Origin of the sequence: Pseudomonas sp. JV449 (assembly GCF_032424295.1) — a bacterium.
GTDB classification, from domain to species: Bacteria; Pseudomonadota; Gammaproteobacteria; order Pseudomonadales; family Pseudomonadaceae; genus Aquipseudomonas; species Aquipseudomonas marginalis.
This window is the reverse complement of the sequence record NZ_VYKD01000033.1, coordinates 111,651-165,764: the sequence shown is the minus strand read 5'-3', so window position 1 is coordinate 165,764 and position 54,114 is coordinate 111,651. Positions and strand designations below refer to the sequence as shown.

67 protein-coding genes (2 of these 67 running past the window's edge) are annotated in these 54,114 nt (G+C 60.0%); 51 read left to right on the top strand and 16 right to left on the bottom strand.

Features of this window, described 5'->3' with window-relative positions:
- From tuf to bfr, 31 genes are all read left to right on the top strand, one after another.
- A protein-coding gene (gene tuf, locus F6S08_RS29000; RefSeq protein WP_027605166.1) for an elongation factor Tu crosses the window boundary here: on the top strand, window positions 1–820 show its 3' portion. The gene continues 374 nt to the left of window position 1, outside the view; the window shows 820 of its 1,194 coding nt (coding positions 375–1,194); its start codon lies beyond the left edge, outside the window; its stop codon occupies window positions 818–820.
- Window positions 821–977: 157 nt separating this feature from the next.
- Window positions 978–1,289 carry a 30S ribosomal protein S10 gene (gene rpsJ, locus F6S08_RS28995; RefSeq protein ID WP_003186070.1) on the top strand — a complete coding sequence of 104 codons (312 nt, stop codon included), beginning with the start codon at window positions 978–980 and terminating at the stop codon, window positions 1,287–1,289.
- A gap of 81 nt (window positions 1,290–1,370) precedes the next feature.
- Window positions 1,371–2,006, top strand: a complete 636-nt coding sequence (gene rplC, locus F6S08_RS28990) for a 50S ribosomal protein L3 (protein ID WP_007253310.1) — start codon at window positions 1,371–1,373, stop codon at window positions 2,004–2,006.
- Between the two features lie 12 nt (window positions 2,007–2,018).
- Window positions 2,019–2,621, top strand: a complete 603-nt coding sequence (gene rplD / locus F6S08_RS28985) for a 50S ribosomal protein L4 (protein ID WP_003176424.1) — start codon at window positions 2,019–2,021, stop codon at window positions 2,619–2,621.
- The gene (rplW, locus tag F6S08_RS28980; protein ID WP_002555488.1) at window positions 2,618–2,917 is read left to right on the top strand and encodes a 50S ribosomal protein L23; all 300 of its coding nucleotides are present in this window, start codon (window positions 2,618–2,620) and stop codon (window positions 2,915–2,917) included. Before rplD ends, rplW begins: the two co-directional genes overlap by 4 nt.
- Before the next feature lie 14 nt (window positions 2,918–2,931).
- Window positions 2,932–3,756, top strand: a complete 825-nt coding sequence (gene rplB, locus F6S08_RS28975) for a 50S ribosomal protein L2 (protein WP_003210080.1) — start codon at window positions 2,932–2,934, stop codon at window positions 3,754–3,756.
- 16 nt (window positions 3,757–3,772) lie between these two features.
- Window positions 3,773–4,048, top strand: coding sequence for a 30S ribosomal protein S19 (rpsS, locus tag F6S08_RS28970; RefSeq protein ID WP_003232420.1), 276 nt, complete (start codon window positions 3,773–3,775; stop codon window positions 4,046–4,048).
- A gap of 11 nt (window positions 4,049–4,059) precedes the next feature.
- Window positions 4,060–4,392, top strand: coding sequence for a 50S ribosomal protein L22 (gene rplV, locus F6S08_RS28965; protein WP_003103908.1), 333 nt, complete (start codon window positions 4,060–4,062; stop codon window positions 4,390–4,392).
- A 13-nt stretch (window positions 4,393–4,405) separates the two neighbouring features.
- A complete protein-coding gene (gene rpsC / locus F6S08_RS28960; protein ID WP_003176422.1) occupies window positions 4,406–5,092 on the top strand; it encodes a 30S ribosomal protein S3 in 687 nt (228 codons plus the stop codon).
- Window positions 5,093–5,104: 12 nt separating this feature from the next.
- Window positions 5,105–5,518: a 50S ribosomal protein L16 gene (gene rplP, locus F6S08_RS28955; RefSeq protein ID WP_003232424.1), complete on the top strand. Its 414-nt coding sequence runs from the start codon at window positions 5,105–5,107 to the stop codon at window positions 5,516–5,518.
- Window positions 5,518–5,709: a 50S ribosomal protein L29 gene (gene rpmC, locus F6S08_RS28950; RefSeq protein ID WP_002555481.1), complete on the top strand. Its 192-nt coding sequence runs from the start codon at window positions 5,518–5,520 to the stop codon at window positions 5,707–5,709. The genes rplP and rpmC overlap by 1 nt, the downstream gene beginning before the upstream one ends.
- 2 nt (window positions 5,710–5,711) lie before the next feature.
- Window positions 5,712–5,978 carry a 30S ribosomal protein S17 gene (gene rpsQ, locus F6S08_RS28945; RefSeq protein ID WP_003176419.1) on the top strand — a complete coding sequence of 89 codons (267 nt, stop codon included), beginning with the start codon at window positions 5,712–5,714 and terminating at the stop codon, window positions 5,976–5,978.
- Window positions 5,979–6,001: 23 nt separating this feature from the next.
- Window positions 6,002–6,370 (top strand): 50S ribosomal protein L14, encoded by a 369-nt coding sequence (rplN, locus tag F6S08_RS28940; RefSeq protein ID WP_002555479.1) that lies wholly within the window; start codon window positions 6,002–6,004, stop codon window positions 6,368–6,370.
- A gap of 11 nt (window positions 6,371–6,381) precedes the next feature.
- Window positions 6,382–6,696: a 50S ribosomal protein L24 gene (rplX, locus tag F6S08_RS28935; RefSeq protein ID WP_003176416.1), complete on the top strand. Its 315-nt coding sequence runs from the start codon at window positions 6,382–6,384 to the stop codon at window positions 6,694–6,696.
- A 22-nt stretch (window positions 6,697–6,718) separates the two neighbouring features.
- On the top strand, window positions 6,719–7,258 hold the full coding sequence (gene rplE / locus F6S08_RS28930) for a 50S ribosomal protein L5 (RefSeq protein WP_003194642.1): 540 nt from the start codon (window positions 6,719–6,721) through the stop codon (window positions 7,256–7,258).
- A gap of 13 nt (window positions 7,259–7,271) precedes the next feature.
- Window positions 7,272–7,577, top strand: a complete 306-nt coding sequence (gene rpsN, locus F6S08_RS28925; RefSeq protein ID WP_003176414.1) for a 30S ribosomal protein S14 — start codon at window positions 7,272–7,274, stop codon at window positions 7,575–7,577.
- Window positions 7,578–7,783: 206 nt separating this feature from the next.
- Window positions 7,784–8,176, top strand: coding sequence for a 30S ribosomal protein S8 (gene rpsH / locus F6S08_RS28920; protein WP_003176413.1), 393 nt, complete (start codon window positions 7,784–7,786; stop codon window positions 8,174–8,176).
- Between the two features lie 12 nt (window positions 8,177–8,188).
- Window positions 8,189–8,722 (top strand): 50S ribosomal protein L6, encoded by a 534-nt coding sequence (gene rplF / locus F6S08_RS28915; RefSeq protein ID WP_003176412.1) that lies wholly within the window; start codon window positions 8,189–8,191, stop codon window positions 8,720–8,722.
- A 10-nt stretch (window positions 8,723–8,732) separates the two neighbouring features.
- On the top strand, window positions 8,733–9,083 hold the full coding sequence (rplR, locus tag F6S08_RS28910) for a 50S ribosomal protein L18 (RefSeq protein ID WP_003186037.1): 351 nt from the start codon (window positions 8,733–8,735) through the stop codon (window positions 9,081–9,083).
- 3 nt (window positions 9,084–9,086) lie between these two features.
- Window positions 9,087–9,587 (top strand): 30S ribosomal protein S5, encoded by a 501-nt coding sequence (gene rpsE / locus F6S08_RS28905; protein ID WP_003186035.1) that lies wholly within the window; start codon window positions 9,087–9,089, stop codon window positions 9,585–9,587.
- Between the two features lie 2 nt (window positions 9,588–9,589).
- On the top strand, window positions 9,590–9,766 hold the full coding sequence (gene rpmD / locus F6S08_RS28900) for a 50S ribosomal protein L30 (protein ID WP_003176408.1): 177 nt from the start codon (window positions 9,590–9,592) through the stop codon (window positions 9,764–9,766).
- 3 nt (window positions 9,767–9,769) lie between these two features.
- Entirely contained in the window at window positions 9,770–10,207 is a 438-nt protein-coding gene (gene rplO, locus F6S08_RS28895; RefSeq protein WP_003176407.1) for a 50S ribosomal protein L15, read from the top strand.
- Complete coding sequence (gene secY, locus F6S08_RS28890; RefSeq protein ID WP_003176406.1) at window positions 10,208–11,536, top strand: preprotein translocase subunit SecY; 1,329 nt, start codon at window positions 10,208–10,210, stop codon at window positions 11,534–11,536.
- A gap of 27 nt (window positions 11,537–11,563) precedes the next feature.
- Window positions 11,564–11,680, top strand: a complete 117-nt coding sequence (gene rpmJ, locus F6S08_RS28885) for a 50S ribosomal protein L36 (protein WP_002555468.1) — start codon at window positions 11,564–11,566, stop codon at window positions 11,678–11,680.
- Between the two features lie 129 nt (window positions 11,681–11,809).
- The gene (gene rpsM / locus F6S08_RS28880; protein ID WP_024077676.1) at window positions 11,810–12,166 is read left to right on the top strand and encodes a 30S ribosomal protein S13; all 357 of its coding nucleotides are present in this window, start codon (window positions 11,810–11,812) and stop codon (window positions 12,164–12,166) included.
- Window positions 12,167–12,196: 30 nt separating this feature from the next.
- Window positions 12,197–12,586 carry a 30S ribosomal protein S11 gene (gene rpsK / locus F6S08_RS28875; RefSeq protein ID WP_002555466.1) on the top strand — a complete coding sequence of 130 codons (390 nt, stop codon included), beginning with the start codon at window positions 12,197–12,199 and terminating at the stop codon, window positions 12,584–12,586.
- An 18-nt stretch (window positions 12,587–12,604) separates the two neighbouring features.
- A complete protein-coding gene (gene rpsD / locus F6S08_RS28870; protein ID WP_003176404.1) occupies window positions 12,605–13,225 on the top strand; it encodes a 30S ribosomal protein S4 in 621 nt (206 codons plus the stop codon).
- Window positions 13,226–13,247: 22 nt separating this feature from the next.
- The gene (locus tag F6S08_RS28865) at window positions 13,248–14,249 is read left to right on the top strand and encodes a DNA-directed RNA polymerase subunit alpha (RefSeq protein WP_003176403.1); all 1,002 of its coding nucleotides are present in this window, start codon (window positions 13,248–13,250) and stop codon (window positions 14,247–14,249) included.
- A gap of 41 nt (window positions 14,250–14,290) precedes the next feature.
- A complete protein-coding gene (gene rplQ / locus F6S08_RS28860; protein WP_003176402.1) occupies window positions 14,291–14,677 on the top strand; it encodes a 50S ribosomal protein L17 in 387 nt (128 codons plus the stop codon).
- Between the two features lie 237 nt (window positions 14,678–14,914).
- Complete coding sequence (locus F6S08_RS28855; RefSeq protein ID WP_137211973.1) at window positions 14,915–16,363, top strand: catalase; 1,449 nt, start codon at window positions 14,915–14,917, stop codon at window positions 16,361–16,363.
- A 155-nt stretch (window positions 16,364–16,518) separates the two neighbouring features.
- The gene (bfr, locus tag F6S08_RS28850; RefSeq protein WP_017525959.1) at window positions 16,519–16,983 is read left to right on the top strand and encodes a bacterioferritin; all 465 of its coding nucleotides are present in this window, start codon (window positions 16,519–16,521) and stop codon (window positions 16,981–16,983) included.
- Between the two features lie 63 nt (window positions 16,984–17,046).
- On the opposite strand, the gene uvrA is transcribed toward bfr, so the two are convergent.
- Window positions 17,047–19,881 (bottom strand): excinuclease ABC subunit UvrA, encoded by a 2,835-nt coding sequence (gene uvrA / locus F6S08_RS28845; protein WP_065925355.1) that lies wholly within the window; start codon window positions 19,879–19,881, stop codon window positions 17,047–17,049.
- A gap of 178 nt (window positions 19,882–20,059) precedes the next feature.
- Here uvrA and F6S08_RS28840 point away from each other — a divergent pair, with 178 nt between their 5' ends.
- From F6S08_RS28840 to tam, 3 genes are all read left to right on the top strand, one after another.
- Complete coding sequence (locus F6S08_RS28840; protein WP_015886131.1) at window positions 20,060–21,454, top strand: MFS transporter; 1,395 nt, start codon at window positions 20,060–20,062, stop codon at window positions 21,452–21,454.
- Between the two features lie 9 nt (window positions 21,455–21,463).
- Entirely contained in the window at window positions 21,464–21,979 is a 516-nt protein-coding gene (locus F6S08_RS28835) for a single-stranded DNA-binding protein (protein WP_065925356.1), read from the top strand.
- A 205-nt stretch (window positions 21,980–22,184) separates the two neighbouring features.
- Window positions 22,185–22,946, top strand: a complete 762-nt coding sequence (tam, locus tag F6S08_RS28830) for a trans-aconitate 2-methyltransferase (RefSeq protein WP_074847757.1) — start codon at window positions 22,185–22,187, stop codon at window positions 22,944–22,946.
- Window positions 22,947–22,967: 21 nt separating this feature from the next.
- Here the strand turns inward: tam and F6S08_RS28825 are convergent, their stop codons facing one another.
- Complete coding sequence (locus F6S08_RS28825; protein WP_065925358.1) at window positions 22,968–23,531, bottom strand: cysteine hydrolase family protein; 564 nt, start codon at window positions 23,529–23,531, stop codon at window positions 22,968–22,970.
- 96 nt (window positions 23,532–23,627) lie between these two features.
- Between F6S08_RS28825 and F6S08_RS28820 the strand changes: the two genes are divergently transcribed.
- From F6S08_RS28820 to F6S08_RS28810, 3 genes are all read left to right on the top strand, one after another.
- On the top strand, window positions 23,628–24,587 hold the full coding sequence (locus F6S08_RS28820; protein ID WP_065925359.1) for a GlxA family transcriptional regulator: 960 nt from the start codon (window positions 23,628–23,630) through the stop codon (window positions 24,585–24,587).
- A gap of 171 nt (window positions 24,588–24,758) precedes the next feature.
- Complete coding sequence (locus F6S08_RS28815; RefSeq protein WP_315872670.1) at window positions 24,759–25,868, top strand: DUF3182 family protein; 1,110 nt, start codon at window positions 24,759–24,761, stop codon at window positions 25,866–25,868.
- On the top strand, window positions 25,858–26,613 hold the full coding sequence (locus F6S08_RS28810) for an alpha/beta hydrolase family protein (protein ID WP_315872669.1): 756 nt from the start codon (window positions 25,858–25,860) through the stop codon (window positions 26,611–26,613). The genes F6S08_RS28815 and F6S08_RS28810 overlap by 11 nt, the downstream gene beginning before the upstream one ends.
- Before the next feature lie 5 nt (window positions 26,614–26,618).
- Here F6S08_RS28810 and F6S08_RS28805 read toward each other — a convergent pair whose 3' ends face one another.
- From F6S08_RS28805 to F6S08_RS28790, 4 genes are read right to left on the bottom strand one after another with little or no spacing between them, the layout of a single operon-like run.
- Window positions 26,619–27,575, bottom strand: coding sequence for a lysylphosphatidylglycerol synthase domain-containing protein (locus F6S08_RS28805; protein ID WP_065925125.1), 957 nt, complete (start codon window positions 27,573–27,575; stop codon window positions 26,619–26,621).
- Window positions 27,565–28,827, bottom strand: coding sequence for a cardiolipin synthase ClsB (gene clsB, locus F6S08_RS28800; RefSeq protein WP_065946592.1), 1,263 nt, complete (start codon window positions 28,825–28,827; stop codon window positions 27,565–27,567). Before clsB ends, F6S08_RS28805 begins: the two co-directional genes overlap by 11 nt.
- A complete protein-coding gene (locus F6S08_RS28795) occupies window positions 28,824–29,600 on the bottom strand; it encodes an endonuclease/exonuclease/phosphatase family protein (protein WP_065925127.1) in 777 nt (258 codons plus the stop codon). The genes clsB and F6S08_RS28795 overlap by 4 nt, the downstream gene beginning before the upstream one ends.
- Window positions 29,597–30,523: a DUF72 domain-containing protein gene (locus F6S08_RS28790; protein WP_315872668.1), complete on the bottom strand. Its 927-nt coding sequence runs from the start codon at window positions 30,521–30,523 to the stop codon at window positions 29,597–29,599. Before F6S08_RS28790 ends, F6S08_RS28795 begins: the two co-directional genes overlap by 4 nt.
- A gap of 243 nt (window positions 30,524–30,766) precedes the next feature.
- Between F6S08_RS28790 and F6S08_RS28785 the strand changes: the two genes are divergently transcribed.
- Entirely contained in the window at window positions 30,767–32,872 is a 2,106-nt protein-coding gene (locus F6S08_RS28785; protein ID WP_065925129.1) for a mechanosensitive ion channel family protein, read from the top strand.
- Between the two features lie 107 nt (window positions 32,873–32,979).
- On the opposite strand, the gene F6S08_RS28780 is transcribed toward F6S08_RS28785, so the two are convergent.
- Window positions 32,980–37,239: a DEAD/DEAH box helicase gene (locus F6S08_RS28780; protein ID WP_315872667.1), complete on the bottom strand. Its 4,260-nt coding sequence runs from the start codon at window positions 37,237–37,239 to the stop codon at window positions 32,980–32,982.
- Window positions 37,240–37,405: 166 nt separating this feature from the next.
- On the opposite strand from F6S08_RS28780, the gene F6S08_RS28775 reads away from it, so the two are divergent.
- Complete coding sequence (locus F6S08_RS28775; RefSeq protein ID WP_027605180.1) at window positions 37,406–38,290, top strand: sugar nucleotide-binding protein; 885 nt, start codon at window positions 37,406–37,408, stop codon at window positions 38,288–38,290.
- A gap of 158 nt (window positions 38,291–38,448) precedes the next feature.
- Here the strand turns inward: F6S08_RS28775 and F6S08_RS28770 are convergent, their stop codons facing one another.
- From F6S08_RS28770 to F6S08_RS28750, 5 genes are all read right to left on the bottom strand, one after another.
- Window positions 38,449–39,147 carry an OmpW/AlkL family protein gene (locus tag F6S08_RS28770; protein WP_027605181.1) on the bottom strand — a complete coding sequence of 233 codons (699 nt, stop codon included), beginning with the start codon at window positions 39,145–39,147 and terminating at the stop codon, window positions 38,449–38,451.
- Window positions 39,148–39,241: 94 nt separating this feature from the next.
- Entirely contained in the window at window positions 39,242–39,763 is a 522-nt protein-coding gene (locus F6S08_RS28765) for a DUF3299 domain-containing protein (protein WP_315872666.1), read from the bottom strand.
- A 90-nt stretch (window positions 39,764–39,853) separates the two neighbouring features.
- Window positions 39,854–41,119: an ABC transporter permease gene (locus F6S08_RS28760; protein ID WP_027605183.1), complete on the bottom strand. Its 1,266-nt coding sequence runs from the start codon at window positions 41,117–41,119 to the stop codon at window positions 39,854–39,856.
- 1 nt (window position 41,120) lies between these two features.
- A complete protein-coding gene (locus F6S08_RS28755; RefSeq protein ID WP_065925133.1) occupies window positions 41,121–41,831 on the bottom strand; it encodes an ABC transporter ATP-binding protein in 711 nt (236 codons plus the stop codon).
- Window positions 41,832–41,837: 6 nt separating this feature from the next.
- A complete protein-coding gene (locus tag F6S08_RS28750) occupies window positions 41,838–42,437 on the bottom strand; it encodes a DUF2796 domain-containing protein (RefSeq protein WP_137211979.1) in 600 nt (199 codons plus the stop codon).
- A 132-nt stretch (window positions 42,438–42,569) separates the two neighbouring features.
- Here F6S08_RS28750 and F6S08_RS28745 point away from each other — a divergent pair, with 132 nt between their 5' ends.
- The gene (locus tag F6S08_RS28745) at window positions 42,570–42,917 is read left to right on the top strand and encodes a hypothetical protein (RefSeq protein ID WP_315872665.1); all 348 of its coding nucleotides are present in this window, start codon (window positions 42,570–42,572) and stop codon (window positions 42,915–42,917) included.
- On the opposite strand, the gene trxA is transcribed toward F6S08_RS28745, so the two are convergent.
- From trxA to F6S08_RS28725, 4 genes are all read right to left on the bottom strand, one after another.
- Window positions 42,914–43,786 carry a thioredoxin gene (gene trxA / locus F6S08_RS28740; protein WP_315872664.1) on the bottom strand — a complete coding sequence of 291 codons (873 nt, stop codon included), beginning with the start codon at window positions 43,784–43,786 and terminating at the stop codon, window positions 42,914–42,916. The two genes, F6S08_RS28745 and trxA, sit on opposite strands and share 4 nt — an antisense overlap.
- A gap of 51 nt (window positions 43,787–43,837) precedes the next feature.
- Window positions 43,838–44,860, bottom strand: a complete 1,023-nt coding sequence (locus tag F6S08_RS28735) for an Abi family protein (protein WP_315872663.1) — start codon at window positions 44,858–44,860, stop codon at window positions 43,838–43,840.
- A 263-nt stretch (window positions 44,861–45,123) separates the two neighbouring features.
- Window positions 45,124–45,777, bottom strand: a complete 654-nt coding sequence (locus F6S08_RS28730; protein WP_065924910.1) for a class I SAM-dependent methyltransferase — start codon at window positions 45,775–45,777, stop codon at window positions 45,124–45,126.
- A complete protein-coding gene (locus F6S08_RS28725) occupies window positions 45,774–46,229 on the bottom strand; it encodes a YbaY family lipoprotein (RefSeq protein WP_027605189.1) in 456 nt (151 codons plus the stop codon). Before F6S08_RS28725 ends, F6S08_RS28730 begins: the two co-directional genes overlap by 4 nt.
- 140 nt (window positions 46,230–46,369) lie before the next feature.
- Here F6S08_RS28725 and nrdR point away from each other — a divergent pair, with 140 nt between their 5' ends.
- The 11 genes from nrdR to F6S08_RS28670 form a co-directional block, all read left to right on the top strand.
- On the top strand, window positions 46,370–46,840 hold the full coding sequence (gene nrdR, locus F6S08_RS28720; protein WP_027605190.1) for a transcriptional regulator NrdR: 471 nt from the start codon (window positions 46,370–46,372) through the stop codon (window positions 46,838–46,840).
- A complete protein-coding gene (gene ribD / locus F6S08_RS28715; RefSeq protein ID WP_065924909.1) occupies window positions 46,837–47,973 on the top strand; it encodes a bifunctional diaminohydroxyphosphoribosylaminopyrimidine deaminase/5-amino-6-(5-phosphoribosylamino)uracil reductase RibD in 1,137 nt (378 codons plus the stop codon). Before nrdR ends, ribD begins: the two co-directional genes overlap by 4 nt.
- Window positions 47,974–48,020: 47 nt before the next feature.
- Window positions 48,021–48,683, top strand: a complete 663-nt coding sequence (locus F6S08_RS28710; RefSeq protein WP_065946586.1) for a riboflavin synthase — start codon at window positions 48,021–48,023, stop codon at window positions 48,681–48,683.
- Window positions 48,684–48,698: 15 nt separating this feature from the next.
- A complete protein-coding gene (ribBA, locus tag F6S08_RS28705; protein WP_065924907.1) occupies window positions 48,699–49,790 on the top strand; it encodes a bifunctional 3,4-dihydroxy-2-butanone-4-phosphate synthase/GTP cyclohydrolase II in 1,092 nt (363 codons plus the stop codon).
- 88 nt (window positions 49,791–49,878) lie between these two features.
- On the top strand, window positions 49,879–50,355 hold the full coding sequence (gene ribE / locus F6S08_RS28700) for a 6,7-dimethyl-8-ribityllumazine synthase (RefSeq protein ID WP_003176356.1): 477 nt from the start codon (window positions 49,879–49,881) through the stop codon (window positions 50,353–50,355).
- Window positions 50,352–50,852 carry a transcription antitermination factor NusB gene (gene nusB, locus F6S08_RS28695; RefSeq protein ID WP_027605194.1) on the top strand — a complete coding sequence of 167 codons (501 nt, stop codon included), beginning with the start codon at window positions 50,352–50,354 and terminating at the stop codon, window positions 50,850–50,852. Before ribE ends, nusB begins: the two co-directional genes overlap by 4 nt.
- 18 nt (window positions 50,853–50,870) lie before the next feature.
- Window positions 50,871–51,836, top strand: coding sequence for a thiamine-phosphate kinase (thiL, locus tag F6S08_RS28690; RefSeq protein ID WP_315872662.1), 966 nt, complete (start codon window positions 50,871–50,873; stop codon window positions 51,834–51,836).
- Window positions 51,837–51,900: 64 nt separating this feature from the next.
- Entirely contained in the window at window positions 51,901–52,629 is a 729-nt protein-coding gene (locus tag F6S08_RS28685; protein WP_074848255.1) for a substrate-binding periplasmic protein, read from the top strand.
- Between the two features lie 129 nt (window positions 52,630–52,758).
- Entirely contained in the window at window positions 52,759–53,376 is a 618-nt protein-coding gene (gene ribA, locus F6S08_RS28680) for a GTP cyclohydrolase II (RefSeq protein WP_065924905.1), read from the top strand.
- Entirely contained in the window at window positions 53,373–53,792 is a 420-nt protein-coding gene (locus F6S08_RS28675; RefSeq protein ID WP_027605198.1) for a hypothetical protein, read from the top strand. Before ribA ends, F6S08_RS28675 begins: the two co-directional genes overlap by 4 nt.
- Window positions 53,789–54,114 carry the beginning of a cobalamin-binding protein gene (locus F6S08_RS28670; protein WP_065924903.1) on the top strand. 463 nt of this gene lie beyond the right edge of the window, so 326 of the gene's 789 nt are visible here — the first part of the coding sequence; it begins with the start codon at window positions 53,789–53,791; the stop codon falls past the right edge of the window. Before F6S08_RS28675 ends, F6S08_RS28670 begins: the two co-directional genes overlap by 4 nt.

Below are 54,114 nucleotides of genomic sequence, written 5' to 3'. Positions count from 1 at the left end.
GGTAGGCGTTCCGTACATCGTGGTTTTCCTGAACAAGGCTGACCTGGTAGACGACGCTGAGCTGCTGGAACTGGTTGAGATGGAAGTGCGCGATCTGCTGAGCACTTACGACTTCCCGGGCGACGACACTCCGATCATCATCGGTTCTGCTCGTATGGCGCTGGAAGGCAAAGACGATAACGAAATGGGCACCACTGCCGTTCGTAAACTGGTTGAAACCCTGGACAGCTACATCCCAGAACCAGTTCGTCTGACCGACAAGCCGTTCCTGATGCCAATCGAAGACGTATTCTCGATCTCCGGTCGTGGTACTGTTGTGACTGGTCGTATCGAGCGCGGTATCGTTCGCGTTCAAGATGCGCTGGAAATCGTTGGTCTGCGTGACACTACCAACACTGTTTGCACTGGTGTTGAAATGTTCCGCAAGCTGCTCGACGAAGGTCGTGCTGGCGAGAACTGCGGCGTTCTGCTGCGTGGTACCAAGCGTGACGACGTTGAGCGTGGCCAGGTTCTGGTTAAGCCAGGTTCGGTTAAGCCGCACACCAAGTTCACCGCAGAAGTTTACGTTCTGAGCAAGGAAGAAGGCGGTCGTCACACTCCGTTCTTCAAAGGCTACCGTCCACAGTTCTACTTCCGTACTACTGACGTGACTGGTAACTGCCAGCTGCCAGAAGGCGTTGAAATGGTAATGCCAGGCGATAACATCCAAATGGAAGTTACCCTGATCAAGACCATCGCAATGGAAGACGGTCTGCGCTTCGCTATCCGTGAAGGCGGCCGTACCGTTGGTGCTGGTGTTGTAGCTAAAATCATCGAGTAAGCGTCTCTTCTGAGATAGCTTCGATGCTTTGAAAAGCCCCCGCTCAGCGGGGGCTTTTTTATTGGGTTGACACCTATCTAGGGCGTCTATAGAATTGCGCCTCCTTTTAACGGGCGTATTGCGCTCGCTGGGAATAGCAGCCGGAGTCTGAAATCCAATGCAAAATCAGCAAATCCGTATCAGGTTGAAGGCTTTTGACCATCGCCTGATCGACCAATCCACCCAGGAAATCGTGGAAACCGCGAAACGTACTGGTGCTCAAGTGCGTGGTCCAATTCCACTGCCTACCCGTAAAGAGCGGTTCACCGTTCTGGTCTCCCCGCACGTCAACAAAGACGCGCGTGACCAGTACGAGATCCGTACTCATAAGCGCGTACTGGACATCGTCCAGCCAACGGATAAAACCGTTGATGCTCTTATGAAGCTTGATCTGGCGGCCGGTGTGGAAGTACAGATCAGCCTCGGCTAAGACTTGGGTCTTAGTCGTGTAACGCTCTGAAATGGGCGGCCATAGCGGGTGAAAGCCCCGTACACTCATGAGGTTTACAACATGACTATTGGTGTAGTCGGTCGTAAATGCGGTATGACCCGTATTTTCACCGAAGAAGGTGTCTCCATTCCGGTTACGGTCATTGAGATCGAGCCGAATCGCGTCACCCAGTTCAAAACTGAAGAAACCGATGGCTATCGTGCAGTGCAAGTCACTGTCGGCGAGCGTCGCGCTTCGCGTGTGACTGCTGCTCAAGCAGGTCACTTCGCTAAAGCAAACGTTGCAGCTGGTCGTACTGTCATGGAGTTCCGTCTTGAAGAAGGCGACTACCAGGCTGGCGATCTGATCAACGCTGAAATCTTCGCCGCTGGTCAACTGGTTGATGTAACCGGTCAGTCCAAGGGTAAAGGCTTCCAGGGTACGATCAAGCGTTGGAATTTCCGTGGTCAAGACAACACTCACGGTAACTCCGTTTCCCACCGCGTCCCGGGCTCTATTGGCCAGTGCCAGACTCCTGGTCGTGTATTCAAGGGCAAAAAAATGTCCGGTCATATGGGCGCTGAGCGCGTGACCGTGCAGTCCCTCGAAGTAGTGCGCGTCGACGCTGAACGCAATCTGTTGTTGGTCAAGGGTGCTGTTCCTGGCGCTACTGGCGGCAACCTGGTTGTACGTCCAGCGGCCAAGGCTCGCGGTTAAGGGGAAGCTGACATGCAATTAAATGTAAATGACGCTCAAGCGATCGAAGTTTCCGAACTGACATTTGGCGGCGAATTCAACGAGACGCTGGTTCACCAAGCAGTCGTGGCCTACATGGCCGGCGGCCGTCAAGGTAGCAAGCAGCAAAAGACCCGTTCCGACGTTCGTGGTGGCGGTAAGCGCCCTTGGCGTCAGAAAGGTACTGGCCGTGCTCGTGCCGGTACTATCCGTAGCCCAATCTGGCGCGGCGGCGGTACCACTTTCGCAGCTCGTCCGCAGGATCACTCTCAGAAGCTCAACAAGAAGATGTATCGCGCAGCACTGCGCTCCATCCTTGCTGAACTCGTGCGTACTGATCGCCTGGTCGTGGTTCAGGACTTCGCTGTTGAAAGTCCAAAAACCAAAGATCTGCTGGGCAAACTGAACAACATGAGCCTGACCGACGTTTTGATCGTGTCTGAAGCTGTTGATCAGAACCTGTACCTGGCTGCTCGTAACCTGCCACACGTTGATGTACGTGACGTGCAAGGTTCCGATCCAGTTAGTCTGATCGCATACGACAAGGTGTTGATCACCGTGTCGGCCGTGAAGAAATTCGAGGAGCTGCTGGGATGAACCAGGAACGCGTATTTAAAGTTCTGCTTGGCCCGCACGTTTCCGAAAAGGCTACGGTTCTGGCTGACAAGAAAGGCCAGTTCGTTTTCAAGGTTGCAACTGACGCAACCAAGCTGGAAATCAAGAAGGCCGTCGAAAGCCTGTTCAGCGTGAAAGTTGAGCGTGTTACTACCCTGAATGTTCTGGGTAAGAGCAAGCGCACTGCTCGCGGTCTGGGCAAGCGTAATGACTGGAAGAAGGCAGTTATCTCCCTTCAGCCAGGCCAAGATCTCGATTTCAGCAGCAGTGCTGAGTAAGGAAGGGGTGCATCATGGCAATCGTTAAATGCAAACCGACTTCCCCTGGCCGCCGTTTTGTGGTCAAGGTGGTCAACCAGGAGCTGCATAAAGGCGCTCCTCACGCACCGCTGCTCGAGAAGAAATCGAAGACTGGTGGTCGTAACAACAATGGTCGTATTACCACTCGTCACATTGGTGGTGGCCATAAGCAGCATTATCGTCTGGTCGACTTCCGTCGCAACGACAAAGATGGCATCGCTGCCACTGTCGAGCGTATCGAATACGATCCAAACCGTACTGCTCACATCGCTCTGCTGCTGTACGCAGATGGCGAGCGTCGCTACATCATCGCGCCTAAAGGCGTGAGTGCTGGCGACCAGCTGATCGCAGGTGCCCTGGCACCGATCAAGCCGGGCAACGCTCTGCAACTGCGTAACATTCCAGTTGGTAGCACCGTACACGGCATCGAATTGAAGCCAGGTAAAGGCGCGCAAATCGCTCGTTCCGCTGGTGCTTCGGCTCAGCTGATCGCTCGTGAAGGTGTCTACGTGACCCTGCGTCTGCGTTCTGGTGAGATGCGTAAAGTGCTGGCTGAATGCCGTGCGACCCTGGGTGAAGTCTCGAACTCCGAGCACAGCCTGCGTTCGCTGGGTAAAGCTGGTGCCAAACGCTGGCGTGGCGTTCGCCCAACCGTTCGTGGTGTTGCCATGAACCCGGTTGACCACCCACACGGTGGTGGTGAAGGTCGTACCTCTGGTGGTCGTCATCCGGTATCGCCATGGGGCTTCCCGACTAAGGGCGCGAAGACTCGTGGTAATAAGCGTACCGACAAAATGATCGTCCGTCGTCGCAAGTAAATAGAGGGATACGACAGTGCCACGTTCTCTGAAAAAAGGTCCTTTTATTGATCTTCACCTACTGAAGAAGATCGAAGTGGCGGCGGAAAAGAACGATCGCAAACCAGTTAAGACCTGGTCGCGTCGTTCGATGATCCTGCCACAAATGGTCGGTCTGACCATCGCTGTACACAACGGTCGTCTGCACGTCCCAGTTCTCGTTAACGAAGACATGGTCGGCCACAAACTAGGCGAGTTTGCCGGTACCCGCACTTATCGTGGGCACGTGGCAGACAAGAAAGCCAAGCGTTAAGGGGTAAGGAAATGGAAGTAGCCGCTAAGTTGTCGGGCGCTCGAATCTCCGCCCAGAAAGCCCGCTTGGTCGCCGACCAGATCCGCGGGAAGAAGGTGGGCGAAGCGCTCAACCTGTTGGCTTTCAGCAGTAAGAAAGCCGCCGAGATCATGAAGAAAGTGCTGGAGTCGGCCGTAGCCAACGCCGAGCATAACGAAGGCGCAGACGTTGATGACCTGAAGGTCAGCACCGTTTTCGTCAACGAAGGGCGTTCGCTGAAGCGCATCATGCCACGTGCCAAAGGCCGTGCTGATCGCATCGTCAAGCGGTCTTGCCATATCACTGTCAAGGTTGCTGACAAGTAACGGAGTCGAAGAGATGGGTCAGAAAGTACATCCCATTGGCATTCGCCTGGGAATCGTCAAGGAGCACACCTCCGTCTGGTACGCAGACGGTCGGACTTATGCGGACTATTTGTTCGCTGATCTGAAGGTGCGTGAGTATCTCCAAGACAAACTAAAAAGCGCGTCCGTAAGCCGTATCGATATCCATCGTCCGGCGCAAACTGCACGTATCACCATCCACACCGCTCGTCCAGGTATCGTTATCGGGAAGAAAGGTGAAGATGTTGAGAAACTGCGTCAGGACCTGACCAAGCAAATGGGTGTGCCTGTGCACATCAATATCGAAGAGATCCGCAAGCCGGAGCTCGACGGTATGCTGGTTGCGCAGAGCGTAGCTCAGCAGCTGGAGCGTCGCGTAATGTTCCGTCGCGCAATGAAGCGCGCCGTACAGAACGCCATGCGCATTGGTGCCAAAGGCATCAAAATCCAAGTGAGCGGTCGTCTCGGCGGTGCTGAAATCGCACGTACTGAATGGTATCGCGAAGGTCGTGTGCCACTGCACACCCTGCGTGCCGACATCGACTATGCCAACTACGAAGCTCACACCACTTACGGTGTGATCGGTGTAAAGGTTTGGATCTTCAAAGGCGAAGTAATTGGTGGTCGCCAAGAAGAACTGAAACCACAAGCACCAGCGCCTCGTAAAAAAGCTGCTAAGTAAGGGGTACGCCAAATGTTGCAACCAAAGCGTACGAAGTTCCGCAAGCAGATGACAGGCCACAACCGTGGTCTGGCTCAGCGCGGTAGCAAAGTCAGCTTCGGCGAGTTCGCGCTGAAGTCTGTAGCTCGTGGTCGTCTCACCGCTCGTCAGATCGAGTCAGCGCGTCGTGCACTGACCCGTCACGTTAAACGTGGCGGCAAGATCTGGATCCGTGTATTCCCGGACAAGCCGATCTCCAAAAAGCCTCTCGAGGTTCGGATGGGTAAAGGTAAGGGTAACGTGGAATACTGGGTAGCCCAGATTCAGCCAGGCAAAGTCCTGTATGAAATCGAGGGTGTAACTGAAGAGCTGGCGCGTGAGGCTTTTGCCCTGGCTGCTGCAAAGCTGCCGCTCGCCACCGCCTTTGTTAAACGGACGGTGATGTGATGAAAGCGAATGAACTTCGTGAAAAATCCGCACAGCAGCTGAACGAGCAACTGCTCGGCCTGCTGCGCGACCAGTTCAATCTGCGCATGCAGAAAGCAACTGGCCAGTTGGGGCAGTCTCATCTGCTCTCGCAAGTTAAGCGTGACATCGCTCGCGTGAAGACTGTGCTCAACCAGCAGGCAGGTAAGTGATCATGGCTGAAGCCGAAAAGACTGTCCGTACGCTGACTGGCCGTGTTGTCAGCGACAAGATGGACAAAACCATCACCGTTTTGATCGAGCGTCGCGTTAAGCACCCGATCTACGGTAAATATGTTAAGCGTTCGACTAAGCTGCACGCGCACGACGAAACCAACCAGTGCCACATCGGCGACAAAGTCACTATTCGTGAAACTCGTCCGCTGGCCAAGACCAAGTCTTGGGCATTGGTTGATGTTCTCGAACGCGCTGTGGAAGTCTAAGGACTAGGGGTCGGAGAAATTATATGATTCAGACTCAATCCATGCTCGATGTGGCCGATAACAGCGGCGCTCGCCGTGTTATGTGCATCAAGGTGCTGGGTGGCTCCCATCGTCGTTACGCTGGTATCGGTGACATCATCAAAGTTACCGTCAAGGAAGCAATTCCTCGCGGTAAAGTGAAAAAAGGCCAAGTGATGACTGCTGTTGTAGTCCGCACTCGTCACGGCGTACGTCGTGCAGATGGCTCCATTATCCGCTTTGATGGCAACGCTGCTGTTCTTCTGAACAACAAGCAAGAGCCGATCGGCACCCGTATCTTTGGGCCAGTGACCCGTGAACTTCGTACTGAGAAGTTCATGAAGATCGTCTCGCTCGCCCCAGAAGTGCTGTAAGGAGATCCGACATGCAAAAGATTCGTCGTGACGACGAGATCATCGTGATCGCCGGCAAAGACAAAGGTAAGCGCGGTAAGGTGCTTAAGGTTCTCGCTAATAACCGTCTGGTTATCGGTGGTCTGAACCTGGTCAAGCGTCATACCAAGCCTAACCCGATGTCGGGCGTGCAGGGCGGTATCGTCGAGAAAGAAGCTCCGCTGGACGCTTCTAACGTCGCCATCTTCAACGGCGAAACCAACAAGGCTGACCGCGTTGGTTTCAAAGTAGAAGACGGTAAGAAAATTCGTGTCTTCAAGTCGACCCAAAAAGCGGTTGATGCTTGAACACTGCTAGGTAGATTAGACCATGGCACGACTACAAGAGATTTACCGGAAGGAAATCGCCCCTAAGCTTAAGGAAGAACTTAAGCTTGGGAACGTGATGGAAGTTCCGCGCGTTACCAAAATCACCCTGAACATGGGTCTGGGCGAAGCGATCGGTGACAAAAAAGTCATCGAGCACGCTGTTGCTGACCTGGAAAAGATCACCGGCCAGAAAGTCGTTGTGACCTACGCTCGCAAATCCATCGCTGGCTTTAAAGTCCGTGAAGGTTGGCCGATCGGCGTCAAAGTGACTCTGCGCCGTGAGCGTATGTACGAATTCCTGGATCGTCTGCTGTCGATCTCCCTGCCTCGGGTTCGCGACTTCCGCGGCCTGAATGCCAAGTCCTTCGATGGTCGTGGTAACTACAGCATGGGCGTGAAAGAGCAGATCATCTTCCCGGAAATCGACTACGACAAGATCGATGCTCTCCGCGGTCTGGACATCACCCTGACCACCACTGCCAAGAACGATGATGAAGGTCGCGCCCTGTTGCGTGCTTTCAAATTCCCGTTCCGCAACTGATTGGAGTAGGACCATGGCCAAGATGAGCATGAAAAACCGCGAGCTGAAGCGTCAGCTCACGGTTGCCAAGTACGCCAAGAAGCGTGCAGCACTGAAAGCAATCATCGTTGATCTGAACGCAAGTCCAGAAGCGCGTTGGGAAGCTACAGTTGCCCTGCAGAAGCAGCCACGTGACGCAAGCGCTTCGCGCATGCGTAACCGCTGCCGCCTGACCGGTCGTCCACACGGCGTTTACCGCAAGTTCGGCCTCGGCCGTAACAAACTGCGTGAAGCGGCAATGCGTGGTGACGTACCAGGTCTGGTTAAAGCCAGCTGGTAAGTACTTTCAGCGTCCAGGTGGTCCGAATCGAAAGATACTGACCGCCGGTGACCCTGAATCTGGAACAAGCCCCTTTTGGGGCTTGTTTCATTTCCGGAGTGTGTCTAAAATACGCGGCTCGCCTGAGCCCGTGTTTTTTACCCGGAGATTCTCAGCGACATATGTAGCCGCAAGGCTAATTTTTTTGTATTAGGAGCGTCTAGCCCATGAGTATGCAGGACCCGTTAGCGGACATGCTAACTCGTATCCGTAATGCCCAGATGGCTGAAAAGTCCGTCGTAAGCATGCCATCTTCCAAGTTGAAGGTTGCTGTTGCCAAAGTCCTGAAAGACGAAGGCTACATTGCGGGTTATCAGATCAGCAGCGAAATCAAACCACTGCTGTCCATCGAGCTGAAGTACTTCGAAGGCCGTTCGGTCATCGAGGAAGTGAAGCGCGTTAGCCGTCCAGGCCTGCGTCAGTACAAGTCCGCTGAAGATCTGCCGAAAGTTCGTGGCGGTCTGGGCGTGTCTATCGTCTCCACCAACAAAGGTGTGATGACGGATCGTGCTGCGCGCGCTGCCGGTGTCGGCGGCGAAGTTCTTTGCACTGTGTTCTAAGGGGGGATAAGCATGTCTCGCGTCGCTAAGAACCCCGTTAAGCTGCCAGCCGGTGTCGAAGTCAAATTCGCAGGCCAACAGCTTTCGGTGAAGGGTGCCAAGGGCACTCTTGAACTGAATATCCATTCGTCCGTTGAGATCGTTGAAGAAGCTGGTGAGCTGCGTTTCGCTGCTCGCAATGGCGATCAACAAACTCGCGCAATGGCTGGTACCACGCGTGCGTTGGTAAACAACATGGTCCAAGGCGTAAGCCAAGGCTTCGAGCGTAAGCTCCAGCTGGTCGGTGTTGGTTACAAAGCGCAAGCAAAAGGCACGGTTTTGAACCTGGCCCTTGGCTTCTCGCACCCAGTGGATTACGAACTGCCGGAAGGCATCACCGCTGAGACTCCTAGCCAGACCGATATCCTGATCAAGGGCATCGATAAGCAACTGGTAGGTCAAGTGGCTGCTGAGATCCGCGACTTCCGTCCACCAGAGCCGTACAAAGGCAAAGGTGTGCGCTACGCGGACGAAGTCGTCCGTCGTAAAGAAGCCAAGAAGAAGTAGGGCATAGCAAATGACCGACAAAAAAGTTACTCGACTGCGTCGCGCTCGCAAAGCACGCCTGAAAATGCACGAACTCGAAGTCGTGCGTCTCTGCGTGTTCCGCTCGTCGCAGCACATCTACGCCCAGGTCATCTCGGCCGACGGCAACAAAGTCCTGGCCAGCGCCTCGACTTTGGATAAAGAACTGCGTGATGGTGCCACTGGCAACATCGACGCGGCCACAAAGGTTGGCCAGCTGGTCGCTACGCGTGCTAAGGCCGCTGGCGTCTCGCAAGTGGCTTTCGACCGCTCTGGCTTCAAGTACCACGGCCGCGTTAAAGCGCTGGCTGATGCTGCTCGTGAAGCTGGGCTGGAGTTCTAAGTTATGTCAAATAACGACCAAAAGCGCGACGAAGGCTACATTGAGAAGCTGGTTCAAGTTAACCGCGTAGCCAAAACCGTTAAAGGCGGCCGTATCTTCACTTTCACCGCGTTGACCGTGGTGGGTGATGGTAAAGGGCGTGTTGGCTTCGGCCGTGGCAAGTCACGTGAAGTGCCTGCTGCGATCCAGAAGGCAATGGAAGCTGCTCGTCGCAACATGATCCAAGTTGATCTGAACGGCACCACGCTGCAGTACGCAATGAAGTCCGCTCATGGCGCTTCGAAGGTATACATGCAGCCTGCTTCTGAAGGTACCGGTATCATCGCTGGCGGCGCTATGCGTGCTGTCCTCGAGGTTGCTGGTGTTCAGAACGTTCTGGCCAAGTGCTATGGCTCGACTAACCCGGTAAACGTGGTTCACGCCACTTTCAAGGGTTTGAAAGCTATGCAATCTCCTGAATCCATTGCCGCCAAGCGTGGCAAAAGCGTCAAGGAGATCTTCTGATCATGGCTACCGTTAAAGTAACGCTGATCAAAAGCATGACCGGCCGCATCCCTAACCACAAATTGTGCGTTAAGGGTTTGGGTCTGCGTCGCATCGGTCACACTGTAGAAGTCCAGGATACTCCCGAGAATCGCGGGATGATCAACAAGGCTTACTACATGCTGCGTGTCGAGGGTTAATCGATGAAACTCAATGATCTGAGTCCAGCGCCGGGTTCCCGTCGCGAAAAGCATCGTCCGGGCCGTGGTATCGGTAGCGGTTTGGGTAAGACTGGTGGCCGCGGCCACAAAGGTCAAACCTCCCGCTCCGGTGGCACCATTGCTCCAGGCTTTGAAGGCGGTCAACAGCCGCTGCATCGTCGCCTGCCTAAGTTCGGCTTCGTTTCCCTGAAGGCCATGGACCGCGCAGAAGTGCGTCTGTCCGAGCTGGCTAAAGTGGAAGGCGACATCGTTACTGTGCAGACCCTGAAAGATGCCAACGTGATCAACGTCAACGTACAGCGTGTGAAAATCATGCTGTCCGGTGAAGTGACTCGCGCTGTCACTATCGGCAAGGGAATCGGCGCCACCAAAGGTGCGCGTTCGGCTATCGAAGCAGCTGGCGGCAAGTTCGAGGAATAAATGGCTAAGCAAGGTGCTCTCTCAGCGCTCGGCAAAGGCGGTATGTCTGAACTTTGGGCTCGTCTGCGTTTTCTGTTCCTGGCGATTATCGTCTACCGAATAGGCGCACACATCCCGGTTCCAGGTATCAACCCGGACCGACTCGCAGACCTGTTTCGACAGAATGAGGGGACCATTCTTAGCTTGTTCAACATGTTTTCTGGCGGCGCGCTGGAACGGATGAGCATTTTTGCACTGGGGATCATGCCGTACATCTCGGCATCGATCATCATGCAACTGATGACCGCCGTCAGCCCTCAGCTGGAGCAGTTGAAGAAGGAAGGTGAAGCTGGCCGTCGCAAGATTAGCCAGTACACCCGCTACGGCACTGTCATCCTCGCCCTGGTTCAGGCTATCGGCATGTCCGTTGGCCTGGCGGGGCAGGGTGTTGCGTTCACTGGTGACTTTGGCTTCCATTTCGTCGCGGTATCCACGTTTGTGGCTGGTGCGATGTTCATGATGTGGCTGGGTGAGCAGATTACTGAGCGTGGTGTTGGTAACGGTATCTCGATGTTGATTTTCGCAGGTATCGTCGCCGGTCTTCCGAGAGCAATCGGGCAGTCTTTCGAGTCTGCGCGTCAGGGTGATATCAATATCTTTGCCCTGGTTGCCATCGGTTTGCTGGCAGTAGCGATTATCGGTTTTGTGGTGTTCATTGAGCGTGGCCAGCGTCGTATTGCTGTTCACTACGCCAAGCGTCAGCAGGGCCGTAAGGTTTTTGCTGCGCAGACCAGCCACTTGCCGCTGAAAGTGAATATGGCCGGTGTTATTCCGGCAATTTTCGCGAGCAGCATTTTGCTGTTTCCGGCTTCGTTGGGTACCTGGTTTGGTCAGTCTGAAAATATGGGCTGGCTGCAGGACCTCTCTCAGTCGATCGCTCCTGGTCAGCCGTTGAATATTCTGCTGTTTAGTGCAGGGATTATTTTCTTCTGCTTCTTCTATACGGCGTTGATGTTCAATCCGAAAGACGTAGCGGAAAACCTGAAGAAGTCCGGTGCCTTTATTCCGGGTATTCGTCCAGGTGAGCAGTCTGCACGCTACATTGATGGCGTTCTGACTCGTTTGACCCTGTTCGGTGCTCTATATATGACGGCCGTGTGCTTGTTGCCCCAGTTCCTGGTGGTTGCAGCAAACGTTCCGTTCTACCTTGGCGGGACCTCGTTGCTGATCGTGGTCGTGGTTGTGATGGACTTCATGTCCCAAGTACAATCGCACCTCGTTTCGCACCAGTACGAATCCCTGATGAAGAAAGCCAACCTGAAGGGTTACGGCAGCGGCATGTTGCGCTGAGTACCCATAAGGTTCGAGGAGTTGGTGATGAAAGTTCGTGCATCGGTGAAAAAGCTGTGCCGTAACTGCAAGATTATTCGCCGCGAAGGTGTTGTTCGAGTAATTTGCAGCGCGGAACCGCGTCACAAACAGCGCCAAGGCTGAGTGTGATCCGCTTGAAGCCCGGCAGCTAGTGCGCTGCCGGGTTGATTATTTGTTATTACAGCGATATTATCTCGCGCCCTATTTCTTGGCTTCCGGGGCGTAGGTAGCTGTCAATTGGAGTCCCACTGAATGGCCCGTATTGCAGGCGTTAACATTCCAGATAACAAGCACACTGTTATCTCGCTGACCTACATCTATGGTGTTGGTCGCACTACTGCGCAGAAAATTTGCGCAGTTGCTGGGGTAAACCCAGCCGCTAAGATCAAGGATCTGAGCGACGAGCAGATTGAATTGCTGCGTGGCGAAGTGGCGAAGTTCACCACTGAAGGTGACCTGCGTCGCGAAATCAACATGAAAATCAAGCGTTTGATGGACCTCGGTTGCTATCGCGGTCTGCGTCATCGTCGTGGTCTTCCAGTACGCGGTCAGCGTACCAAGACTAACGCGCGTACCCGTAAAGGTCCGCGTAAGCCGATCCGCAAGTAATCGCCCCAGCGAATCGACAGGAAAATTATCATGGCAAAACCTGCTGCTCGTCCTCGTAAAAAAGTTAAAAAGACAGTGGTTGATGGCATCGCCCACATCCATGCATCTTTTAACAACACCATCGTGACCATCACCGACCGTCAAGGTAACGCGCTTTCTTGGGCTACCTCCGGTGGTTCGGGTTTCCGCGGTTCCCGCAAGTCCACCCCGTTTGCTGCTCAAGTAGCTGCTGAACGTGCTGGTCAAGCTGCGCTGGAATATGGCCTGAAAAACCTCGACGTTAACGTCAAAGGTCCAGGTCCAGGTCGTGAGTCTGCTGTCCGTGCTTTGAACGGCTGTGGCTATAAGATCGCCAGCATCACCGACGTGACGCCAATCCCGCACAACGGGTGCCGTCCGCCGAAGAAGCGCCGCGTGTAATCCAGGAGATTGTAAAGAATGGCTCGTTACATTGGTCCAAAATGCAAACTCGCTCGTCGCGAAGGCACCGATCTCTTCCTGAAGAGCGGCGTGCGCGCGATCGAATCGAAGTGCAACATTGAAGCAGCACCTGGTATCCACGGCCAACGCCGCGGTCGCCAGTCCGATTACGGCACCCAACTGCGTGAAAAGCAGAAGGTCCGCCGTATCTACGGCGTTCTCGAGCGTCAGTTCAGCGGCTACTACAAAGAAGCTGCTGGCAAGAAAGGTGCAACCGGTGAAAACCTGCTGCAACTGCTCGAATGCCGTCTGGACAACGTTGTATACCGTATGGGCTTTGGTTCGACTCGTGCCGAATCCCGTCAGCTGGTATCGCACAAGTCGATCAGCGTTAACGGTCAGACCGTAAACGTTCCGTCCTACCAGGTTCGTGCTGGTGACGTGGTCGCAGTTCGCGAGAAAGCAAAAAACCAACTTCGCATTGTCCAAGCTCTCGATCTGTGTGCCCAACGTGGCCGCGTAGAATGGGTAGAAGTAGACACTGAGAAGAAGTCGGGCGTTTTCAAGAACGTTCCTGCTCGCAGTGATCTGTCCGCCGACATCAACGAAAGCCTGATTGTCGAGCTCTACTCCAAGTAAGGGCTAGAAAATAGGTGCATCCATGCAGATTTCGGTAAATGAGTTCCTGACACCCCGCCACATTGATGTGCAGGTTGTCAGTCCAACCCGCGCCAAGATCACTCTCGAGCCTCTCGAGCGTGGTTTTGGCCACACCCTGGGCAACGCGCTGCGCCGCATCCTGTTGTCCTCAATGCCCGGCTGTGCAGTAGTCGAGGCCGAGATTGACGGTGTGCTCCACGAGTACAGCGCCATCGAAGGTGTACAGGAAGACGTAATTGAAATCCTGTTGAACCTTAAAGGTCTGGCTATCAAGCTGCACGGCCGTGACGAAGTTACGCTGACCTTGTCGAAGAAGGGTTCGGGGGTGGTTACCGCTGCCGATATTCAGCTGGATCATGATGTCGAGATCGTTAACCCCGATCACGTAATCGCTAACCTGGCGTCTAACGGCGCCCTGAACATGAAGCTCACCGTAGCTCGTGGTCGTGGTTATGAACCGGCCGACTCGCGTCAGAGCGATGAAGACGAAAGCCGCAGCATTGGTCGCTTGCAGCTTGACTCTTCGTTCAGCCCGGTTCGCCGTATCGCATACGTGGTGGAAAACGCCCGTGTCGAGCAGCGTACTAACCTGGACAAGCTGGTTATTGATCTGGAAACCAACGGTACTCTGGATCCTGAAGAGGCTATCCGCCGCGCTGCAACCATTCTGCAACAGCAGTTGGCTGCGTTCGTCGACCTCAAAGGTGACAGTGAACCAGTGGTAATCGAGCAGGAAGACGAGATCGATCCGATCCTGCTTCGCCCGGTTGACGATCTGGAACTGACTGTACGTTCGGCTAACTGCCTTAAGGCGGAAAACATTTACTACATCGGCGACCTGATTCAGCGTACCGAAGTAGAACTGTTGAAGACTCCGAACCTGGGCAAGAAATCCTTGACTGAAATCAAGGACGTTCTGGCCTCCCGCGGTCTGTCCCTCGGCATGCGCCTCGACAACTGGCCGCCTGCAAGTCTTAAGAAGGACGACAAGGCGACTGCCTGATCGTCGTAATCACCGAACGTGAGTTTGGTAAGGAATGAACCATGCGTCATCGTAAAAGTGGTCGTCACCTGAGCCGTACCAGCTCGCACCGCAAGGCCATGTTTCAAAACATGGCGGTGTCGCTGTTCGAGCACGAGCTGATCAAAACTACACTGCCGAAAGCTAAAGAACTGCGTCGCGTTGCTGAGCCGCTGATCACTTTGGCCAAGACAGACAGCCTGGCTAACCGCCGTCTGGCTTTCGACCGTACTCGTTCGAAAGCTATCGTTGGTAAGCTCTTCAACGACCTGGGCAAGCGTTACGCTACCCGTGAGGGTGGCTACCTGCGCATCCTCAAGTGCGGTTTCCGCGCTGGCGACAACGCGCCTATGGCGTACGTCGAGTTGGTTGATCGTGCTACTGCCGGCGAAGCTGTAAGCGCCGAGTAAGACGACAAGCTGTAACGAAGAACCGGGCCTAGTGCCCGGTTTTTTGTGCGCGTAACAAAAGCGCGATTTGTACAAGCTTCCTCAGATAGCGCTCAGCACTATGTGCGCGGGGGTATTGTTAGTTATTTTCTATTGAAGCTTACAATTTAATGAATTTGTAGGTGTCATGTTGATGGTCAATACTCCCTCCAAGCCGATTAGCCGGCAGTTCCAAGTCCGACCTGAGGAAAATTGAGCATGAGCCAGAATAAAATCCTTACCACCGCCAGCGGCGCTCCCGTTGCGGATAACCAGAATTCCCGTTCAGCCGGCCCGCGCGGCCCGCTGCTTCTTGACGATTTTCACCTGATCGAGAAACTTGCCCATTTCAACCGTGAAAACATCCCTGAGCGTCGCGTACACGCCAAGGGGTCGGGTGCCTACGGGACCTTCACGGTCACCCGGGACATCACCCAGTACACCAGCGCCAAATTGTTCGAATCCGTTGGTAAGCAAACTCCAACGTTCCTGCGTTTCTCCACTGTGGGGGGGGAGCGTGGGTCGGCGGACACAGAGCGCGACCCTCGTGGTTTCGCCTTGAAGTTCTACACCGAAGAAGGTAATTGGGACATCGTGGGTAACAACACACCGGTGTTCTTCATACGCGATCCGCTGAAATTCCCAGATTTCATCCACACTCAGAAGCGGTTGCCGCAAAGCAACCTGAAAAGCGCGCAAATGATGTGGGACTTCTGGTCGCACTCTCCAGAGGCGCTGCACCAGGTCACCATTCTGTTTTCGGACCGTGGTATTCCCGATGGCTACCGTCATATGCACGGCTTTGGCAGCCACACCTACAGCTTGATTAACGCCAGCGGCGAGCGGCACTGGGTGAAGTGGCACTACAAAACCAAGCAAGGCATCAAGAACCTGGCACCGGCTGAAGCGGCCCGTTTGGCCGGTACTGATCCTGATTACGCCCAGCGGGATCTGTTTGGTGCGATCGAGCGCGGTGACTTCCCGAAATGGCGGGTCTGTATCCAGATCATGACCGAGGCCCAGGCGAACGCCCATTACGAGAATCCGTTTGATGTGACCAAAACCTGGTCGCAGAAAGAATTCCCGTTGATTGAAGTGGGTGAGCTGGAACTTAACCGCAACCCGCAGAACTACTTCGCTGAAGTAGAGCAGGCTGCATTTGGCCCAAGCAACATGGTTCCAGGCGTTGGCCTGTCGCCAGACCGTATGCTCCAAGGTCGGGTTTTCGCTTACGCAGATGCTCACCGCTACCGTGTGGGTACCAACCACCAGCAATTGCCGGTGAATGCTCCGCGCAGCCCGGTCAACAGCTACCAGCGTGATGGCTCAATGGCATTTGGCAGCAATGGTGGTGCGACTCCGAACTACGAACCGAACAGCTACGCCGAAGCACCCAAGCAAGCGCCTCAGTACGCCGAGCCAGCGTTGGCTTTGAGCGGTGCAGCTGATCGTTACGATCATCGCGAAGACACCGATTACTACAGCCACGCAGGTGCGCTGTTCCGCCTGATGAATGATGAGCAGAAAGCACTGCTCACCAATAACATCGCTGGCGCAATGAGCGGTGTCTCCAGTGATGTGGTCCAGCGTCAACTGCGGCACTTCTATAAGGCAGATCCTGCTTATGGAGAAGCAATCGCAAAGGCACTGGGTGTATCGCTTAACTGACTCTAAACGATAAGCAGAACCGCCCTCATTTGGGCGGTTTTTGCGTTATTTCAGCTACTTTTCTGCGGAAATCTTCACTTTTCTGCCGTTAGTCCCGTGACCTCCGAGTCAGCATGGTTCAAACTACAGACTTTCAAGCAGGGAGATGTAGGGCGATGCAAGGTCACCCCGACGTAATCGATTACCTCAACACGTTGCTGACGGGCGAACTGGCAGCTCGTGATCAATATTTCATCCACTCGCGCATGTACGAAGACTGGGGTTTTACCGAACTCTACGAGCGTATCAACCACGAAATGGAAGAAGAGGCACAGCACGCCGATGCACTGATGCGTCGTATCCTGATGCTCGAAGGTACGCCACGTATGCGTCCCGACGATCTGGATGTGGGTACCAGCGTACCTGACATGCTTGCAGCCGATCTTCGTCTTGAATACAAGGTGCGTGCCGCTCTCTGCAAGGGCATCGAGCTCTGCGAGCAGCACAGCGACTTCGTCACGCGGGAAATCCTGCGCGTGCAGTTGAACGATACCGAAGAAGATCACACCTACTGGCTGGAAAAGCAGTTGGGCTTGATCAAGCTGATTGGCCTGGAAAACTACCTGCAATCGCAGTTCTGATTTCCTACAAAAAAGCCCCTGTCACTTCAGCAGTGACAGGGGCTTTTTATTGGGCCTGATAAATCAGGCCCGGTCGCGCGCCAGCAATGGCTTCAAGTAGTAACCCGTATGCGATTGTGGCATCTCGGAGACCTGCTCCGGCGTACCCACCGCGATGATCTGGCCGCCCTTGGATCCGCCTTCCGGCCCTAGATCCACCAGCCAGTCGGCCGTCTTGATCACATCCAGGTTGTGCTCGATCACCACCACGGTGTTGCCGTGATCACGCAAGCGGTGCAACACATCCAGCAATTGCTGAATATCCGCAAAGTGCAGGCCAGTTGTCGGCTCATCCAGGATATACAAGGTCTTGCCCGTATCGCGTTTGGACAGCTCGCGAGACAGCTTCACCCGCTGCGCTTCACCACCGGACAGCGTGGTCGCCGACTGCCCCAGCTTGATATAGGACAGACCCACATCCATCAGCGTCTGCAGCTTGCGCGCAAGCGCCGGAACCGCATCAAAGAACACCCGCGCTTCCTCGATGGTCATCTCCAGGGTCTCGTGGATGCTCTTGCCCTTGTACTTGATTTCCAGGGTTTCGCGGTTATAACGCTTGCTCTTGCACACATCGCACGGCACGTAGATGTCCGGGAGGAAGTGCATCTCCACCTTGATCAGGCCATCGCCCTGGCACGCTTCACAGCGACCACCCTTGACGTTGAACGAGAAGCGGCCTGGCCCGTAGCCCCGTGAACGGGATTCCGGCACGCCAGCAAACAGCTCACGAATAGGCGTGAACAACCCGGTGTAGGTCGCGGGGTTGGAGCGCGGTGTGCGGCCAATCGGGCTTTGGTCGATATCGACCACCTTGTCCAGGTGTTCCAGACCCTTGATGCTGTCGTGCGCGGCGGCTTCCAGGGTGGTAGCGCCGTTCAAGGCGGTGGCACTCAAGGGGAACAGCGTGTTGTTGATCAGCGTCGACTTACCTGAGCCGGAAACACCGGTCACGCAGGTCAGCAGGCCCAGTGGTATTTCCAGGTCAACATTGCGCAAGTTGTTGCCGCGCGCGCCCTTGAGGTGCAACGCCATCTTCTTGTTGCGCGGTGTACGCTTGGCTGGCACTGCGATCTTCACGCGGCCGGACAGGTACTTGCCGGTCAACGAGTCGGGATGTGCCATTACCTCGGCAGGCGTGCCCTCGGCGACAATATGTCCTCCATGTACGCCGGCGCCTGGGCCAATATCGACCACGTAGTCCGCCAGGCGAATCGCATCTTCATCGTGCTCGACCACGATCACCGTATTGCCGATATCCCGCAGGTGTTTCAGCGTGCCCAGCAGGCGATCGTTGTCCCGCTGGTGCAAACCAATCGAAGGCTCATCGAGGATGTACAACACCCCCACCAGGCCGGCACCAATCTGGCTGGCCAGGCGAATTCGCTGCGCTTCACCGCCGGACAACGTATCTGCGCTGCGATCCAGCGACAGATAGTCCAGGCCAACGTTAACCAGGAACTGCAGGCGCTCGCGGATCTCCTTGAGGATCTTGTCGGCAATTTCCCCACGGCGCCCGGTGAGCTTTAGCACACCAAAGTATTCACAGGCATCGCCGATCGGCAGGTTGGTCACCGCCGGCAGCGTTTTCTCACCCACCCATACATGCCGCGCCTCACGACGCAGGCGAGTGCCCCGGCAATCCGGGCAAGGTTGGGTGCTTAGGAATTTCGCCAGCTCTTCGCGCACACTCGCCGATTCAGTCTCGCGGTAGCGGCGTTCCAGGTTGGGGACAATGCCTTCGAACGGATGTGAGCGCTTGACGATGTCGCCACGGTCGTTCAGGTACTTGAAGTCGACGTTCTGCGAGCCGCTGCCATTGAGGATGACTTTCTGCTGGTCTGCCGGCAGTTGGTTGAAAGGTACTTCAAGGCTGAACTTGTAATGGGACGCCAACGACCCGAGCATCTGGAAGTAGTAGACGTTACGCCTGTCCCAGCCGCGTATCGCGCCCTCCGCCAATGTCAGGTCGCCGTTGACCAGGCGCTTGATGTCGAAGAATTGCTTCACGCCCAGGCCATCGCAGGTCGGGCAGGCCCCGGCCGGGTTGTTGAAGGAGAACAGCTTGGGCTCCAGCTCGCTGATGGCGTGGCCACAGATCGGGCAGGCAAAGCGCGCGGAGAAGATGATCTCTTCACCCGGCTCATCATCCATCGGTGCCACCAGGGCAATGCCATCCGCCAGCTTCAACGCGGTCTCGAACGATTCGGCCAGACGCTGCTGCAGGTCGGCCCGCACCTTGAAGCGATCGACCACGACATCAATCGAGTGCTTCTTCTGCTTGTCGAGTTTCGGCGCTTCGTCCAGCTCATAGAGCTTGCCGTTGATACGCGCACGTACGAAACCTTGAGCACGCAGCTCTTCGAATACAGAGAGGTGTTCGCCCTTGCGCTCGCGAATCACCGGTGCCAGCAGCATCAGCTTGGCACCTTCCGGTTGGGCCAGCACCAGGTCGACCATCTGGCTGACGGTCTGGGCTTCCAGCGGAATGTCGTGGTCCGGGCAACGGGGGATACCCACCCGCGCGTACAGCAGGCGCAGGTAGTCGTAGATTTCGGTGATGGTGCCCACGGTGGAACGCGGATTGTGGGAGGTCGACTTCTGCTCAATGGAAATCGCCGGCGACAGGCCTTCAATGGTGTCGACGTCCGGCTTTTCCATCATCGACAGGAACTGACGGGCATAGGCCGACAGCGATTCCACATAGCGCCGCTGACCTTCGGCATACAGCGTGTCGAACGCCAGGGACGATTTGCCGGAGCCGGACAAGCCGGTGATGACGATCAGTTTGTCCCGGGGCAGGGTCAGGTCGATGTTCTTCAGGTTGTGGGTTCTAGCCCCACGAATCAGGATCTTGTCCAAGATGGCCTCGCACGGCGGGCGTAAATAATGCAGGAGTATACGGCTAAAGACTGGATGAATATACACTGTCAAAGTGCCGGGTGCAGCCTTACATGAAAGCTGCGCGGCAAAGCGCCGCATATACCCTCTCAATCGATGGGACTGGTAGAATCGCCGCCGGTTCACACGAGGTTTTTCCATGCACGATCCCCACAGCGAACGCATGAGTAGCGGCGAGACCCGAGCAGCAAGCGGTCTGGCCCTGGTGTTCGCGTTCCGTATGCTTGGCATGTTCATGGTGTTGCCGGTACTGGCGACCTATGGAATGGATCTGGCAGGCGCGACCCCCGCACTGATCGGCCTGGCGATTGGCGCCTATGGCCTGACCCAGGCGATTTTTCAGATCCCGTTCGGAATCATTTCCGACCGGATTGGCCGGCGCCCGGTGATTTACCTCGGGCTGATTGTCTTCGCCCTCGGCAGCGTGCTCGCGGCACAATCCGATTCGATCTGGGGCGTGATCGCCGGACGCATACTGCAAGGCGCCGGGGCGATTTCCGCTGCCGTCATGGCGCTGCTGTCCGACCTGACCCGTGAGCAACACCGCACCAAGGCCATGGCCATGATCGGCATGACCATCGGTCTGTCGTTCGCCGTGGCCATGGTCGTGGGCCCATTGCTGACGCGTGCCTTTGGCTTGCACGGCCTGTTCCTTGCCACCGGCGGCATGGCGTTGTTCGGGATCGTGATCGTGGCCTTCATGGTGCCGCGCTCCACTGGCACGTTGCAGCACCGTGAGTCGGGCGTCGCACGCAAGGCCCTGTTGCCGACGCTCAAGCACCCGGATCTGTTGCGCCTGGATTTAGGTATCTTCGTCTTACACGCAATGCTGATGTGCAGCTTCGTCGCCTTGCCCCTGGCGCTGGTGGAAAAAGCCGGGCTGCCCAAGGAACAGCACTGGTGGGTCTACCTCACCGCACTGCTGATTTCGTTCTTCGCCATGATCCCGTTCATCATCTATGGCGAGAAGAAACGCAAAATGAAACGAGTTTTGCTCGGTGCCGTCGCGACATTAATGCTCACTGAACTATTCTTCTGGCAGTTCGGCGACAGCCTACGGGCGCTGGTTATTGGCACGGTGGTGTTCTTCACCGCGTTCAACCTGCTGGAGGCTTCATTGCCTTCGCTGATCAGTAAAGTTTCACCGGCCGGCGGCAAAGGCACGGCGATGGGGGTGTATTCCACCAGCCAGTTCCTTGGCTCGGCGCTGGGCGGCATCATGGGCGGCTGGATGTTCCAGCATGGCGGTTTGTCGGTTGTGTTCCTCGGATGCGCCGGGCTGGCTGCACTTTGGTTGGCCTTTGCTGTTACCATGCGCGAACCTCCCTACGTCACAAGCCTGCGTTTGCCGCTATCGCCTGAGGCGATCCGTGAAAGCGGTCTGGTAGAGCGCCTGAAGGCAGTCGTAGGGGTAACAGATGCAGTCGTGGTCGCTGAAGAGGCGGCCATTTACATCAAATTGGACACCGAATTATTGGATCGCGCGACGCTCGAGCAACTGGTCAACCCAGTGCCGACAGCGCGCCCAGCATAGGAGAACGTTATGGCCCGTGGGGTTAACAAAGTCATATTGGTCGGTACATGCGGCCAGGATCCCGAAGTTCGCTACTTGCCTAACGGTAACGCCGTGACCAACCTGAGTCTGGCGACCAGCGAACAATGGACCGACAAGCAGACCGGCCAGAAGGTCGAGAAAACCGAATGGCACCGTGTGTCGATGTTCGGCAAGGTCGCAGAGATCGCCGGTGAATACCTGCGCAAAGGTTCGCAGGTCTACATCGAAGGCAAGCTGCAAACCCGCGAGTGGGAAAAAGACGGCATCAAGCGTTACACCACTGAAATCGTGGTCGACATGCAAGGCACCATGCAACTGCTGGGCGGCCGTCCACAGGGCGACCAACAAGGCCAGGGCGGTATGTCCAACTCGGCACCGCGTCCACAGCAGACGCGTCCGCAGCCAAGCCAGCAGCCACAGCGTGAGTCGCGTCCAGCACCGCAACAGGCCGCTCCGCAACCGGCTCCGGATTTCGACAGCTTTGATGACGATATTCCGTTCTAGGATATCGCTCGGCGCAATCCGTATAGCTTTCCCAAAAAGCCCCGTGAGCCCTGCTCTCGGGGCTTTTTTGTAATTTCGTGATGCATGAAGCTGCACCCGCAACGGATTAAATGACGGGATGGAACGATCGCCGGCCCTGGCATTTGTCTCCGGGGGCCACTCGATTTAGGCTGTAACCCACTTCCACAGAACAAGGAGAGCCGCGATGACCTGGTCTGCCAAGCAATACACGATGTTTGAACAACAACGCACTCGTCCGGTCCGTGACCTGGTCGCGGCCATTCCGAATACCGTGGTGCACACAGCGGTGGACCTGGGTTGCGGCCCCGGCAACTCCACCCAGGTATTGGCCGAGCGTTTCCCGCAGGCGCAGGTGACGGGCCTGGACAGTTCCGACGACATGCTGGTCGACGCCCGCAAGCGCCTGCCCGCGCTGAACTTTGAGCTGGCGGACATCGGTGCCTGGAGTCCGTCGCAGACATTCGACGTGATCCTCGCCAACGCCTCGCTGCAATGGCTGCCAAACCACGCCACGCTCTATCCGCATCTGGTCGACCAGTTGGCGCCTGGCGGCACGCTCGCCGTACAAACCCCAGACAACCTCAATGAACCCGCCCACCGGCTGGCACGCGAAGTGGCGGCAGATGGCCCATGGGCGGCAAAGATCGGCGCGTTCCAACACAATGAGCGCCACTCGGTGAGCTACTACTACGAGTTGCTGAGCCAACACTGCAGTACCGTGGATGTGTGGCACACCACGTACCAGCACCCGCTGGCGGATCATGCCGCTGTGGTGGAGTGGTTCAAGGGCTCGGGCTTGCGACCCTTTCTCGCGCCACTGACCGATAGCGAAAAAGCCGCTTTCCTACAGGAATACCAGGCGCGGATTACACAGGCTTATCCAGCACTAGGCGATGGCACCGTATTACTGCCCTTCCCGCGCCTGTTTATCATCGCGACCCGCTGACGGCACAGAAGCAAGCAGCGCTTACGCCGCTGCTGCCTGCGCCTTCAAATACTCATCCGCTGACACTACGCCCGCGTAGCCAAATGCCAACGACGCCATATACGCGCCATGCACCTGCGCCGCCGGAATCACCTGCCCATTGAACTCCAGATCGCGGGTGGCACATGCGTCATGAATCACCGTGACCTTGTAGCCCAGGTCCGCTGCGGCCCGCACCACCGCATCGATGCACATATGGCTCATGCTGCCGACCACCACCAGTTCGGTGATGCTGCGCTGTTCCAGAAGGGCGCGTAGAGGGGTTTCGCGGAACGCATTCACGAAATGTTTAAGCACCACCGGCTCGCTGCCCTCGTTCAGCACCTTGGGGTGCAAATAGGCACCCTCAGAGTTCGGCGTGAAAAACGGTGCATCCTCGGACGTGAACTCATGGCGCACATGAATCACTGCATCCCCGTTCTGGCGAAACGCCTGGAGCACCTGCGCAGCCTTGTCCGCGGCGGCGTCCACGCCATCGAGCGGCCACTTGCCTTGAGGGAAGTAGTCGTTCTGGATATCGATTAGGATGAGCGCTTGCTTGGCCATGGGTATTGCCTCGTGATGGGTTGATGGGGCCAGTATGTTAGCTGGCGCCGGAGCGGGGGATTGGCTGCACCGACAATAACAGGGGGAAAACTGACAATGGCGGTTGTTGAGCTGGGCGTGTTGATCTACCAGGGGGCGCAGTTGGCAGCGGTGCATGGGCTGACCGATCTGTTCGGTGTCGCCAACCGGATCGCCGCCGAGCATCAATCCGCACAGCTGCCGTTGCTGCGGGTGAGCCACTGGCAGGTAGATGGCCATGGCACACCCACGCGGGTATTCGACAGCTACCCAGGGCCTGAGCAACCGATGATGGCGGTGCTGGTGCCGCCTTCAATCGGCGAGTTCACCGAAGACCAGGCGCCGCCCGCACTGCTCGAGTGGATTCGCCAGCAACACGCTGCAGGCACCGTGCTCGGTGGCGTGTGCATCGGTTCGATCCTGCTGGCGCGCAGCGGTCTGTTGGACGGGCGCAGCGCCACCACCCATTGGTCCTCAGCCAAATCCTTCGCGACCCGTTATCCGGCTGTACGCCTTGAGGCGGATAAACCGATCGTCGATGACGGCGACCTGATCACCACCGCCGGGCTGATGGCCTGGTCCGAGCTGGGCCTGCGCCTGGTCGACCGCCTGATGGGCCCCAGCGTCGCTGCCGATACCGCGCGTTTCCTGGTGATCGAGCACAGCGACAGTGCCAGCCAGTGCGGCAGCAACTTTGCGCCGATCCTCAGCCATGGCGATGCGGCCATCCTCAAGGTCCAGCATTGGTTGCAAGCCAGTGGCGCGGTGGATGTGTCCGTGGCCGCCATGGCGCAAGAGGCGGGGTTGGAAGAACGCACGTTCCTACGGCGTTTTCGCAGTGCCACGGGATTGAAACCCACCGAATACTGCCAGCATTTACGTGTCGGCAAGGCGCGGCAAATGCTGGAGTTCACCACCGCCACCATCGACCACATCGCCTGGACCGTGGGGTATCAGGACCCTGGTGCGTTTCGCGCCACCTTCAAGAAGATCACCGGTTTGGCACCCAGTGATTACCGCAGCCGTTTTGGCGTGTGAATCGTGCAGAACGCCCCACGGTCAAGGTGGTGTCGTGCAGAATAATACAGGCCAACTGCTATCGCTTTTTGCGCAAGCGATTGATTTCAAAGGCATCACTTTTGAACCTGCCTTGGCCTGATCCCTGCAACCTTCCACCCACACACATGGCGGGATGGCCAAGGGGGATGCATGACCCCGACTCAACGCAAGAAATGGGTAGTCGCTCACTCCACGCGAGAGGGCGCTCCCCGGCATGAAGTCGAAACCAACCGAGCCCTTGCGCGCTGGCTGGCACAAATCCTTGGGCTCAAGTACGGCGGTGATTACGATCCACGCAAACACGCCGGCCGTGAGCGCTACCTGCTTCCCACGCAAACGCTGATTGGCCCTGCACAGGCGCGGGCCCTTGATATCAAGGGCCCCGAAGACCTGTGGGGCGGTTATGTGGAGCATGATTTCATCGGCACCAAAGCCATCAGTCACGGCCTGCTGGGCCCGGACGCTGCAGCCCCCGAAGGCTGGTCGCCCTTGTTCTGCGAGCGCGTGCGCGACGTTGTGCTGGACGGCCTGAGCGTATTTGCGTTCAACGATGCACAGGAAGCCGCCAAACGCTTGCTCTACAGCGGGCCGATCCGCCTGAAACCGGTGCATGCCTGCGCCGGGCGCGGCCAGGAAGTTATCCACAGCCTGGATGAGTTCGAGGCCGTGCTGGCGCGCCCCGAAGCGGCCCGGATGTTCAGCGAAGGCGTCGTGCTGGAACAAGACCTGCACGATGTGGTCACCCATAGTGTGGGCCAGAGTTTTATCGGCGATCACGTCATCAGCTACTGCGGCGAGCAATACCTGACCCAGGACGGACAGGGCGGGGAGGTCTACGGTGGCTCCAACCTGCTGGTGGTGCCTGGCGGTTATGACGATTTGCTCAAGCTCGAGCTGCCCGGCGACGTGCGCCAAGCCATCGAGCAAGCCCAGGTCTTCGACGCGGCCGCCGATGAGGCTTACCCGGGTTTCTACGCGTCCCGGCGCAACTACGATATCGCCCAGGGCCTGGACAGCGACGGCCAGCGGCGCAGTGGTGTGCTTGAACAATCCTGGCGCATGGGGGGCGCCAGCAGCGCGGAAGTCGCGGCGCTGCAGAGCTTTATCAACCACCCGGGCCTCAAGGCCATTCAGGTGTCTTCGGTAGAAACCTACGTGGACCAGGCGCTGCCCGCGGATGCTATCGAGGTGTACCGAGGCCCGGCGGAACACAGCGACTTTCTTCTCAAGTACGTGACGGTTAAATCTTATGACGGCTAGAAGCGAAAGCATTGCGATCGACATCGACGACGAACAGATGAGCGGCACGTTCCTCAGCCCCAAATCGAAGGTGCCGGGGGTGCTATTCGTGCACGGCTGGGGCGGTAGCCAGGAGCGGGACCTGGAGCGCGCCAAAGGTATCGCCGGGCTGGGATGCGTGTGCCTGACGTTCGATCTGCGTGGCCACGCGGGCACAGGTATCCCGTTGTCCCGCGTCACCCGTGAAGACAACCTGCGCGATCTGCTGGCGGCCTACGACCGACTGCTCTCGCACCCGGCCATCGACACCTCGGCGGTGGCGGTGGTGGGCACCAGCTATGGCGGCTACCTGGCGGCGATTCTCACCTCATTGCGCCCGGTGCGCTGGCTGGCGCTGCGCGTGCCTGCGTTGTACCGCGACCAGGAATGGCTCAAGCCCAAGCGTGACCTCGATAAGGCCGACCTGATGGATTACCGCAGCACGCTGGTGCACGCCGAAACCAACCGCGCACTGCAGGCCTGCGCGCAATTTGCCGGTGATGTGCTGATTGTCGAATCGGAAACCGATGACCATGTGCCCCACGCCACCATCATGAGCTACCGCGCGGCGTGCCAGCACACGCACTCCCTGACGCACCGCATCATCGATGGTGCCGACCACTCCCTGAGCGATCCAGTGTCACAACAGGCCTACACCTCGATCCTGGTGGACTGGATCACCGAGATGGTAGTGGGGGAACGGTTGAGCATCATCCAGTCCCAGTAACGCGATCATGCTGGTGTTTTCTTCACCCGTAGTGCCTTGGCTTTGGCCTCGACACCGAGGTACATCACCAGGGCGATCAGTAGCGGCAGGATAAAGTAAATGGCCCGATAGGCGATCAACCCGGCCAGCAAACTGCCGCGCGACGCTTCATGTTGCAGCAGTGCGATAAACACCGCTTCCAGCACCCCGAGCCCGGCGGGGATATGGGTGATGACACCGGCGATCGCGCTGATCAGCAGCACGCCCAACACCAGCGGGTAGTCCAGCTTGGCGGGCAACAAGGTGAAAATCACCGCGGCCATCAGCGACCAGTTCAACGCGCCCAATGCCAACTGCAGGCACGCCATGCGCAGCGACGGCAGGTTGATCTCGATGCCGCGAATCGACCATGCACGCTTTGTCGAGAATTGGCACGCCGCCAGATAGCCCAGGCTCGCCAGCACCAACAGCACACCCACGCCCTGCAGGGCGCCGCTGCTGAGCTTCCAGCCCGGCGGCATGGTCACCAGGCCGCTGCTGAACACCACCCCGGCCAATGCCATATAACCGAACCAATTGGTGGCCAGGCTCAGCCCGAGAATCTTGGCGATATTGCCAGTGCTCACCCCCAGCCGCGAATACAGCCGATAGCGCATGGCGATTCCGCCGACCCAGGCACTCAGGTTCAGATTGAACGCATAGCTGATGATTCCGACCGGCAGGATTTGCTTCCAGCGCAGCGGTTGGCGAATGTAGGTGCGGCCGATCAAGTCGAAGCAGGCGTAGACGATAAAGCTGCATAACGTCAGCGTGCCCGCGATCAGCAGGGTGCGCAGCTTGAAATCGCCCAGGGTGTGGAACACTTCGCTCCAGTCGATACGCCTTGCGAGCAGGGTGAACAGCACGATCAGCAACAGGAAGAACGCCACGGTCAGCGGTTTCTTCCAGCGCTTTAAGCGTGAACCGTTGGCTTCAGATGTCATGGGTTCGAGCCTCGAAGGGTTTCAACCGTGGCTTGTGCGCCGGGAACCAGCCGGTCAGCGCGGGGAAGTGGCGCATCACATGGAACACCAGGAAACCGACGGTCAGTCGCCATAGCCACAGGCGCGGCTTGCGGTTTTCCGGCATGGTCTGGCAATGCTCTTTGGCGAGTACGTCCAGGCGTTTGTACAGGTGCTGATTGAACGCCCGGTCACGAATCAGCACGTTGGCCTCCAGGTTCAGCGACAGGCTTAACGGGTCGAGGTTGCTCGAACCCACGGTGCTCCACTCGTCATCCACCAGCGCGACTTTGCCGTGCAGCGGGCGCTGGCAATATTCATGAATCACCACGCCATCCTTGAGCAGGTAGTCGTAGAGCATGCGCGCGGCCAGCTTGGCCAGCAGCACATCGGGCTGGCCCTGCATGATCAATTGCACCTTCACGCCACGGCGCGCCGCATTGCGGATCTCACGCAGCAGGCGGTAACCGGGGAAGAAATAGGCATTGGCAATCACCGCGCGTTCCCGGGCTTTGCTCAAGGCATGGATGTAGGCCTCTTCAATGTCGTCGCGGTGCTGCAGGTTGTCGCGGTAAATCAAGCGCACCAGGCCCTCGCCTGTATCGGTCGGCCAAGGCGATGGCCGTTGCTGGCGCCGTCGCCAACCGCGCCGCGTACGCACCTGGCGGCCGCTTTGGGCGAGGGCGAAATGATGCAGGTCGGCCACCGCCGGGCCTATCACCTGCACCGCGTAATCCTGCTTGGCCTCGGGGCCGAAATCCCCCAGGTGATCGGCAGAAAAATTGATCCCGCCGATAAACGCCACGGTGGCATCCACCACCACGATCTTGCGGTGCAGGCGGCGAAACCAGTTGGTGCGAATACCCAGGGTCTTGGACGCCGGGTCAAACATCTGCACGGCCACCCCGGCCTGGGCCAATTCGCCGAGAAAAGCGCGGCTCAGTTCGCCGCAGCCAAAGCCATCCAGGCTGACCACCACCTTGACTCCACGCTGCGCTGCGTCGATCAAGATGCGTTGCAGCTCATGGCCGACCTTGTCTTCGAAGAGGATAAAGGTCTCCAGCAGGATCTCCCGCTGCGCCCCGCGCAAGGCGTCGAATACTTTGGGAAAGTACGCCTCGCCGTTCTCCAGCAACTCGAGCCGGTTGTCAGGCTGCCAGCCGTAATCGAGGTCGCGAGCCTTGGCTTCATCCGGCGGCTGGTCGGTAGAAATGTGCTCAACGGCAATGTTCATAGTTCAATCTCCACCGACAGGGGCACGTGGTCTGACAGATGGGACCAGGGGCGGGTGGTCAGCACCTTGGGGTGATGAATCTTTAGATTGCGCACATAGATGCGGTCCAGTGCCAGCAGCGGCAGGCGTGCCGGAAAGGTGCGTGCGGGTTTACCGTGGGCCTGCATGAAGACTTCCTGCAGGCCGCTTTGGCTGAGGTCGGCGCGTTGGCGCCAGTCATTGAAATCGCCGGCAACCACCAACGGCGCATCCGCCGGGATCTCGCTGATACGCTGCTCCAGCAAGCGCAATTGCTGCTGGCGATGCACCTCGCGCAAGCCCAGGTGGATGCAGATCGCATGCACTTCCTGTCCGGTGCCAGGCAAGCGCAGCACGCAATGCAACAGGCCACGGTTTTCATGGCCGCTTTGGGAGATGTCGAGGTTGTCGTAACTCACGATCTGGAATTTCGACAGCAACGCATTGCCGTGGTCGCCATGGGGGTAGACCGCGTTGCGCCCGTAGGCGAACTGCGGCCAGATGCTGTCGGCGAGGAACTCGTACTGCGGCATGTTCGGCCAGTCGCTGTAGCGCTGGGGATGGCGCTCGTGGGTGCCGTGGATTTCCTGCAGGAACACCATATCAGCGCCCACACTGCGTACCGCTTCACGCAGCTCGGGCAGGATGAAGCGTCGGTTCAAGGCGGTGAAGCCCTTGTGGATATTGACCGTCAGCACCGTGAAGCGAGTGATGGCGACGGTGGGCGTAATGGGGACCCATTCCGGATGCGTCATGGCAACACCCCCGGTTCAGGCAACTTGCCGGGCTCGGTGGAAAGCTGCCTGTCCAGCCCGAAACGCTGCAGCAAGTGGCGTGCATCGAAGGGCGCACGCACTTTGATGTCATTGTCGAAAAAGCAAAACACATCCCGCTGTTTGCGGGCGCGCGGTTTGTGCTGCGGGGCGGCCAGGTGCGCATCGGCCGGTTGCTTGCCGTGGGCCCAACGTTCGATGCGATCGCCCCAGCGCTTGAGGGCTTCATCGGTATAACCGCTGGCGTACAGCTGCTTGTCGCCGTGCAAACGCAAGTACATGAAGTTGGCGGTAACATCTTCGAGATACGGCCACTTGCCGGCGGTGTCTGCCACCACCAACGCCACGCCGTGCTTATCCAGCATCTGCACAAACTCCGGCACCGCAAAACTGTTATGACGAATCTCCACCGCGTGGCGCAGGGCGCGCTTGCCGTGGGCCTGCAGGCTGGCCTTGCCGTTCAGGCGCGGCTCATGCTGGTGGGCGAGGGTAGCGGCCTGCCGGGTGTCGGTGGGCAATTCGGCGAGGAAGGCTTCGAACAGCAGCGGATCGAATTTAAAGCTGGGCGGAAACTGCCACAGGATCGGGCCGAGTTTGTCTTTCAGCTCCAGCACTCCGGAGACGAAGAAGTTCGCCATCGGCTTGTGCACATCCTGCAGGCGCAGGATATGCGTGATGTAGCGCGGTGCCTTGACACTGAACATGAAGTCTTCAGGCGTCTGGGCATACCACTCGGCGTAACGCTTGGGAGTTTGCAGCGCGTAGAACGAACCGTTGATCTCGATGCTGTTGACGGCCCGTGACGCAAACTGCAGCTCGCGTTTCTGGGTCAGCCCCTCGGGGTAGAAATCCCCCCGCCAAGGCGTGTAGCGCCATCCGGAAATGCCGATATGAATCGCCGTCATGGTTACTCCCGTCGATGTGGGTCGATTGACCTCCGTTTTGGGATGACCGTGCAATTTGCGCGAAAGTTTCCACCGTCCTACAGACGGTGCAGGTTCAAAACTGTGCCGAAGGCCACCACGCCTCACCCCGGCATGCAGGCCGCATTTGATAGTTGCCCAAGCGGCAAAGATGCTGAAACAGGGGAACGATCAGTGCTCAAATTCGTCAGTTCCTTACAGACCCTTCTGAAGGAGCCCGGTGTTTTGCTGAATCTAAAGACTGCATTACTGCTCGGCGCGCTGCTGTTCTGCGGCAGCGGCGCACTGTACGCCGCTGCCACCGCGCCGGAAGCCGAAGCACCGGCCAAACCGGAGTTGCTGGTAGAGGGCGGATTGCTCGGTGCCATCAGTTCCAGCATCGATGATGTGCAGAACAAGCTCGACCTCAATCAGAACCTTGTTGATGCCTGGCGCCTGCGCGCGGACCGCGCGGCAGATGAGGTCGGCCGGTTGGTTGACCAGACGTCGGAGCGTTCGCCGTGGAGCGTGGCCGGCGACTTCCTGCTGCTGTCCGGGGTGTGGGTCGGTGCCTTCGTTGGGTTGACGCTGCTGGGGCGGTTTATCGTGCTGCGCCTGAGTCGTCGTCCTTTCATCGAACGGCGGGGGCGCCTGCAAGGCGTGCTGGGTTATGTGGTGCCCTACACGATCCCGGCGCTGATCTGCCTGCCGCTGACGCTCTATGTCAGTCACTTCCTGCCCACGTCCATAGGTCGCGCACTGGCGCTGTGCTTTGCCTATGCGACCAGCAGCGGCATCTTCTCCACGTCGATGCTGCTGTGCGTGATTGTGATGTTCAACGTCGGCCATAAGCGGCCGGCGGTGCAGATCATTCGCGACTACTGCCCCAAGCCCCTGTTCCTGATCGGCTTCCTCGCCGCCCTCAGCGACGCCCTGACCAGTCCGCAGATCGCCCGCCAGCTCGGGGGCAATATCACCAGCAGTATCGCGGTGTTTACCGGCCTGTTCGCGGCGGTGATCTTTGGCGTGCTGGTGGTGCGCCTGCGCCGCCCGGTGGCCCACCTGATCCGTAATCGACCGCTGGCCCAGCGCCTGAAACACCCGGCGTTGCAGCAGTCGCTGCGGATATTTTCCGGCCTTTGGTACTGGCCGATCCTGTTGATGGTGCTGGTCTCGGCGATCAACCTGATCGGCGCCGGCGACGACAACCAGAAAGCCCTGCGCTGCGCGCTGTTCACCACGATTCTGTTGATCGGCACGGTATTCCTGAGCACGGTGCTGCAACACCTGTTCAAGTCCCGCAGCCAGGTGGCTATCCAGCGCAGCAGTGCCTACAAGGAGCGTTTTCTCAGCCTGTTGCACGCGATCCTGCGCATTGTCATGGCCATCGCCTTTATCGAAATACTCGGGCGGATCTGGGGCGTGTCGCTGTTCGAATTCGCCCAGCGCAACTCGGTGGGACGCGCGATCAGCGATTCCCTCAGCAGCATCGGCCTGATCCTGCTGATGACCTGGTTGTTCTGGGTGGTGCTCGACACGGCGATCCAGGAAGCGCTGAAACCGCCGGTGAACAAACGCTCCAATCGCCAGCCCAGCACAAGGGTGAAGACCATCCTGCCGCTGCTGCGCAATGCGGTGAAAATCATCCTGGTGGTGATCTGCGCAATCACCACCATGGCCAACCTGGGCATCAACGTCGCGCCGTTGCTGGCAGGGGCCGGTGTGGTCGGCCTGGCGATTGGTTTCGGCTCCCAGCAATTGGTGCAGGACGTGATTACCGGCCTGTTCATCATCATCGAAGACACCTTGTCCATCGGCGACTGGGTGGTGCTTGATTCCGGCCACGCCGGCACCGTCGAAGGCCTGACCATCCGTACCCTGCGCCTGCGCGACGGCAAGGGCTTTGTGCATTCGGTGCCGTTCGGGCAGATCAAGGCGGTCACCAACCAGTCGCGGCAATTTGCCTATGCGTTCTTCTCGGTGCAGTTCACCTACGACACCGATGTGGACAAGGCCGTGGAACTGATCCGCGAGGCCGGGCAGTCGATCCGCGACGATGTGTTCCTCAAGTACAACCTGCAAGGGCCGCTGGAGGTGTTTGGCGTCGACAAGATGGACCTTAATGGCGTGGTGCTCACGGCGCAGTTCCGTACCGTGTCGGGTGGGCAATATGCGGTGAGCCGTGCGTTCAACCAGCGTTTGAAAAAGCTTGTGGATAACTGTGATGAGGTGCACTTCGCGCAGACTTATCCACAGCAGGTTTTGTTGCCCAAGCGTACACCCCAGGTGGATGAGCCGGATGAAGAGGTGCCGGCGTCGGTGGTGTTGACGGAGCAGCCGCGTACTCAATAATCCTCCACCCCGTAGCAACTGCCGAGCGCCAGCGAGGCTGCGTCAGGCGCGCTGCCGATTCAGAATCGAGTCGCGGCCGACGCAGCCTCGCCGGGGCTCGACAGCTGCTACGGATTTGCGCGGTGCTGGATCAGCTTGTCCCGTATTGACTGCTGATCCACATCCAGCAATATCTGTTGCTTGCCCCCCACCATCACCGCCGCCGGCAACCCATCCCGATACACAACACGATTCCCACTCACCGCCGGCACCTTGCTGCCCGGCAACAGTGTGCCCACCAGGTTCAGCGGGTCAGCCCCGCACACGGCGATCAAACTCCCGTCATGGGGGCGGCGCCGCACCTCGCGCAGCAATGGGATCGCCTCCGGCAGCGCAAACTGCTCACCCGCCAGCCCGCTGACAAACCGCCCGCCGCGAATCTCACCCCGGGCTTCCAGCCGATGGAATGTGCGTAGCAGTTCGCGCCAACTCGGCAACCAATCCGCCTCGCGCTCCAGCAAACGCCAGAACACCACGCCATAACGGCGCAGCAAGGTCATCGCCACATGTTCCAGGGTTTCGGCCGAGTGCGGGCCGGCGGCGGTCGATGGGCGGCGAATCAGCGCCCAGCGTCCGGCATCGTCCATGCCGCCGATAAACGCCCCACGCCCGCGCCGACTGCTGCGCGCCTGGCGCTTGCTGGCCGGGGTGGTCAGTGCGCGCAACCCGGCAAAACTGTCGGCATTCACCAGGCCGGCGCCGACCAGTTCCTGCAAGGCGGTTTCCAGTTCGCTGCGCAACAGATGGGCTTCGTGCACCAGCTCATCGAAAAACAGCGCGCCGTGTTCGCGCAAGGCCAGGTGGACTTTCTGCGCCTTGGGCGACAGCGTCGTGCTATCGGTGGGTTCGGTGAGCCCGCTCCACAATGCCACCTGGCTGCGCGGCAACAGCACCACCGGCGTGCTGCGCAGGGCGATGGCGCCGGACTTGTTGCTCAAGCGCGTCCACACCAGCTTGCCGCTGCGGCACAGCTCGTCGAGCCAGGTCGATGAGTAATCCTTGAGACGCGCACTGAGCAGGTCACTGTCCCAGGCCGACGTGGCGGCGGCGTAGCCTTCGAACTGGCCGACAATCTGCGGCAGCATCGCGCTGCCCTGGCCACGTGTGCTATCGGACAGATGCTGCCAATCGAACAGGAAGCGCATGAAATCCTGCAGCGCCACCGGCTCGATTTCCCGGCGCAGGCGCTTGACCGTGTAGCGATGAATGCGTGCGAGCAGATGCCGTTCGCACCATTGTTCCTCGAGTGCGCCGGGGCTGAAGCGACCGCGCAGTACGTAGCCTTCCTGCTCCAGGCGGGCCAGTGCCTGGGTGATGTCGGCCAGCGGCAAGGCCAGTGGCGCGGCGATCTCGATAATGCTCTGCGGGCCGAAGCCACCCAGGCGCGCACGCAGCAGTTCCACCAGCGCGTCGTCAAAGGTCCAGGGCTCATCGAAGCCGGGGAGCAACGGCAAGCTGTTGGGGTAGATCGCCTGCAAACACCCCAGGCGCTCCACCGCGACCCACAGGCCATTGGACAACTGAAAGGCGCGGCCAGCCTTGGCCAAGGCGTTCAGCCACTCGGCCCATTGCGCCGTGACTTCGTGGCTGGCGATGCACGCCAGGCTCATCAGTGCCTCATGCATTTCATCCACGCCATGGGGCGCCGGCCAGGCCTCTTCGCGCACGCCGGCGATGGCGTCCGCATCCAGTGCGCCCAGGTCGTCGGTGCTCTGTGGGTCGCTCCAACGACGGTTGAGCACGGCCTGGGTGCGGCGTTCTTCCAGAGGTGCATCGTCGAGAAAGGTGTAGGGGCGCGCGCTGAGGATTTCGGCGGCCATGGGCGAGGGCGCCGGCAGGTCGCGGCTGATCAAGCGCACTTCGCCGCGCTCCATGCGCCGCAGCAAGGCAAGCCAGGCGTCGCTGTCCATGGCTTCGTGCAGGCAGTCATCGAGGGTTTGTTCCACCAGCGGGTGCTCGGGTACTTCGCGTTCACCGGCGAGGTTTTCCAGGCAGGCGATCTGGTCGGGGAACACACTGGCGATCAGGTCTTCGCTCTTCATGCGCTGGATCTGCGGCGCCACCTTGCGCCCACCGGTAAAGCGCGGCAGCGCCAGGGCCACGCCGGCGTTCCAGCGCCAGCGCACGCCGAACAGCGGCGCATCCAGCACCGCCTGGATCAGCAGGTGTTCGGCACTGTTGCTGTTGAGGTAACGCCACACCTCATCCAGCTCGAAACTGTGGCTGGTGGACAGCGACAGCACGATCGCATTTTCGCTGGCTGCCGCCTGCAATTCGAAATTGAAGGTGCGGCAAAAACGCTTGCGCAAGGCCAGGCCCCAGGCCCGGTTGATGCGGCTGCCGAACGGCGTGTGGATGATCAACTGGGTGCCGCCGGATTCGTCGAAAAACCGCTCCATGATCAACGTGTCCTGGGACGGCAACGCGCCGAGGGCCAGGCGCGCGCGGGCCAGGTAGTCGAGGATCTGTTCGGCGCTGGCGCGGTTCAGGCCAAGGGTGCCGGTGAGCCACTCTTGCGCCGGTTGCAGGTCGCCGGGGCTGGCGCTGAGCAGGGTGTCGAGTTGCCCCTGCAAACGCGCGACAGCGGCGGATAACTCATTGCTGCGCCCCGGCGCTTCGCCGAGCCAGAACGGAATGGTCGGCGGCTGGCCGTGGGCGTCTTCGACCCGCACTTTGCCGGCCTCGACCCGCAGGATGCGGTAGGAGGTATTGCCGAGCTGGAAGATATCCCCGGCGATGCTTTCCACCGCGAAGTCTTCGTTGACGCTGCCGATGTTCAGGCTTTGGGGTTCGAGCAACACGCTGTAGTCGGCGTTGTCGGGGATGGTGCCGCCGCTGGTCACGGCGGTCAGCTTGGCGCCACGGCGACCGCGCAGGGTGCGGGTCAGGGCATCGCGGTGCAGGTACGCGCTGCGGATACCCTGGCGCCCGTTGTAGCCCTCGGCGAGCATCTGCAGCAGCGCCTGATAGTGGCGTTCATCCAGGGTGGCGTAGGGCGCGGCGCGGTGGATCAGGTCAAGCAGGGCCTGCTCCGGCCACTCCTGGGCACTGACCTCGGCGATGATCTGCTGGGCCAGCACGTCCAGGGGCGCCACCGGGATCTGCAAGGTGTCCAGTTCTCCCCGCCGCACACAATCGAGCAGGGCGGCGCATTCGATCAGATCGTCGCGGGTGGTGGCGAACAGGCGCCCCTTGGGCGTGCCGCCGACCTGATGCCCGGAGCGGCCCACCCGTTGCAGAAAGCCGTTGATGGAGCCCGGCGAACCGATCTGGCACACCAAATCGACATCGCCGATATCAATCCCCAGTTCCAGGGACGCTGTGGCGATCAGCACTTGCAGCTCGCCGGCCTTGAGCCGTTGCTCGGCGTCCAGGCGCATCTCCTTGGCCAGGCTGCCGTGGTGGGCGGCGACGGCGCTCTTGCCCAGGCGCTCGCTCAAGTGCCGGGCCAGGCGTTCGGCCAGGCGCCGGGTGTTGACGAAGATCAGCGTGGTGCGGTGCTCACGGGCAAGGGCGGAGAGGCGGTCGTAGACCAGCTCCCAGACATCGTTGGCCATCACCGCCGACAGCGGCACCGGAGGCACTTCGATATCCAGGTCACGGGGGCGGGCATGGCCGATGTCGACGATGTCGCACGTTCGCTCAGTGCCCACCAGAAAGCGCGACACCGCTTCGATGGGTTTTTGCGTGGCCGACAGACCGATGCGGGTCAGCGGCTCGGCGCACAAGCCTTGCAGGCGCTCCAGGCTCAAGGCCAGGTGGCTGCCGCGTTTGCTGGCGGCGATGGCGTGGATTTCATCGACGATCACCGTGCGCGTGCTGGCCAGCGTCTGCCGGCCGGAGTCCGAGCCCAGCAGCACGTAGAGCGATTCCGGCGTGGTCACCAGGATATGCGGCGGGCGCTTGCGCATCTGTGCGCGGTCTTTCTGCGGGGTATCGCCGGTGCGCACGGCGGTGCGGATCACCAGTGGCGGCAGGCCCAGGCGCTGCAAATGCTCGGTGATCCCGGCCAGCGGGGTTTGCAGGTTGATCTGGATGTCATTGGACAGCGCCTTGAGCGGCGACACATACACCACCAGCGTCTCGTCCGGCAGTTGCCCGCCGTTGGCCAGGCCATGGTTAACCAGGTCATCGAGCACCGCGAGGAAGGCCGTCAGCGTCTTGCCGGAGCCGGTGGGCGCTGCGATCAGCGTCGAGCGGCGCTGGCGGATCAGCGGCCACGCCTGGGCCTGGGCCCTGGTCACCGAAGGGAAGGTGTGGCGGAACCAGGTGCTGACGGCGGGGTGGAAGCCGTTCAAGACCGTGTCGGTTGATTCAGGAAGGTTCATGCCTAAGTTATGCAGCCCACTCCAACAAGTTGCAACCCCGCACTTTATCCGTGACGGTTGCGCTACAAACCCGCAAAATGCAACGATTCTGGAATAAACCTACGGCACGCCTCACGGGCTTGCCGACCATAACCATCGTTCCAAACAGACCGGGCCTGCTCAATCTATGCGAATGCGCCTTATGTTACTGGGCGGCGGGAATGCCCTCGGGCAGGCGCTGATTCGCCTCGGTGCAGAGGAAGACATTGGTTTCCTCGCACCCAAACCGCCCCAAGACGGCTGGGATGCCGCAAGCCTCACCCAATTGCTCGACGACACCCGTCCCGATGCGTTGATCAACCTCGCCTACTATTTCGACTGGTTCCAGGCCGAAGCCGTCAGCGAAACCCGCCTGGCCGCCCAGGAGTTCGCCATCGAGCGCCTGGCCGAATTGTGCCAGCACCACAACATTACCCTGCTGCAACCGTCCAGCTACCGCGTGTTCGATGGCTCCCGCGCCACCGCCTACAGCGAAAAGGACGAGCCGGTGCCCTTGGGCCTGCGGGGCCAGGCGTTGTGGCGGATCGAGCAAAGCGTGCGCGCGACGTGCCCGCAACATGTGCTGTTGCGTTTTGGCTGGCTGCTGGATGACAGCGTCGACGGCACCCTCGGGCGCTTCCTGGCCCGGGCCGAGAAACCGGATGAGTTGCTGATGGCGGACGACCGCCGCGGTAACCCGACGCCGGTGGACGATGCCGCACGGGTGATCATCTCGGTGCTCAAGCAACTCGATTGCGCGGCGCCGCTGTGGGGCACTTACCACTACGCCGGGCATGAGGCGACCACGCCGCTGGCGCTGGGCCAGGCGATCCTCACCGAAGCGCGCAGCTACCATGCGCTGGCCATTGAAGCGCCCACCGCCCAGGCCCACGCGGCACGGCCGGATGCGGCAGACGAACCGCAGCATGCGGTGCTGGCCTGCAAGAAAATCCTCCACACCTTCGGCATCAAGCCGCGGGCGTGGCGAGCGGGGTTACCGGCATTGCTGGACCGGTTCTACCGCCACAGCTGACTCAATACAAAACCAAATGTGGGAGGGGGATTGCTGTAGTGAGCGGGCTTGCCCCGCGCCGGACTGCGCAGCAGTCCCATTGGACCGCGGTGCACCCAGCGCGGGACAAGCCCCCTCACTACAGCAACCCCCCTCCCACATTGGTTATGCAGTGTTGCTTAGAACTTGTAGCCGATACCCACCATGTAAACCATCGGGTCAACGTCCACATTGACCTTGGCACGGGTGCCAGGCGCCACGGCGTTGTTTTCCACGGTGGCCTTGGTGCTGATGTCGATGTAGCGCGCCTGGGCGTTGATCATCCACTTGTCGTTGATCATGTAGTCCGCGCCGATCTGCGCAGCCCAGCCCCAGGAGTTCTCGGCCTTGAAGTTGCTGAAGCCGGCTTCGGAGGCGCGGCTGCCGACGTGTTCGTCGTAGATCCAGGTGTAGTTGATACCGGCGCCTACGTACGGTTGGAACGGGGATTTATTGTCCAGCGGGTAGTACACGACGCTCAGGGTCGGTGGCAGGTGTTTCAGCGTACCGAGCTTGCCGTTGGCGGCGCCGAGGGCGGTGCCCTTGATCTTCACGTCATGCTCGAACGGCGTGGCGGCCAGCAGTTCGATACCGACATGGCTGGTGAGCATGTACGCGAAGTTCAAACCCAGCTGGGTGTCGCTGCTCATGGTCGCCTTGCCGCCCAGGTTGGCGCCGGCCAGTGGGCCCTGGTCAACTTTGACGGTGCTGCTGTCTGCCTTCGGGTTCACGGTGATTGCACCGGCACGAATCAGAATGTCGCCCGCTTCGTGAGCGTGGACGGCAGGGGCGGCGAGTGCGAGGGCGAAGAGGGACGCGCCGAGCAGAGACTTGTTCATGGGAGCTCCAGAGGACGTTTAGAAGTTGTACGTCCAATGGTAAAGATCGTTCCGTCCGGTCTGTTGATTCAGCTCAATGAAAGGGCGATCAGCGTTATTCCGGCAGTTCGTAGATATAAATTTTCTCGGCATCCATTTGGTAGCCGGCGTCGGCCAGTTCACTGGTGGACGGTTTGACCTGCATCGCACCCTCGATCCAGTACGGCTGGTAGAGCTCATCGAGTTTCACGCCGAGTTCGCTTTTCACGTGCACGATCTGGTTCGATGGCGGTGGCGGCACATGGATGCACGCGCCGAAATACGGCACCAGCAGGAACTCGGTGGTGCGGCCTTCTTCGCTGACTTCCAGCGGCACGATATACCCGGGCAGGCGGATGTGCTGGCCATCGAGGCTCTGCACCACCGGCGCATTGGGCAGATCCTGCTTGGCCGCTGGTGCCGCTTCGACGGACAAGGCATCGGCCATGTTCGACAGGTTGTGCAGCGGTTTCATATTGGGGATTTCCGGTGGCGCGTCCGGCGGGATCATCTCCTGCCAGGACAAATCCCTGGGCTTGTCCTCCGCCCAGGCCGGCACGGCCACCAGCAGCAATAACGCAAACAGAGCGCGACGCATGAAGACTCCTCAGTGGGTAGCTGCAAGTTGCAAGCTTCAAGTAAAAGCCGATTCGCTTGAGGCTTGTAGCTTGAAACGTACAGCTGCTGTTCACAGCCTTATGGACAGGCCATCGGCCAGGGATTGTCGGTAGGCGCGCCAGGCGGGCACGCTGCCCATCAATAGCGCTGCCGCCAGGATACCGGCGAGCAAGGTCCATTCATATTCGCTGGGCCACGACATCGGCAGGTCGAGGCCGTAATTGGCCTGCAAATACCCGCGCGATGCGGCGATGCACACATACAGCAAGCCCACGCCTGCGATCACGCCGGACAGGGCCAGGGCGAAGGCTTCGAAAATCAGCAAGGTTGCGATATGCCACGGCCGCGCGCCCACCGAGCGCAGGATCGCCATTTCGCGGCGGCGTTCGTTGAGGCTGGTGAGGATCGCCGTGAGCATGCCGATCAAACCGGTCAGCACCACGAACAGCGAGATCACGAACAAGGCTTTTTCGGCGGTGCCCATCATGCTCCACAGCTCTTGCAGCGCCACGCCGGGCAGGATCGCCAGCATCGGTTCGCCACGGAATTCGTTGATCTCCCGCTGCAGGGCGAAGGTGGAAATCTTGTTGTTCAGGCCGAGCATAAAGGCCGTGATGGCTTGCGGGGTGAGGTCCATGTTGCGCGCCTGGTCGGCGCTGATGCGGCCTTTGCCCTGGGCCGGTACGCCGTTGTGCCAATCGATATGGATCGCCTCCATACCGCCGAGGCTGATATGCAGCGTGCGGTCCACCGGCGTGCCGGTGCGCTTGAGAATACCGACCACGGTGAACGGTTTGTCATCGTGTTTTACCAGGCTGACCACCGCCACGCCGTGGGCCAGCACCAGCTTGTCGCCGAGCTTGTAGTGCAGGGCATCGGCGACTTCGGCGCCGAGTACTACTTCGAACGGGTCGGTGGCGAAGGCGCGGCCGCTGGCCAGTTCCAGGTTTTGCTTGCGCCCGTACTGGTAGTGCTCGAAGTAGGATTCGTTGGTGCCCATTACGCGGTAGCCACGATGGGAGTCGCCGAGGGAAATCGGGATCGCCCATTTCACCTGGGGGCTGGCGGCGAAGTGCTCGTAGCTGTCCCACCGAATGTTGTTGGTGGCGTTGCCGATGCGGAACACCGAGTACAGCAGCAGGTTGACCGAACCGGAGCGGGCGCCGACGATCAGGTCGGTGCCGCTGATGGTGCTGGCGAAACTGTTGCGCGCCTCAACGCGCACGCGTTCCACCGCCAGCAGCAGGCACACCGACAAGGCGATGGCGAAGGCGGTGAGGATCGCGGTAAAGCGGCGGTTAGCCAGGCTGGCCATGGCTAGACGAAACAGATACATCTCAAACCTCTGCGGGCGTGGCGGCGCGATTGAGTTCGGCCAGCGACAGGTTGCGGTCGAACAGCGGCGCCAGGCTCTGGTCATGGCTGACAAACAACAGGCTGGCGCCGGCTTCGCGGCATTCGGCGAACAGCAGTCGAATGAAGGCTTCGCGGGCGTCGTAGTCCAGGGCCGAGGTGGGCTCGTCGGCGATCACCAACTCCGGTTGGCCGATCAGCGCACGGGCGGCGGCCACCCGTTGCTGTTGGCCGATGGACAGCGAGTCGGCGCGGCGCTCCAGCAAGTCCTTATCCTTCAGGCCCAGGTGCGCCAGCAATGTGGCGGCGGCTGTGTCGACACTGCCGTGGCGCAGCTTTGCCCGTTGCGCGCGTAGCTTGGAAAAGTGACAGGGCAGCTCGACGTTCTCGCGCACCGACAGGAACGGCAGCAGGTTGAACTGCTGGAAGATATAGCCGGTGTGGTCAACGCGAAAGCGGTCCCGGGCGCCGGCCGAGAGTTCGGTCAGCTCCTGGCCGAGCAGGCGGATACTGCCCAGGCTGGGCTTCTGCACACCGCCGAGCAGGCCGAGCAAGGTGGTTTTGCCACTGCCGCTCGGCCCCTTGAGAAACAGGGTTTCCCCCGCTTCCAGGCGGAACGCGGGGATGTCCAGCAACTGTGGGTGACCGGGCCAGTTGAAGCCCAGGTCAGACAGTTCGATCAATGGGTGGGTCATGGGCACTCAGAACTTCAGGGTGGCTGCTGTGGCCGTCGCTTCAACACCTTGCTGGCCGCTCGGGCCGATCAGTTGTACCTGAATTTTCTGGGTGGCGGGGAAGGTCTTGAACACCTGGGTCAGGTCCAGGTTGCCCAGGGCGGTCGGCGTGGCGCAGGTGAATTGGTAGTGGGCGTGGATTTCACTGTGATCGTGATGATGCTCGTGGGCGCCGTCTTTGGCGTCGTGGTCATCATCGTCATCGTGGTCGGCTTCCGGTTTGTCGCCGAACAGCGGGCTGTTGAGTTCCTGGGAGCTGATCACGCAACCCGCGGCCTTGGGCAGGTTGAACAGGGCCAGTGGGTTCTCCAGCTGTTTGCGGGCGGCGGCGACCTTGGCTTTGTCGGCTGCGCTGGTGGCGAGGTGTTCGAAGCCCACCAGGTTCATCGCCGGGCTGTCCAGTTCAAGCTCCAGGGCCTGGCCGTCGAGTACCGCGTTAAGGCGGCCTACGCCATGCTCGTGGGCGCCGAGGCTGCCGTGTTCGTGATCGTGGTCATGCTCGTCGGCGGCATGAGCGATGGCGAGTGGCAACAGGGCAAACGGCAATGCAAGCAACAGACGGCGCATGGGAAAGCTCCAGGAGATGAAAGTTTTGTTATGTGATCTTATAACAATAGTGCCGAGAGTTTGCCCGCCCGCTTGGCGTTGCGCAAGCCGCATGGGAGCATGCTCGTCAGAAAAAATGCAGGAGTAAGGACGATGTTGCGAATTCGTGGAACCATCGGCGACCTGCCGGTGGACTTGACCCTGGAGCTGGACGACGGCGATTGGGTACGACTCGGCGCGCAGCTGCAGGCGACGCCAGTGGCAAGCGCGACCGCCGCGCCGGCAGCGCCGGTCAAGCCGAACGGTGATCTGTGGCAGAACGCCCAGGACCTGTTGCGCAACGCCGGGCAACTCAGCGGCCTGGAACTGCTTGATCGACTGGAAGGTTTGGCGGGGGATGCCGCGGCGGGCAAGCGCCTGTTGGTGCGCCTGCGCCATAGCGCCAAGGTCAAGGTGGCCAGCGGCGGGGATACGCCGCTGTACAGTTGGATCGGCGATTAGTACAGCGCGGCGAACAACTTGCGGCGGTACACGGTCACCAGCGGGTGATCATTGCCCAACAGCTCGAACACCTGCAGCAAGGTCTTGTGCGGCAGGCCTTCGCTGTAGCTGCGGTTGCGGATAAACAGCTTGAGCAAGCCTTCCAGCGCCGCGTCGTACTGCTGGCGCGCCAGCTGCTGGATGGCCAGTTGATAGGCGGCTTCGTCGTCCTGCGGGTTTTGCGCCAGGCGGCTTTTCAGCTCGGCGGTGTCCGGCAGGTCGGCGGCCTGGCGCAGGAAGGTGAGTTGCGCCTTGGCGCCGGCGAGGGCGGCTTTGTGGTCATCGCTCTTCACTGCATCGAGCACGGTTTGGGCTTCACCCAACTCACCGCGTTCGGCCAGGCAGCGCGCGTACAGAATCAACGCGGCAGCGTTGGTGTTGTCTTCACCCAGCAGCGCCACCAGCACGGCCTCGGCGTCGCTGATGCGGCCATCGGTAAACAGCGCCTGGGCCTGCTCCAGCGGGTCAGCCGCCGCCGGTGGTGGCATCTTCACGTGAGGCTCCAGCAGCGCCCGCACCGCCGACTCCGGCTGCGCCCCGGCAAACCCATCCACCGGCTGGCCATCCTTGAACAGCACCACCGTCGGCAGGCTTTGAATGCCAAAGCGCGCGACGATGTCCTGCTCGGCCTCGCAATCGACCTTGGCGAGCAGCAACTCGCCCTGATAACTCTGGGCAATCTGCGCCAGCATCGGCATCAACGCCTTGCACGGCGCGCACCACTCGGCCCAGAAATCCACGAGCACGGGTTTTTCGAAGGAGTTCTGGATCACGGCCTGGTCGAAATTGGCGCTGGTGACGTCGAAGATGTACGGCGTGGGCTCACTCATGGGGCGTCTCGAATAAAGCGGGAATGGGGCAACTATAAGGGCTGGCGAAGGCTACCGGAAGCAGCGGGGTGTTCTGTTTCCAAGCGCATGCCAAAAAGGGTCCTGATACCAATCGAGAGGGAAGCCCATCGCTTTCAGGCTAACTTCCGGAAATTCGTAAATAAGGCGATGCAGGCGTTGATCCCAGTGACTGTGGGGGCTCACCTGATGCATCAAGTGATTCAGAATGCAGAGTGCTGCAAAAATGCGGGTGTGTGGCCCTGGCTGAAAGAGCTGTCCCGGCCATAAGAAGTTGGCTTTCCTTGGCAGTTCGGGACGAATGCCTAACTCTCGGTTCCACAGTCGTGAATGATGGGCGCACATGTTTCGAATGGTGGTCAGGGTGTGCAGCCAGGACTGCATGAGGGGGGCCGCAAGTCCCAGGCGCTTGGCAATGGCCTTTTTATCCGCGTCTTTCGCCAAGCCCTTATATAAGTGGGATAAATCACCCAGCGTCAGTTCCTCCAACATGGCCCAGCCTGGCATAAGAGGTGGGTGGACGTAGGTTGCTGGGTAGTAACGGGCGTAGCTTTCTTTAGCTCTTTGGCGTTTAAGGAGGCGTTTTCTCATGTCGTCCGAGCGCAATCGATCGATGCTCTCGCATTCGCGCTGGAAGTGACGCATGGCTGTGGATTGTTTGAGGGACAGCGTCGTAAGCAGCCGCTGATGATCGAACATCTGATGGAACATCTGCGAGTTTATATACCAGTGACTGCCATGGGCGGGCCCCATGTGGTTGCTGATGGCCGAGCGCGATGCTATTTCGACTCTCTCGATGGCATCCATGGTCAGCAAGCGAAGCTGTCGGTCGAAGTCGTAGAGACGAGTTAACTGTTCAAACTGGCTACCGTCACGAAAACGATGGTTGACATCCTCCGGCTGCTGAAACGGCCGCATATAGGGGGTGAGCCGAAAGAAGCTGACCGATTGCAAAAAAGACGCGGCGCCAACCTCGTCCTGAACATTCAATCCGCGGTGCTTGAGCAGCTCAAGCTGGGCAGGAACGTCAATGGCGGGTTTGCTGAATGTCCTCATACCCAAAAAATACCGGGCATAAAAAACCCGCACAATTTGTGCTTGGCTACTGACGCAACCAGAGGCATGGCGGGTGTATTGCCGCAAAGATTAGTGAGCTGCCCGTTTTTTTGCAAGCGGGTTGCGTGGTCAGCAATGAGTGAAACTGTTTGGAAAAGCATGCAGGTCGATTGTCCAAGCCGCGTGCGAAAGGAGGGCATTTTCCATGCGCCTCTTTTCGTTGTCTTAACCAATCTATTGCTGAACCTTTGTAAGGTGCAGCTTTAACGCCGCGAATGGTACAGGCTCACCTTGCGAAACTCCCAAGGCTCGGCCAGGTCCGGCAACGTCAGTGCATCGAGTATCTCCAGCCGCCGATAAGCCGGGTGCTGGAAGTCCCGCACGCGCGAGTCCGCCACCAGCGCTTCGCGGCCTCGGCTGAGGAAGTGGTCGAGCAACGGCAGGTTGGCGCGGTCGTAGAGCACGTCGGCGACCAGGATCAGGTCGAAGCGGTCGGCTTCGGCGAAAAAGTCCGGCGAGTAACTCAGTTCCACACCGTTGAGTTCGGCATTCGCCCGGCAGGACGCTAACGCCAGCGGATCCAGGTCGCAGGCCACCACTTCCAGCGCGCCGGCTTTAACCGCCGCAATCCCGGCCACACCGGAGCCCGCGCCGAAATCCAGCACGCGCTTACCTTTCACCCATTGCGGGTTCGCCGCCAGATACCGCGCCAGCGCCAAGCCGCTGGCCCAGCAAAAACTCCAGTAGGGCGGTTCATGCAGGATGCGCCGGGTTTCCTCGGGGCTGAAGGCGCGGTCCATGTTGTCCGCATCCAGCAGCCACAATGAAAGCGTGGTATCCGGCAGCGGGCAGGGCAGCAGTTGGGCGTCGCCGATCAGCGCGCTCAGGGCGCGCTGCAAGTCCAGCGGCGGCGTCATGGTGCCTTGACGAGTTCCAGGGGGCCGGTGGTCTGGGTGATCGCCTGGGTGATGCGTACGGCAGGCAGGTGCAGGATCAACTGGCCGGATTGGCTGGCACGGCCACGCAATTCAACCCGCGCACCGGCTGGGAACGCCTCGGGGTTGTAGCGCAGGCGGAAGGCCAGGGGCTTGCCATTGCCGGTCAAGACGCTGCTCGCCAACAGTTGTTGCGGGCGCGAACGGTCATCGATCACCAGCAGCGCCATCTCGACTTCGGCGCCGGCCGGCACGTTGGTGAGGCTGCCGCTGATTTCGCGTTGATAGGCGGGCAGGGGACCGAGGTCTTCAATGCCGGGGACTTTTTTCTCTTGTGCGGGCGTCGGTTGAGGGGCGGCCGGCTTGGGGGCTTCGCTGCTGCAGGCGACCAGGACACTGAACACGGTGAGCAAAACAAGTGGTCGTAACTGCATGTACGGCTCCAGAAAAGGACAAAATCCGTGGCTTGAAATATAAGAAACATATAGGCCTGCCTATATACCGTAAAGGCTATAGCTTGTCTTGCCACAGGGATGCGCTACCATGGCCCTCCCTTTTTTTGTTGCCTGCCACCATGCACTGTCCCTTCTGCGGTGCCAACGACACCAAGGTCATTGACTCGCGTCTGGTCGCCGAGGGCGATCAAGTGCGTCGCCGGCGCGAATGCCTGGCCTCTGGCTGCGGTGAACGTTTCACCACCTTCGAAACCGCCGAACTGGTATTGCCGCGCCTGATCAAGTCCGACGGCAGCCGCCAGCCTTTCGACGAAGAAAAACTGCGCGCCGGTATGCAGCGCGCCCTGGAAAAACGCCCGGTGAGTGTCGAGCGGCTGGAGGCGGCGCTGGCGCATATCAAGCACAAGCTGCGCGCCACCGGCGAACGCGAGGTCAAGAGCCTGGTGGTGGGAGAGCTGGTGATGGGCGAGCTGCAAAAGCTCGACGAAGTCGCCTATATCCGTTTCGCCTCGGTGTATCGACGCTTCCAGGACCTCAACGAGTTCCGCGAAGAGATCGACCGCCTGGCCCGTGAGCCGGTCAAAGAATGAACCCACTTTCTGCTGAACAGGCTGTGCTGGACGCCCATTACATGGCCCGCGCCCTCGAACTGGCGCGCAACGGCCTGTACACCACCCACCCCAACCCGCGTGTGGGCTGCGTGATTGTCCGCGCTGGGCAGATTGTCGGCGAAGGCTGGCATGTGCGCACCGGCGAGCCCCATGCGGAAGTGCATGCCTTGCGGGCTGCCGGTGACAAGGCGCGCGGCGCCACGGCGTACGTAACCCTCGAGCCCTGCAGCCACTACGGCCACACCCCGCCGTGCGCCGATGCGCTGGTGAGTGCCGGGCTGGCGCGGGTGGTCGCAGCGATGCAGGACCCCAACCCGGAAGTCGCCGGGCGCGGCATGCAGCGCCTGGCCCAGGCCGGGATCGTGGTGCGCAGCGGCGTGCTGGAAGGTGAAGCCAGGGCCCTGAATAAGGGCTTCCTCAAGCGTATGGAGCATGGCCTGCCGTTTGTGCGGGTCAAGCTGGCGATGAGTTTGGACGGCCGCACTGCCATGGCCAGCGGCGAAAGCCAATGGATCACCGGCCCCGCCGCCCGCGCCGCCGTGCAGCGCCTGCGTGCCGAGGCCAGCGTGGTGCTGACCGGTGCCGACACCGTATTGGCCGACGGCGCACGCCTGACCGTACGCGCCGCCGAACTCGGCCTGGACGACGCCACCACGGCCCTGGCCATGTCGCGCCCGCCGCTGCGTGTGCTGATCGACGGCCGTTTGCGCGTGCCGCTCAACGCACCGTTCTTTAAAGCCGGCCCGGCGCTGGTCATCACCTGTGTCACTGCGGAAAACCAGTTCCCCCGTGGCCCCGAGTGCCTGGTGGTGCCGGGCGTGGACGGCCAGGTCGACCTGCGCTCGGCGCTGGTGGCGCTGGCCGCCCGTGGCGTCAACGACGTACTGGTGGAAGCCGGCCCAAGCCTGGCGGGCGCGTTTGCCCAGCAGGGCCTGGTGGACGAATACGTGATTTTCGTCGCCGGCAAGTTCCTCGGCTCCGCTGCCCGGCCTTTGCTGGACTGGCCACTTGAGAAGCTGGCCGACGCTCCCCAACTCAAGATCACTGAAATGCGCGCTGTAGGCGACGACTGGCGAGTCACTGCCATCCCTGTGCCAGCAGCGAGCGTATAATTCTGACCGGGCGCTCAAGTGCCCGCACCGTTTTCCAGGAGAAGGCCATGTTCACCGGCATTATCGAATCCATCGGCAGCATCCGCGCCATGACCCCCAAGGGCGGCGACGTGCGCCTGCTGGTTGAAACCGGCAAGCTCGACCTCGGCGACGTCAAGCTGGGCGACAGCATCGCCGTCAGCGGCGTGTGCCTGACCGTCGTCGAACTGCCGGGCAACGGCTTTGCCGCCGACGTCAGCCGGGAAACCCTGGACTGCACCGCGATGAACGACCTCAAGGCCGGCAGCCCGGTCAACCTGGAAAAAGCCCTGACCCCGACCACCCGCCTGGGCGGCCACCTGGTCAGTGGCCACGTCGACGGCGTCGGCGAAGTGGTGGCCCGCAGCGAAAATGCGCGTGCCGTGGAATTCCGCATCCGCGCGCCCAAAGAGCTGGCCAAGTACATTGCCCATAAAGGTTCGATCACCGTCGACGGCACCAGCCTGACCGTGAACGCCGTGAATGGCGCCGAATTCGAACTGACCATCATTCCCCACACCCTGAGCGAGACCATCATGGCGTCGTACCAGCCTGGTCGCCGGGTGAACCTGGAAGTCGACTTGCTTGCCCGTTACCTGGAGCGCCTGCTTATGGGCGATAAGGCCGCAGAGCCTGCCGCCGGTAACATCACTGAAAGTTTTCTGGCCGCTAACGGCTACCTGAAATCCTGACCAAGGGGGTGCCCTGTGGCGCTCAATAGCATCGAAGAACTGGTTGAAGACATCCGCCAAGGCAAGATGGTCATCCTGATGGATGACGAAGACCGCGAAAACGAAGGCGATATCATCATGGCCGCCGAGGCCTGCAAGCCTGAGCACATCAACTTCATGGCCAAGCACGCCCGTGGGTTGATCTGCATGCCCATGAGCCGCGAGCGCTGCGAGCTGCTCAAGCTGCCGTTGATGGCGCCGCGCAATGGTTCAGGGTTTGGTACCAAGTTCACCGTATCGATTGAAGCGACCACCGGCGTCACCACCGGCATTTCCGCCGCCGACCGTGCCCGTACCGTGCAAGCCGCTGCCGCCAAGGACGCCAAGGCCGAAGACATCGTCAGCCCCGGCCACATCTTCCCGTTGATGGCTCAACCGGGCGGCACCCTCGCTCGCGCCGGCCACACCGAAGCCGCCTGCGACCTGGCGCGCATGGCCGGTTTCGAGCCCTGCGGCGTGATCTGCGAAGTGATGAACGACGACGGCACCATGGCCCGCCGCGCCGAACTCGAAGCCTTTGCCGCCGAACACAACATCAAGGTCGGCACCATTGCCGACCTGATTCACTACCGGATGATCCACGAACGTACCGTTCAGCGGATTGCCGAGCAGCCACTGGACAGCGAACTGGGCCAATTCAATTTGGTGACCTACCGTGATTCGGTGGAAGGCGACGTGCACATGGCCCTGACCCTGGGCAGCATCTGCGCCGACGAGCCGACCCTGGTGCGCGTGCACAACATGGACCCGTTGCGCGACCTGCTGATGGTCAAGCAACCGGGCCGCTGGAGCCTGCGCGCCGCCATGGCTGCGGTGTCCGAGGCCGGCAGCGGTGTGGTGCTGCTGCTGGGTAACCCGGTGGATGGCGACGTGTTGCTCGCACATATTCGCGAAACCGCCGAGCAGACCCAGGTGAAAACGCCGACCACCTACAGCATCGTCGGCGCCGGTTCGCAGATCCTGCGTGACCTCGGTGTGCGCAAAATGCGCCTGATGAGCGCACCGATGAAATTTAATGCGATATCCGGATTCGATCTGGAAGTTGTAGAATACGTGCCCTCCGAATAAAGGCCGGCGCTTTTTGCCCCTTGTTCGCGGTTAAATCATCACTGAGGGACGCACTTTTCGCGTCCCGGCTCTTTAAGAGATTTGTCGAATGACCCTGAAGACCATCGAAGGTACCTTCATCGCCCCCAAAGGCCGCTATGCCCTGGTGGTTGGCCGCTTCAACAGCTTCGTGGTTGAAAGCCTGGTAAGCGGTGCCGTGGATGCCCTGGTTCGCCACGGTGTGAGCGAGAGCGACATCACTATCATCCGCGCCCCTGGCGCCTTCGAAATTCCACTGGTTGCGCAAAAAGTTGCTCAGCAGGGTGAATACGCGGCGATCATCGCCCTGGGCGCGGTCATTCGTGGCGGTACTCCGCACTTCGAATACGTGGCCGGCGAATGCACCAAGGGCCTGGCCCAGGTGTCCATGGAGTTCGGCGTGCCAGTCGCTTTCGGCGTACTGACCGTGGATTCCATCGAGCAAGCCATCGAGCGTTCCGGCACCAAGGCCGGCAACAAAGGCGCTGAAGCTGCCCTGTCCGCCCTGGAAATGGTCAGCCTGCTGTCGCAGTTGGAGGCCAAGTGATTTCCGACGAGAGCGATTGCTTCAACCCACGCGACGAGCGCCCAGCGGACGCCGGCAAGCCGTCGAAAAGCGAAAAGCGCCGTGCTGCCCGCCAGCTCGCCACCCAGGCGCTGTACCAGCGTCACATGGCTGGTACCTCGCTGAACGAGATCGAAGCGCAGTTTCGCGTCGATAACGACTTCACGTTTGCCGACCAGAGCTACTTCCACGACATCCTGCACGGCGTTCCGGCCAACCTGGCCGAGATCGATGCGGCATTGACGCCGTGCCTGGACCTGACCCTCGAAGAACTGGACCCGGTTGAACTGGCTGTACTGCGCCTGTCCACCTGGGAGCTGCTCAAGCGCGTCGACGTGCCGTACCGCGTGGTGATCAACGAAGGCATCGAACTGGCGAAAGTCTACGGTTCGACCGACGGTCACAAGTTCGTCAACGGCGTGCTCGACAAGCTGGCCCCGCGCCTGCGTGAAGCCGAAGTGAAGGCGTACAAGCGCTAACCTGCGCTTGAGTCCTGAATGGGTGAGTTCGAGCTGATCCACCAGTACTTCGCCGCCGCGCCGTGCGCACGGGGCGGCGAGGGCATTGCCCTGGGGATCGGCGACGACTGTGCCCTGCTGGCGCTCCCCGCCGGGGAGCAACTGGCAATTTCCACCGATACCTTAGTGGCCGGCGTGCACTTTGCCGACCCCTGCGACCCGTTCCTGCTCGGCCAGCGCTCGCTGGCCGTGGCGGTCAGCGACCTGGCCGCCATGGGCGCCCACCCCCTCGCGTTTACCCTCGCACTCACTACGCCGACCGTCGATGCCGATTGGCTGCAACGCTATGCCCAGGGGTTGAACGCCATGGCGCAAAACTGCGGTGTGGGCCTGGTGGGCGGCGACACCACGCGCGGTCCGCTGAGCCTGACCCTGACCGTGTTTGGTCGTGTCCCGGCCGGTCAAGCGTTGACCCGCAGCGGCGCACAGCCGGGCGACCTCTTGTGTGTCGGCGGCGAGTTGGGTAATGCCGCCGGTGCCTTGCCGCTGGTATTGGGGCAGCGCAGCGCCGATGCCGCGATTGCCGACCCGCTGCTGGCCCATTACTGGTCGCCACAACCGCAGTTGGCCTTGGGCCTGGCTCTACGGGGCAAGGCCACATCGGCGATGGATATTTCTGACGGTCTTCTGGCCGATTGCGGGCATATCGCCAAGGCCTCGGCTGTCAGCCTGTTGATCGAGCGCCAGAAGCTGCCGCTGTCCCACGCGTTGCTGGCGTTTGTCGGTGATGACGAGGCGCGGGTCGCCGCATTGAGCGGCGGCGATGACTACGTGCTGGTGTTCACCCTGCCGCCCGTCGAGTTGGCGCCGTTGCTGGCTGACGGTTGGCCGGTGCATGTTATCGGCCAGGTCCAGGCGGGGCAGGGCGTAACGCTGCTTGACGCTCTCGGGCAAGACATCACCCCGGCCATCCGGGGCTATCAACATTTTTGCCCGGCACCTTGAATCGCGTGCTGCGCTACGCTCTATTACGTCGTTCTGGATGCTGGATTTGCAGGAGATCATCGCCATGGATGTACGCCGCTGGCTGCTGATGCTGCTGTGTGCCCTTCCGGCATGGTCCCAGGCGCAGGAGGTGCCGGTGGTGCCCGGCAAGGTCATGCTGGCCAGCGAGGCCTGGGACGACTACACCAATGCCGACGGCAGCGGCCTGGCCTGGGATGTGTTGCGGCACGTCTTCGAACCGGTCGGGATCACCCTGCAAACCCGCATTGAGCCCTATACCCGCTCGGTCGGCCTGGCCCAGCGCGGTGAAGTGGATGGCTGGGTCGGTTCCTACCGCGATGAAGTCAAGGGTGTGCTCTACCCGCACTGGAACTTCGATTCCGACCCCATCTACGCCCTTGGGCTGGCGACCTCGCCGATACCGAGCGCCGCGACGCTGGGGGATTATCGCCTGGCCTGGGTGCGGGGCTACAAGTACGAGGCGTATTTGCCCCATGTGCGCCGTTTCAATCAGATCCAGCGGCGCGATGGTATCTTGCCGATGCTGCAGCACGGTCGTGTCGACTTCTACATTGATGCGCTCACCGAAGCCCGATACATCCTCAGTCAGGCGGATGTCCAGTCCCAGTTCCGACTTACCCACATCATTGACCTGCCGCTCTACGTTGGTTTTGCCGATACCGAGCGTGGGCGGGCATTACGCACCGTGTTTGACCAGCGCATGGCGGTCCTGGTGAACAGCGGCGAGCTGAAGCCGATTTTCCTGCGCTGGAAACTGCCTTATCCGTTCTGACCTGCATAGAACCGGGACGAAGGCCAATCAAACCGATTGATCTTTATCAGCGATAATTCAGCTTAAGCGTCTGTAGGAACCTGCTGTTACAATGCCCGCCTCTGTGAAATCTGAAATCAGGAGCACACGGTGCCCGTCGTTTTCGTCGCTGCTTCCAAGCTGCCTACCCCTTTTGCCACGTTCACCATGAGCGGCTTTCTCGAAGAAGCCACCGGGCGCGAGCACGTTGTGCTCAGCCTCGGCGATATCGCCGATGGCGCACCGGTTCTCGGTCGCGTGCACTCCGAGTGCCTGACCGGCGATGCGCTGTTCAGCCAGCGCTGTGACTGCGGCTCGCAACTTGAAGCGGCGATGCGCGCCATCGCCCGTGAAGGCCGTGGGGTGCTGTTGTACTTGCGTCAGGAAGGCCGTGGCATTGGCCTGCTGAACAAGATTCGCGCCTACGAGCTGCAAGACGGCGGCGCCGATACCGTCGAGGCCAACGAGCGCCTGGGCTTCGCCGCCGACCAGCGTGACTACGCGATCTGCCTGCCGATGCTGGAGCACCTGGGCGTGAAGTCCCTGCGCCTGATGACCAACAACCCGCGCAAGGTCAAAGCCTTGACCGAGATGGGCATCACCGTGGCCGAGCGCGTACCGCTGCACACCGGGCACAACCCGCACAACAAGCTCTACCTGGCGACCAAGGCCAGCAAGCTCGACCACATGATGGGCAACGAGCATCAAGGCGAGGTCGACCGCGCGTGACCCGTGGCCAGGTGAAACGGCGACTGTCCTTCAGCTGGTGGCAGTACCTGGCCCTGGCGCTGCTCCCGCTGTTCGTGATCAACCTGGTGTTTGGCCAGGCCGAGCCCTTGTTGCCGGTGCTGGCCATGCCGTTCTTCATCGCCGGCGTGGCGTCGATGTTTCTCAGCCTGCGCTACTTCAACGGCTATAAACACGCCCTGATCGCCACCTCCAAAGCCCTCGATACCGCTGAAGAACCGGCTGCCTGGATCACCCTGGCGGCCCGTCGGCGCACGGCCTTGATGGTGGCGGCCGTGCCGGCGTGGGTGGGCGCACTGGCGGTGTTCGTCGGCCTGGAGGCGGTGCCGCTTTTCCTGTTGGCGCTGTCGACGACGGTGCTGTTTTACCTCTACCGCATCCCGCGTCAGTTGGGATGATGCGCCGCTGGCTGGCGATTCTGCTGCTGGCATTCAGTGCCCAGGGCCTGGCGGTCGAACGGGTCGTGAGCCTGGCGCCCTCCCTGTCTGAAATCGTGGTTGAGCTGGGTGCTACCGACCTGCTGGTGGGCGTGCTCGATGGCGGTGAGCGGCCAGCGGCGCTGGCGAACGTGCCGTCGGTTGGGCGTTATGGGCAGTTGGACATGGAGCGCCTGCTGAGCCTCAAGCCCGACCTGATCCTGCTCTGGCCCGGCAGCGTCGGCCCCGCCCAGCGCGAGCAACTGCAGCGCCTGAATATCCCGGTGTATGTCGCCGAACCCCA

Coding starts and splice junctions, on each gene's coding strand:
- F6S08_RS28730 (WP_065924910.1), bottom strand. CDS start 45,777: ATGACGCCGCCGCTGGACTTGCAGCGCGCCCTGAGCGCGCTGATCGGC.
- rplR (WP_003186037.1), top strand. CDS start 8,733: ATGACCGACAAAAAAGTTACTCGACTGCGTCGCGCTCGCAAAGCACGC.
- rplV (WP_003103908.1), top strand. CDS start 4,060: ATGGAAGTAGCCGCTAAGTTGTCGGGCGCTCGAATCTCCGCCCAGAAA.
- thiL (WP_315872662.1), top strand. CDS start 50,871: ATGGGTGAGTTCGAGCTGATCCACCAGTACTTCGCCGCCGCGCCGTGC.
- F6S08_RS28825 (WP_065925358.1), bottom strand. CDS start 23,531: ATGGCCAAGCAAGCGCTCATCCTAATCGATATCCAGAACGACTACTTC.
- F6S08_RS28770 (WP_027605181.1), bottom strand. CDS start 39,147: ATGAACAAGTCTCTGCTCGGCGCGTCCCTCTTCGCCCTCGCACTCGCC.
- ribE (WP_003176356.1), top strand. CDS start 49,879: ATGACCCTGAAGACCATCGAAGGTACCTTCATCGCCCCCAAAGGCCGC.
- rpsH (WP_003176413.1), top strand. CDS start 7,784: ATGAGTATGCAGGACCCGTTAGCGGACATGCTAACTCGTATCCGTAAT.
- F6S08_RS28775 (WP_027605180.1), top strand. CDS start 37,406: ATGCGAATGCGCCTTATGTTACTGGGCGGCGGGAATGCCCTCGGGCAG.
- F6S08_RS28810 (WP_315872669.1), top strand. CDS start 25,858: ATGACGGCTAGAAGCGAAAGCATTGCGATCGACATCGACGACGAACAG.
- F6S08_RS28780 (WP_315872667.1), bottom strand. CDS start 37,239: ATGAACCTTCCTGAATCAACCGACACGGTCTTGAACGGCTTCCACCCC.
- F6S08_RS28735 (WP_315872663.1), bottom strand. CDS start 44,860: ATGAGGACATTCAGCAAACCCGCCATTGACGTTCCTGCCCAGCTTGAG.
- F6S08_RS28820 (WP_065925359.1), top strand. CDS start 23,628: ATGGCGGTTGTTGAGCTGGGCGTGTTGATCTACCAGGGGGCGCAGTTG.
- F6S08_RS28840 (WP_015886131.1), top strand. CDS start 20,060: ATGCACGATCCCCACAGCGAACGCATGAGTAGCGGCGAGACCCGAGCA.
- rplQ (WP_003176402.1), top strand. CDS start 14,291: ATGCGTCATCGTAAAAGTGGTCGTCACCTGAGCCGTACCAGCTCGCAC.
- F6S08_RS28725 (WP_027605189.1), bottom strand. CDS start 46,229: ATGCAGTTACGACCACTTGTTTTGCTCACCGTGTTCAGTGTCCTGGTC.
- rplO (WP_003176407.1), top strand. CDS start 9,770: ATGAAACTCAATGATCTGAGTCCAGCGCCGGGTTCCCGTCGCGAAAAG.
- rpsM (WP_024077676.1), top strand. CDS start 11,810: ATGGCCCGTATTGCAGGCGTTAACATTCCAGATAACAAGCACACTGTT.
- rplN (WP_002555479.1), top strand. CDS start 6,002: ATGATTCAGACTCAATCCATGCTCGATGTGGCCGATAACAGCGGCGCT.
- F6S08_RS28790 (WP_315872668.1), bottom strand. CDS start 30,523: ATGACGGCGATTCATATCGGCATTTCCGGATGGCGCTACACGCCTTGG.
- F6S08_RS28755 (WP_065925133.1), bottom strand. CDS start 41,831: ATGACCCACCCATTGATCGAACTGTCTGACCTGGGCTTCAACTGGCCC.
- bfr (WP_017525959.1), top strand. CDS start 16,519: ATGCAAGGTCACCCCGACGTAATCGATTACCTCAACACGTTGCTGACG.
- F6S08_RS28685 (WP_074848255.1), top strand. CDS start 51,901: ATGGATGTACGCCGCTGGCTGCTGATGCTGCTGTGTGCCCTTCCGGCA.
- rpsJ (WP_003186070.1), top strand. CDS start 978: ATGCAAAATCAGCAAATCCGTATCAGGTTGAAGGCTTTTGACCATCGC.
- F6S08_RS28765 (WP_315872666.1), bottom strand. CDS start 39,763: ATGCGTCGCGCTCTGTTTGCGTTATTGCTGCTGGTGGCCGTGCCGGCC.
- rpmC (WP_002555481.1), top strand. CDS start 5,518: ATGAAAGCGAATGAACTTCGTGAAAAATCCGCACAGCAGCTGAACGAG.
- ribD (WP_065924909.1), top strand. CDS start 46,837: ATGAACCCACTTTCTGCTGAACAGGCTGTGCTGGACGCCCATTACATG.
- F6S08_RS28855 (WP_137211973.1), top strand. CDS start 14,915: ATGAGCCAGAATAAAATCCTTACCACCGCCAGCGGCGCTCCCGTTGCG.
- rpsE (WP_003186035.1), top strand. CDS start 9,087: ATGTCAAATAACGACCAAAAGCGCGACGAAGGCTACATTGAGAAGCTG.
- F6S08_RS28865 (WP_003176403.1), top strand. CDS start 13,248: ATGCAGATTTCGGTAAATGAGTTCCTGACACCCCGCCACATTGATGTG.
- rpmJ (WP_002555468.1), top strand. CDS start 11,564: ATGAAAGTTCGTGCATCGGTGAAAAAGCTGTGCCGTAACTGCAAGATT.
- F6S08_RS28815 (WP_315872670.1), top strand. CDS start 24,759: ATGACCCCGACTCAACGCAAGAAATGGGTAGTCGCTCACTCCACGCGA.
- secY (WP_003176406.1), top strand. CDS start 10,208: ATGGCTAAGCAAGGTGCTCTCTCAGCGCTCGGCAAAGGCGGTATGTCT.
- rplD (WP_003176424.1), top strand. CDS start 2,019: ATGCAATTAAATGTAAATGACGCTCAAGCGATCGAAGTTTCCGAACTG.
- F6S08_RS28805 (WP_065925125.1), bottom strand. CDS start 27,575: ATGACATCTGAAGCCAACGGTTCACGCTTAAAGCGCTGGAAGAAACCG.
- rpsD (WP_003176404.1), top strand. CDS start 12,605: ATGGCTCGTTACATTGGTCCAAAATGCAAACTCGCTCGTCGCGAAGGC.
- rplB (WP_003210080.1), top strand. CDS start 2,932: ATGGCAATCGTTAAATGCAAACCGACTTCCCCTGGCCGCCGTTTTGTG.
- rpsN (WP_003176414.1), top strand. CDS start 7,272: ATGGCCAAGATGAGCATGAAAAACCGCGAGCTGAAGCGTCAGCTCACG.
- rpsC (WP_003176422.1), top strand. CDS start 4,406: ATGGGTCAGAAAGTACATCCCATTGGCATTCGCCTGGGAATCGTCAAG.
- F6S08_RS28745 (WP_315872665.1), top strand. CDS start 42,570: ATGTTGCGAATTCGTGGAACCATCGGCGACCTGCCGGTGGACTTGACC.
- rpsK (WP_002555466.1), top strand. CDS start 12,197: ATGGCAAAACCTGCTGCTCGTCCTCGTAAAAAAGTTAAAAAGACAGTG.
- rpmD (WP_003176408.1), top strand. CDS start 9,590: ATGGCTACCGTTAAAGTAACGCTGATCAAAAGCATGACCGGCCGCATC.
- tam (WP_074847757.1), top strand. CDS start 22,185: ATGACCTGGTCTGCCAAGCAATACACGATGTTTGAACAACAACGCACT.
- rplW (WP_002555488.1), top strand. CDS start 2,618: ATGAACCAGGAACGCGTATTTAAAGTTCTGCTTGGCCCGCACGTTTCC.
- F6S08_RS28760 (WP_027605183.1), bottom strand. CDS start 41,119: ATGTATCTGTTTCGTCTAGCCATGGCCAGCCTGGCTAACCGCCGCTTT.
- rplE (WP_003194642.1), top strand. CDS start 6,719: ATGGCACGACTACAAGAGATTTACCGGAAGGAAATCGCCCCTAAGCTT.
- rpsQ (WP_003176419.1), top strand. CDS start 5,712: ATGGCTGAAGCCGAAAAGACTGTCCGTACGCTGACTGGCCGTGTTGTC.
- F6S08_RS28750 (WP_137211979.1), bottom strand. CDS start 42,437: ATGCGCCGTCTGTTGCTTGCATTGCCGTTTGCCCTGTTGCCACTCGCC.
- rplX (WP_003176416.1), top strand. CDS start 6,382: ATGCAAAAGATTCGTCGTGACGACGAGATCATCGTGATCGCCGGCAAA.
- F6S08_RS28835 (WP_065925356.1), top strand. CDS start 21,464: ATGGCCCGTGGGGTTAACAAAGTCATATTGGTCGGTACATGCGGCCAG.
- rplF (WP_003176412.1), top strand. CDS start 8,189: ATGTCTCGCGTCGCTAAGAACCCCGTTAAGCTGCCAGCCGGTGTCGAA.
- rplC (WP_007253310.1), top strand. CDS start 1,371: ATGACTATTGGTGTAGTCGGTCGTAAATGCGGTATGACCCGTATTTTC.
- clsB (WP_065946592.1), bottom strand. CDS start 28,827: ATGAACATTGCCGTTGAGCACATTTCTACCGACCAGCCGCCGGATGAA.
- F6S08_RS28795 (WP_065925127.1), bottom strand. CDS start 29,600: ATGACGCATCCGGAATGGGTCCCCATTACGCCCACCGTCGCCATCACT.
- F6S08_RS28710 (WP_065946586.1), top strand. CDS start 48,021: ATGTTCACCGGCATTATCGAATCCATCGGCAGCATCCGCGCCATGACC.
- nrdR (WP_027605190.1), top strand. CDS start 46,370: ATGCACTGTCCCTTCTGCGGTGCCAACGACACCAAGGTCATTGACTCG.
- trxA (WP_315872664.1), bottom strand. CDS start 43,786: ATGAGTGAGCCCACGCCGTACATCTTCGACGTCACCAGCGCCAATTTC.
- rplP (WP_003232424.1), top strand. CDS start 5,105: ATGTTGCAACCAAAGCGTACGAAGTTCCGCAAGCAGATGACAGGCCAC.